The sequence below is a fragment of the Ewingella americana ATCC 33852 genome, from assembly GCF_000735345.1.
Taxonomy (GTDB): domain Bacteria; phylum Pseudomonadota; class Gammaproteobacteria; order Enterobacterales; family Enterobacteriaceae; genus Ewingella; species Ewingella americana.
Genome location: NZ_JMPJ01000067.1, coordinates 55,640 through 113,310, shown reverse-complemented (window position 1 = coordinate 113,310; position 57,671 = coordinate 55,640). Strand labels below are relative to the sequence as shown.

At 54.2% G+C, this 57,671-nt stretch carries 53 protein-coding genes (2 of these 53 running past the window's edge); 37 read left to right on the top strand and 16 right to left on the bottom strand.

The window, feature by feature from the left end:
• The 3 genes from rbsA to kup all read right to left on the bottom strand — a co-directional run.
• Window positions 1-218: the start of a ribose ABC transporter ATP-binding protein RbsA gene (gene rbsA, locus GEAM_RS18365; protein WP_034794399.1), read on the bottom strand. Its footprint begins 1,288 nt before the window's first position; 218 of the gene's 1,506 nt are visible here — the first part of the coding sequence; the start codon lies at window positions 216-218; the stop codon falls past the left edge of the window.
• Between the two features lie 7 nt (window positions 219-225).
• Window positions 226-645, bottom strand: coding sequence for a D-ribose pyranase (rbsD, locus tag GEAM_RS18360; protein WP_034794397.1), 420 nt, complete (start codon window positions 643-645; stop codon window positions 226-228).
• A 210-nt stretch (window positions 646-855) separates the two neighbouring features.
• Window positions 856-2,724 carry a low affinity potassium transporter Kup gene (kup, locus tag GEAM_RS18355; RefSeq protein ID WP_034794394.1) on the bottom strand — a complete coding sequence of 623 codons (1,869 nt, stop codon included), beginning with the start codon at window positions 2,722-2,724 and terminating at the stop codon, window positions 856-858.
• Between the two features lie 301 nt (window positions 2,725-3,025).
• On the opposite strand from kup, the gene ravA reads away from it, so the two are divergent.
• Window positions 3,026-4,534 (top strand): ATPase RavA, encoded by a 1,509-nt coding sequence (gene ravA / locus GEAM_RS18350; protein ID WP_034794391.1) that lies wholly within the window; start codon window positions 3,026-3,028, stop codon window positions 4,532-4,534.
• A 3-nt stretch (window positions 4,535-4,537) separates the two neighbouring features.
• A complete protein-coding gene (gene viaA / locus GEAM_RS18345) occupies window positions 4,538-6,007 on the top strand; it encodes an ATPase RavA stimulator ViaA (RefSeq protein ID WP_034794388.1) in 1,470 nt (489 codons plus the stop codon).
• A 9-nt stretch (window positions 6,008-6,016) separates the two neighbouring features.
• Here the strand turns inward: viaA and asnA are convergent, their stop codons facing one another.
• A complete protein-coding gene (gene asnA, locus GEAM_RS18340) occupies window positions 6,017-7,009 on the bottom strand; it encodes an aspartate--ammonia ligase (protein WP_034794384.1) in 993 nt (330 codons plus the stop codon).
• Window positions 7,010-7,163: 154 nt separating this feature from the next.
• Here asnA and asnC point away from each other — a divergent pair, with 154 nt between their 5' ends.
• The 20 genes from asnC to phoU all read left to right on the top strand — a co-directional run bounded on the left by asnC (window position 7,164) and on the right by phoU (window position 27,459).
• Window positions 7,164-7,625 carry a transcriptional regulator AsnC gene (gene asnC, locus GEAM_RS18335; RefSeq protein ID WP_034794381.1) on the top strand — a complete coding sequence of 154 codons (462 nt, stop codon included), beginning with the start codon at window positions 7,164-7,166 and terminating at the stop codon, window positions 7,623-7,625.
• Between the two features lie 89 nt (window positions 7,626-7,714).
• Window positions 7,715-8,158: an FMN-binding protein MioC gene (mioC, locus tag GEAM_RS18330; protein WP_034794378.1), complete on the top strand. Its 444-nt coding sequence runs from the start codon at window positions 7,715-7,717 to the stop codon at window positions 8,156-8,158.
• Window positions 8,159-8,537: 379 nt separating this feature from the next.
• The gene (gene mnmG, locus GEAM_RS18325; protein ID WP_034794375.1) at window positions 8,538-10,427 is read left to right on the top strand and encodes a tRNA uridine-5-carboxymethylaminomethyl(34) synthesis enzyme MnmG; all 1,890 of its coding nucleotides are present in this window, start codon (window positions 8,538-8,540) and stop codon (window positions 10,425-10,427) included.
• A gap of 127 nt (window positions 10,428-10,554) precedes the next feature.
• The gene (gene rsmG / locus GEAM_RS18320; protein ID WP_034794372.1) at window positions 10,555-11,175 is read left to right on the top strand and encodes a 16S rRNA (guanine(527)-N(7))-methyltransferase RsmG; all 621 of its coding nucleotides are present in this window, start codon (window positions 10,555-10,557) and stop codon (window positions 11,173-11,175) included.
• A 650-nt stretch (window positions 11,176-11,825) separates the two neighbouring features.
• Window positions 11,826-12,224: a F0F1 ATP synthase subunit I gene (atpI, locus tag GEAM_RS18315; RefSeq protein ID WP_034794371.1), complete on the top strand. Its 399-nt coding sequence runs from the start codon at window positions 11,826-11,828 to the stop codon at window positions 12,222-12,224.
• 22 nt (window positions 12,225-12,246) lie between these two features.
• A complete protein-coding gene (gene atpB / locus GEAM_RS18310; RefSeq protein WP_034794368.1) occupies window positions 12,247-13,029 on the top strand; it encodes a F0F1 ATP synthase subunit A in 783 nt (260 codons plus the stop codon).
• A 49-nt stretch (window positions 13,030-13,078) separates the two neighbouring features.
• Entirely contained in the window at window positions 13,079-13,318 is a 240-nt protein-coding gene (gene atpE, locus GEAM_RS18305) for a F0F1 ATP synthase subunit C (protein WP_034794367.1), read from the top strand.
• A 65-nt stretch (window positions 13,319-13,383) separates the two neighbouring features.
• Window positions 13,384-13,854: a F0F1 ATP synthase subunit B gene (gene atpF, locus GEAM_RS18300; RefSeq protein WP_034794365.1), complete on the top strand. Its 471-nt coding sequence runs from the start codon at window positions 13,384-13,386 to the stop codon at window positions 13,852-13,854.
• A gap of 14 nt (window positions 13,855-13,868) precedes the next feature.
• The gene (gene atpH, locus GEAM_RS18295; protein WP_034794363.1) at window positions 13,869-14,402 is read left to right on the top strand and encodes a F0F1 ATP synthase subunit delta; all 534 of its coding nucleotides are present in this window, start codon (window positions 13,869-13,871) and stop codon (window positions 14,400-14,402) included.
• 12 nt (window positions 14,403-14,414) lie between these two features.
• Complete coding sequence (gene atpA, locus GEAM_RS18290) at window positions 14,415-15,956, top strand: F0F1 ATP synthase subunit alpha (RefSeq protein ID WP_034794361.1); 1,542 nt, start codon at window positions 14,415-14,417, stop codon at window positions 15,954-15,956.
• 70 nt (window positions 15,957-16,026) lie between these two features.
• Complete coding sequence (gene atpG, locus GEAM_RS18285; protein WP_034794358.1) at window positions 16,027-16,890, top strand: F0F1 ATP synthase subunit gamma; 864 nt, start codon at window positions 16,027-16,029, stop codon at window positions 16,888-16,890.
• A 32-nt stretch (window positions 16,891-16,922) separates the two neighbouring features.
• Complete coding sequence (atpD, locus tag GEAM_RS18280; RefSeq protein WP_034794356.1) at window positions 16,923-18,305, top strand: F0F1 ATP synthase subunit beta; 1,383 nt, start codon at window positions 16,923-16,925, stop codon at window positions 18,303-18,305.
• Between the two features lie 27 nt (window positions 18,306-18,332).
• On the top strand, window positions 18,333-18,755 hold the full coding sequence (locus GEAM_RS18275) for a F0F1 ATP synthase subunit epsilon (RefSeq protein WP_034794353.1): 423 nt from the start codon (window positions 18,333-18,335) through the stop codon (window positions 18,753-18,755).
• Between the two features lie 288 nt (window positions 18,756-19,043).
• Complete coding sequence (gene glmU, locus GEAM_RS18270) at window positions 19,044-20,414, top strand: bifunctional UDP-N-acetylglucosamine diphosphorylase/glucosamine-1-phosphate N-acetyltransferase GlmU (protein ID WP_034794351.1); 1,371 nt, start codon at window positions 19,044-19,046, stop codon at window positions 20,412-20,414.
• Window positions 20,415-20,634: 220 nt separating this feature from the next.
• Window positions 20,635-22,464 (top strand): glutamine--fructose-6-phosphate transaminase (isomerizing), encoded by a 1,830-nt coding sequence (gene glmS, locus GEAM_RS18265; protein ID WP_034794348.1) that lies wholly within the window; start codon window positions 20,635-20,637, stop codon window positions 22,462-22,464.
• Window positions 22,465-22,817: 353 nt separating this feature from the next.
• On the top strand, window positions 22,818-23,858 hold the full coding sequence (gene pstS / locus GEAM_RS18260) for a phosphate ABC transporter substrate-binding protein PstS (RefSeq protein WP_034794345.1): 1,041 nt from the start codon (window positions 22,818-22,820) through the stop codon (window positions 23,856-23,858).
• Between the two features lie 134 nt (window positions 23,859-23,992).
• A complete protein-coding gene (pstC, locus tag GEAM_RS18255; protein WP_034794342.1) occupies window positions 23,993-24,949 on the top strand; it encodes a phosphate ABC transporter permease PstC in 957 nt (318 codons plus the stop codon).
• On the top strand, window positions 24,950-25,837 hold the full coding sequence (gene pstA, locus GEAM_RS18250; RefSeq protein WP_034794340.1) for a phosphate ABC transporter permease PstA: 888 nt from the start codon (window positions 24,950-24,952) through the stop codon (window positions 25,835-25,837).
• A gap of 109 nt (window positions 25,838-25,946) precedes the next feature.
• The gene (pstB, locus tag GEAM_RS18245) at window positions 25,947-26,714 is read left to right on the top strand and encodes a phosphate ABC transporter ATP-binding protein PstB (protein WP_017490418.1); all 768 of its coding nucleotides are present in this window, start codon (window positions 25,947-25,949) and stop codon (window positions 26,712-26,714) included.
• A gap of 10 nt (window positions 26,715-26,724) precedes the next feature.
• A complete protein-coding gene (phoU, locus tag GEAM_RS18240) occupies window positions 26,725-27,459 on the top strand; it encodes a phosphate signaling complex protein PhoU (protein WP_034794334.1) in 735 nt (244 codons plus the stop codon).
• 64 nt (window positions 27,460-27,523) lie between these two features.
• Here phoU and yieH read toward each other — a convergent pair whose 3' ends face one another.
• Window positions 27,524-28,225 (bottom strand): 6-phosphogluconate phosphatase, encoded by a 702-nt coding sequence (gene yieH, locus GEAM_RS18235; RefSeq protein ID WP_051899571.1) that lies wholly within the window; start codon window positions 28,223-28,225, stop codon window positions 27,524-27,526.
• A gap of 187 nt (window positions 28,226-28,412) precedes the next feature.
• On the opposite strand from yieH, the gene GEAM_RS18230 reads away from it, so the two are divergent.
• The gene (locus GEAM_RS18230) at window positions 28,413-29,750 is read left to right on the top strand and encodes an NCS2 family permease (protein ID WP_034794331.1); all 1,338 of its coding nucleotides are present in this window, start codon (window positions 28,413-28,415) and stop codon (window positions 29,748-29,750) included.
• A gap of 74 nt (window positions 29,751-29,824) precedes the next feature.
• On the opposite strand, the gene GEAM_RS18225 is transcribed toward GEAM_RS18230, so the two are convergent.
• Window positions 29,825-30,397, bottom strand: a complete 573-nt coding sequence (locus tag GEAM_RS18225) for an NADPH-dependent FMN reductase (RefSeq protein WP_034794329.1) — start codon at window positions 30,395-30,397, stop codon at window positions 29,825-29,827.
• Window positions 30,398-30,501: 104 nt separating this feature from the next.
• Entirely contained in the window at window positions 30,502-31,227 is a 726-nt protein-coding gene (locus GEAM_RS18220) for a 4'-phosphopantetheinyl transferase family protein (RefSeq protein ID WP_034794328.1), read from the bottom strand.
• A gap of 323 nt (window positions 31,228-31,550) precedes the next feature.
• Here GEAM_RS18220 and GEAM_RS18215 point away from each other — a divergent pair, with 323 nt between their 5' ends.
• Complete coding sequence (locus tag GEAM_RS18215) at window positions 31,551-33,446, top strand: methyl-accepting chemotaxis protein (RefSeq protein WP_034794327.1); 1,896 nt, start codon at window positions 31,551-31,553, stop codon at window positions 33,444-33,446.
• Between the two features lie 177 nt (window positions 33,447-33,623).
• On the top strand, window positions 33,624-34,910 hold the full coding sequence (locus GEAM_RS18210) for a cytochrome c (protein WP_167333541.1): 1,287 nt from the start codon (window positions 33,624-33,626) through the stop codon (window positions 34,908-34,910).
• Between the two features lie 319 nt (window positions 34,911-35,229).
• Here the strand turns inward: GEAM_RS18210 and GEAM_RS18205 are convergent, their stop codons facing one another.
• From GEAM_RS18205 to GEAM_RS18190, 4 genes are read right to left on the bottom strand one after another with little or no spacing between them, the layout of a single operon-like run.
• The gene (locus GEAM_RS18205; RefSeq protein WP_034794326.1) at window positions 35,230-36,675 is read right to left on the bottom strand and encodes an NAD-dependent succinate-semialdehyde dehydrogenase; all 1,446 of its coding nucleotides are present in this window, start codon (window positions 36,673-36,675) and stop codon (window positions 35,230-35,232) included.
• Window positions 36,672-37,715 carry an aldo/keto reductase gene (locus GEAM_RS18200; protein WP_034794324.1) on the bottom strand — a complete coding sequence of 348 codons (1,044 nt, stop codon included), beginning with the start codon at window positions 37,713-37,715 and terminating at the stop codon, window positions 36,672-36,674. The genes GEAM_RS18205 and GEAM_RS18200 overlap by 4 nt, the downstream gene beginning before the upstream one ends.
• Window positions 37,716-37,725: 10 nt before the next feature.
• On the bottom strand, window positions 37,726-38,229 hold the full coding sequence (fae, locus tag GEAM_RS18195; RefSeq protein ID WP_128124611.1) for a formaldehyde-activating enzyme: 504 nt from the start codon (window positions 38,227-38,229) through the stop codon (window positions 37,726-37,728).
• Between the two features lie 26 nt (window positions 38,230-38,255).
• Window positions 38,256-39,617, bottom strand: a complete 1,362-nt coding sequence (locus GEAM_RS18190; protein ID WP_034794322.1) for an MFS transporter — start codon at window positions 39,615-39,617, stop codon at window positions 38,256-38,258.
• A 242-nt stretch (window positions 39,618-39,859) separates the two neighbouring features.
• Here GEAM_RS18190 and GEAM_RS18185 point away from each other — a divergent pair, with 242 nt between their 5' ends.
• Window positions 39,860-40,777: a LysR substrate-binding domain-containing protein gene (locus GEAM_RS18185; protein ID WP_051899569.1), complete on the top strand. Its 918-nt coding sequence runs from the start codon at window positions 39,860-39,862 to the stop codon at window positions 40,775-40,777.
• 65 nt (window positions 40,778-40,842) lie between these two features.
• Here GEAM_RS18185 and mnmE read toward each other — a convergent pair whose 3' ends face one another.
• The 5 genes from mnmE to rpmH all read right to left on the bottom strand — a co-directional run bounded on the left by mnmE (window position 40,843) and on the right by rpmH (window position 44,706).
• Entirely contained in the window at window positions 40,843-42,207 is a 1,365-nt protein-coding gene (mnmE, locus tag GEAM_RS18180; protein WP_034794320.1) for a tRNA uridine-5-carboxymethylaminomethyl(34) synthesis GTPase MnmE, read from the bottom strand.
• Window positions 42,208-42,329: 122 nt separating this feature from the next.
• Window positions 42,330-43,964, bottom strand: a complete 1,635-nt coding sequence (gene yidC / locus GEAM_RS18175; protein ID WP_034794317.1) for a membrane protein insertase YidC — start codon at window positions 43,962-43,964, stop codon at window positions 42,330-42,332.
• Between the two features lie 2 nt (window positions 43,965-43,966).
• Window positions 43,967-44,224: a membrane protein insertion efficiency factor YidD gene (gene yidD, locus GEAM_RS22855; RefSeq protein WP_072009927.1), complete on the bottom strand. Its 258-nt coding sequence runs from the start codon at window positions 44,222-44,224 to the stop codon at window positions 43,967-43,969.
• Window positions 44,188-44,547 (bottom strand): ribonuclease P protein component, encoded by a 360-nt coding sequence (gene rnpA, locus GEAM_RS18170; RefSeq protein WP_034794314.1) that lies wholly within the window; start codon window positions 44,545-44,547, stop codon window positions 44,188-44,190. The genes yidD and rnpA overlap by 37 nt, the downstream gene beginning before the upstream one ends.
• Window positions 44,548-44,565: 18 nt before the next feature.
• On the bottom strand, window positions 44,566-44,706 hold the full coding sequence (gene rpmH / locus GEAM_RS18165) for a 50S ribosomal protein L34 (protein WP_009637487.1): 141 nt from the start codon (window positions 44,704-44,706) through the stop codon (window positions 44,566-44,568).
• Between the two features lie 674 nt (window positions 44,707-45,380).
• Between rpmH and dnaA the strand changes: the two genes are divergently transcribed.
• The 11 genes from dnaA to GEAM_RS18110 form a co-directional block, all read left to right on the top strand.
• Window positions 45,381-46,772 carry a chromosomal replication initiator protein DnaA gene (dnaA, locus tag GEAM_RS18160; RefSeq protein WP_072009926.1) on the top strand — a complete coding sequence of 464 codons (1,392 nt, stop codon included), beginning with the start codon at window positions 45,381-45,383 and terminating at the stop codon, window positions 46,770-46,772.
• 4 nt (window positions 46,773-46,776) lie between these two features.
• Window positions 46,777-47,877 (top strand): DNA polymerase III subunit beta, encoded by a 1,101-nt coding sequence (gene dnaN, locus GEAM_RS18155; RefSeq protein ID WP_034794306.1) that lies wholly within the window; start codon window positions 46,777-46,779, stop codon window positions 47,875-47,877.
• A 9-nt stretch (window positions 47,878-47,886) separates the two neighbouring features.
• Window positions 47,887-48,975 carry a DNA replication/repair protein RecF gene (gene recF, locus GEAM_RS18150; protein WP_034794304.1) on the top strand — a complete coding sequence of 363 codons (1,089 nt, stop codon included), beginning with the start codon at window positions 47,887-47,889 and terminating at the stop codon, window positions 48,973-48,975.
• 19 nt (window positions 48,976-48,994) lie between these two features.
• The gene (gyrB, locus tag GEAM_RS18145; RefSeq protein WP_034794302.1) at window positions 48,995-51,409 is read left to right on the top strand and encodes a DNA topoisomerase (ATP-hydrolyzing) subunit B; all 2,415 of its coding nucleotides are present in this window, start codon (window positions 48,995-48,997) and stop codon (window positions 51,407-51,409) included.
• 243 nt (window positions 51,410-51,652) lie between these two features.
• The gene (gene yidA / locus GEAM_RS18140) at window positions 51,653-52,468 is read left to right on the top strand and encodes a sugar-phosphatase (protein ID WP_034794301.1); all 816 of its coding nucleotides are present in this window, start codon (window positions 51,653-51,655) and stop codon (window positions 52,466-52,468) included.
• 181 nt (window positions 52,469-52,649) lie between these two features.
• Window positions 52,650-53,363, top strand: a complete 714-nt coding sequence (locus GEAM_RS18135) for a FadR/GntR family transcriptional regulator (protein WP_128124370.1) — start codon at window positions 52,650-52,652, stop codon at window positions 53,361-53,363.
• Window positions 53,360-54,259 (top strand): 2-dehydro-3-deoxygalactonokinase, encoded by a 900-nt coding sequence (locus GEAM_RS18130; RefSeq protein WP_034794299.1) that lies wholly within the window; start codon window positions 53,360-53,362, stop codon window positions 54,257-54,259. The genes GEAM_RS18135 and GEAM_RS18130 overlap by 4 nt, the downstream gene beginning before the upstream one ends.
• Window positions 54,243-54,878, top strand: coding sequence for a 2-dehydro-3-deoxy-6-phosphogalactonate aldolase (locus GEAM_RS18125; RefSeq protein ID WP_034794297.1), 636 nt, complete (start codon window positions 54,243-54,245; stop codon window positions 54,876-54,878). Before GEAM_RS18130 ends, GEAM_RS18125 begins: the two co-directional genes overlap by 17 nt.
• The gene (dgoD, locus tag GEAM_RS18120) at window positions 54,875-56,023 is read left to right on the top strand and encodes a galactonate dehydratase (protein ID WP_034794295.1); all 1,149 of its coding nucleotides are present in this window, start codon (window positions 54,875-54,877) and stop codon (window positions 56,021-56,023) included. Before GEAM_RS18125 ends, dgoD begins: the two co-directional genes overlap by 4 nt.
• A gap of 225 nt (window positions 56,024-56,248) precedes the next feature.
• On the top strand, window positions 56,249-57,565 hold the full coding sequence (locus GEAM_RS18115) for an MFS transporter (RefSeq protein WP_034794293.1): 1,317 nt from the start codon (window positions 56,249-56,251) through the stop codon (window positions 57,563-57,565).
• A gap of 70 nt (window positions 57,566-57,635) precedes the next feature.
• Window positions 57,636-57,671, top strand: the 5' portion of a protein-coding gene (locus tag GEAM_RS18110; protein WP_034794291.1) for a YidR family protein. 1,245 nt of this gene lie beyond the right edge of the window; 36 of the gene's 1,281 nt are visible here — the first part of the coding sequence; its start codon is at window positions 57,636-57,638; its stop codon lies beyond the right edge, outside the window.

Below are 57,671 nucleotides of genomic sequence, written 5' to 3'. Positions count from 1 at the left end.
GGCCCATTAAACGCGGCCTCTTCCCCCAGAAAACGCAGTGAACCGGCATCCTTTTGATAGATCCCCGTCAGCACTTTCATCATGGTGGACTTACCGGCACCGTTTTCACCCACCAGCGCCATCACGCGACCCGGATAGACGCTCAGCGCCGCGCCGGAGAGCGCTTTGACGCCGGGAAACGCTTTATCAATCCCTGAGAGTTGCAGCAAAGGTTGCATAAAGGCCTCAGAAGGTTACGCCAGCACAAAGAATAACGTTCGCGTACGGCGAACATTCCCCGCTACGGACCACGGCCCGGCTTTGTTCGGTTTGCACCTTGAATGACTCATGGCTGATGTACTCAAGGCTGATAGTGTTTCCCTGGTGTTGCTCAAGCTGTTTCAACTGCGCGAGTAACGCTTCATGGAGTTGAGGGTTTTTGTCGACGATCTCCTCGGCGAGAATCGCGCGCTCGACCTGCATCTCATGAGTCACTACCTTGAAAACTTGCAAGAAAGTAGGAACACCGGCAGTTAGCGCCAGATCGATGCGTTGGGAAGATGCGGGTACCGGTAAACCGGCATCGGCAATAACCAGCTGATCGGTATGACCTAACCTGGCAATGACATGGGAGATTTCGGCATTTAAAAGCGGTGATTTCTTCATTGTGAACTCCGACAGCGAAACGTTTCGCTCACTGCTGAGTTTATGACTATGCTAAAAACTGGCAATCGCCTTGTGATGAAATTGTGATCGCTGTCGAAACGTTTCGCTACCCCGTTTAGAAAGCCGCGATAAATTTGAGTTAATGACTTTTCACGGCTTTTAGAAAAGCCAAAGGGCACTCGAAAGTGCCCTTTGTTAATAGCCGATGAATTATATCTCGACCTGCGTCCCTAGCTCGATAACGCGGTTAGGCGGGATCTCGAACTGGTCCGGTGCGCGCAGCGCGTTACGGCTGAGGGCCATAAACAGCTTGCCGCGGAAGTAGAGATACCAAGGCCGCTTGGTGAGGATAAGCGACTCGTGGGACATAAAGAATGAAGTTTCCATCATGCGGCACGGCAGACCTTCCAGCCCACAGCGGTGGAACACTTCCTCAACGTTTGGCGTCTCTTTAAAGCCGTAGCTTGCCACCACGCGCCAGAAGGTTGGCGAGAGCTGCTCGATAGTCACCCGGCGCACGTTGTGAACGTAAGGCGCGTCTTCAGTGCGCAGCGTCAGCAGCACCACGCGCTCGTGCAGCACTTTGTTATGCTTGAGGTTGTGCAGCAGGGCGAACGGAATGACATTAATAGCGCGGGACATATAAACCGCCGTGCCCGGCACGCGCACCGGCGGCGATTTCTCCAGCGAGGCGATCATCGCTTCCAGCGAGTTGCCGTGCTCGTGCATCCGGCGCATAAGGCGGAAACGCTCGCTTTTCCACGTGGTCATCACGATGAACATGCAAAGGCCGAGTGTCAGAGGCAGCCAGCCGCCGGAGAACAGCTTGGTGGCGTTCGCCGCGAACATCGGCACGTCGATAAACAGCAGAACCACCAGCAGGATGCCGACCAAGAAGGCTTTCCAGTGCCAGTTTTTCAGCGCCACGGTGCAGGAGAGAATGGTGGTCAGCACCATGGTGCCGGTCACCGCAATACCATAGGCGGCGGCCAGATTGCTGGAGTGCTCAAAGCTGGCGATAACAATAACCACCGCGAAATAGAGCGTCCAGTTAATGGCGGGGATGTAAATCTGCCCGGCTTCCATCTCGGAGGTGTGGATGATGCGCATTGGCGGCAGATAGCCCAAGCGGACGGCCTGACGAGTCAGGGAGAACACGCCGGAGATCACCGCCTGCGAGGCGATAATGGTGGCAAGGGTCGCCAGAATCAGCAGTGGGATCAGCGCCCAGTCAGGTGCCAGTAGGAAGAACGGGTTTTTAATCGCTTCCGGGTTCTTGAGCAGCAGAGCGCCTTGGCCGAAGTAGTTCAGCACCAGCGAAGGCAACACCACGGTGAACCACGCCAGACGGATAGGGAATTTGCCGAAGTGGCCCATATCGGCATACAGCGCTTCAACACCGGTGATGGACAGCACCACCGCGCCGAGCGCCAGGAAGGAGAAGGATTTATGCTCAATAAAGAAGTTCACCGCCCACATCGGGTTCATGGCCTGTAGCACTTCAGGGTTTTGAGCAATACTGTTAATACCCAGCACCGCCAGCGTCAGGAACCACAATAGCATCACCGGGGCAAACAGCTTGCCGACAATGCCGGTGCCGTGCTTCTGGATGATGAACAGCAAGGTCAGGACGGTAATGGAGAGCGGGACGATGTAAGGGTCGAGCGACGGGGCGGCAATCTCTAAGCCTTCCATCGCGGATAGGACCGAAATCGCCGGGGTGATCACCACTTCGCCATAGAAGAAGCTGCCACCGATAAGCCCGAGAATGACCAATATCGCCGTGGTTCGTGCCGAGGTGTTACGGCCCGCGAGGGACATGAGGGTCAAGATCCCGCCTTCACCGGCGTTGTCTGCGCGCATCACGTAAGTGAGGTATTTCAGCGAGACAATGAGGATAAGCATCCAGAAAATCAGGGAAAGAAAACCAAAGACAACGCTGGGTTCAACGTTAAAGCCGTAGTGGCCTGAAAAACACTCTCTCAAGGTGTAGAGAGGGCTGGTGCCAATGTCACCATAAACCACACCAATGGCGGCCAGGGTTACTGCGGGGAGTGACCGTTTATGTTCTGTGCTCATAATTGGTTTCTTTTTGCTGCTCTTTTATGCAAAGAATTCCGTAAGCGAAAGATGCGCTCAGGGCTGAATGCCCACTAAACGGCGCACAGTATGCACGAATAAATCCAATTGCCTACCCCTATATAAACAAGGTATTGGCGATTAAGGCAGATAAACCCACAGTATCTATAATAGAAAGATTTGTGTAATCAACAATCTATATCCGTAAGCTATATCAATAAAAATAGGCCATGGTTTATTATCATTCACAGCCCAGTAATTTCACTGATCTCATTTACTCACGGAAACCGGAAGATCCAGTATGGCGCATTCTCCTTTACTTGCAGAACGGATTGCCCGTCTTGCCAATGCTTTAGAACACGGATTGTACGAGCGTCAGGAAGCCATCCGGTTGTGCCTGCTGGCCGCGCTGTGCGGCGAAAGCGTGTTTCTGCTCGGGCCGCCCGGCATCGCTAAAAGCCTGATTGCCCGCCGCCTTAAGTTTGCCTTCCGCCACGCCCGCGCTTTTGAATACCTGATGACGCGTTTCTCCACTCCCGAAGAAGTTTTTGGCCCGCTGTCGATTCAAGCATTGAAAGACGAAGGTCGCTATCTGCGCCTGACTTCCGGCTATTTACCCGAGGCGGAGATTGTTTTTCTGGATGAGATTTGGAAAGCCGGCCCGGCTATCCTCAATACCTTGCTGACCGCCATTAACGAGCGGCGCTTTCGTAACGGCGAGCGCGAGGATGCCATCCCGATGCGCCTGCTGGTCAGCGCCTCCAATGAACTGCCCGAGGCCGACGGCAGTCTTGAAGCACTCTATGACCGTATGCTGATCCGCCTATGGCTGGACAAGGTGCAGGATAAGCAGAATTTCCGCTCTTTGCTGACTTCCCGACCAAACGAAAGCGCCAATCTGGTGCCGGAAGCCTTGAGCATTAGCGATGAAGAGTATCAGCAGTGGCAGCCTGAAATAGACAAGGTGACCTTGCCGGAATCCTGCTTCGAGCTGATTTTCCAGCTGCGCCAGCGTCTGGACGCGCTGGACACCGCGCCTTATGTCTCGGACCGCCGCTGGAAGAAAGCCCTGCGCCTGCTGCAAGCCTGCGCCTTCTTCAGCGGCCGTCAAGCCATCACGCCTATCGACCTGATTTTGCTGAAAGATTGCCTGTGGCACGACCTGAACACTTATCACCTGCTGCAAACCCAAATCGAGCAGATGATCACCGAACAGGCTTACCAGCAGCAGACGCTATTAATGAAGCTGCGCCAGCTGAATCAGGAATGGATGCAGTATCAGCAGCAACAAAGCTCCAGACAGTCGATCAAAGTGCTCAAAAAGGCGGGTATTTTCAGCCGCAAGCCGCAATACACCCTGCCGGACACGCTTTCGGCCACTAGCCTGACCCTGCTGCTGCAAACCCCGCTTCATCTGCACGATATTCAGGTTTCTCACCTGCTGGTGGAAAGAAGCGTGCTCGACGAGTGGCTTAATAAAGGAGGGGTTCTGAAGGTGAAGCTTAACGGCATGGGCTTCGCGCAGAACATTGAGGCGGAGGTGGATGACAAGCTGCAACTGCTGGTGCTGGATATCAGCCGCCAGTCGACGCCACTGACCTTGCCGGGTAAAGAGCAGATTGCCGTCCCCGATGAGATGAAAAGCACGCTGGAAGGGCTGAATGCCAAATTTAACCAGCAGCGCCACGAGTTCAGCCAGCATCAAAACTGTCTGTTTGTCGCCGCCGAGTGGGCCGCGAAGATTGAAGCCAGCATGCTGGCGGTGTCGGAGCAACTCCGCCACCAGCAAGACTTGTTCAGCGGACACTGATCCATGCTCAGTCTGGAATCCCTCGATCTCTTATTGTCGATCAGCGAAGGTGAGCTGATCGAAGAGCTGATCATCGGCCTGCTGGTCACGCCGCAGCTGGCGATTTTCTTCGAAAAATTCCCACGCCTGAAGCGCGCGCTGACCAAAGACTTGCCCGAATGGAAGTTCAGACTGCGCCAGCGTATCCACGATACGCCGGTGCCGCCGGACCTCGCCAAAGAGTTCTACCTTTATCAGCACTGCCAGCAGATTGACGCCGCCACCTTTCAGGCCGAGCTGCCTACGCTGATTGAACAGCTTGAGTCGCTAAACTCTCCTTTTATTACCGAGGCGCGTTCGTTGCAGCAAAACGCCGAGGAGACGCGCGGCCCGAAAACCGGCAATAGCTTCCAAACGCTATTTCTCCAGCGCTGGCGGTTAAATCTCACTTTCCAGACGGTGACCGTTCATCATCAGCTGCTTGAGCAGGAACAGGAGCAGTTGCAGGAAGAGCTACAGCAGCGGCTGGAACTCAGCGGCGAACTCTCTCCTTTATTAGCAGAGAACGATGCCGCCGCCGGACGCCTGTGGGATATGAGCAAGGGCCAGCGGCAGCGTGGCGAAGTGCAGTCGCTGTCGCGCTACGGCGCTTTTTTGCAGCAGCAGCCTGAGCTACAGAGGCTCGCCGAGCAGCTGGGTCGCAGCCAGAAAGCCAAAACCAGCCCGCATGAAGACGCCAAGATGGAAGAACATCGGCTGATGGTGCGTGAGCCCGCGACGGTGCCCGAAGAGGTGAATGGCATTCATCAAAGCGACGATATTTTGCGACTGATGCCTACCGAGCTGGGGACTTTAGGTATTCCCGAGCTGGAATATGAGTTTTACCGGCGCTTGCTGGAAAAGCGCCTGATGACCTACCGGCTGCAAGGGGACGTGTGGCGCGAAAAAGTGGTGAAACGCCCGGTGGTGCACCAGCAGCAAGAGCCTCAGCCGCGCGGGCCTTTTGTCATCTGCGTGGATACGTCGGGGTCAATGGGCGGCTTTAATGAGCAGTGCGCCAAGGCGTTCTGTCTGGCACTGCTGCGGATCGCGCTGGCCGACAACCGCCGCTGCTACATTATGCTGTTCGCCAGTCAGGTGATTCATTACGAATTGACCTCTTCTAACGGGCTGGATCAGGCTTTGCGCTTTCTCGGCCAGCATTTCAGGGGCGGCACCGATTTGGCTGCCTGTCTGACTGCTACTCTAGATAAGCTGTCATCGCCAGAGTGGCACGACGCCGACGCGGTGATCATCTCGGATTTCATCGCCCAACGGCTGCCAGAAGAAGTTAAGAAGAGAGTGAAGCATTTGCAGCAGGATAAACATCACCGTTTTCATGCTCTGGCGATGTCGCAATACGGCAAGCCCGGCATCATGCGCATCTTCGACCACATTTGGCGCTTTGATACCGGGATGAAAAGCCGCGTCCAGCGCCGCTGGCAGCGGGATTAACTCGCGCTTTTAGAGCACACCTTCAACGCTATCGTGCAGCAGTGGCGACCAAACGCCGCACTGCACCTGCGCGATATGCGGCTTTTGCAGCAACAGCATCACCAAACGAGACTGACCAATGCCGCCGCCGATGGTCTGTGGCATTTCACCGCGCAGCAGCGCCTGATGCCAGTCGAGCTGCAAACGAGCTTCGTCATCCGTCAGCGCCAGCTGGTGCTTCAGGGTTGCCGCGTCAACGCGAATGCCCATGGATGAAAGCTCAATGGCATCTTCCAATACCGGATTCCACACCAGAATATCGCCGTTGAGGCCAGACAGCCCGGCTTCGCCCGCGCTGCTCCAGTCGTCGTAGTCCGGCGCGCGAACGTCATGATATTTACCGTGAGACAATTTGCCGCCAATGCCCATCAGGAACACCGCGCCCAGCTCTTTGGCGATGGCGCGCTCGCGCTGCTTGGCATCCAGCTCAGGGAAGCGCTGAAGCAGGGTTTCGCTGTGAACAAAGTGGATCTCCTCCGGCAAGAACGGCGTCAGGCTGAACTCACGGCTCACCGCCGCTTCTGTTTCCTTTATACCGGCGTAGATCTTACGCACCGTGGCTTTGAGGAAAGCCGGGGATCGTTCGCCATCTCCCATCACCTGTTCCCAATCCCACTGATCGACACAGACCGAGTGTACCGGCGACAGACGATCTTCATCTGGGCGTAGCGCCTTCATGTGGGTATACAGCCCTTCGCCCGCGCTGAAGTCGTGCTGGCCGAGGGTTTTGCGCTTCCACTTCGCCAGAGAGTGAACCACTTCAAAGGTCGAGTCTGGCAAGGATTTCACATGCACCTGAACCGCCTTCTCGCTGCCGGAGAGGTTGTCCTGCGTGCCGTCGCCCAGTTGGCTTAATAAAGGTGCCTGCACTTCAATCAGGCCCAGCTGTTTTTCCAGCTGCTGGGAGAAGGTGGCTTTCACAAAGCTGATTTGACGCTGTTTCTCGATAAATTTAGTTTTCATTGTTGTTTTCTCATTCCCTTGTCTTCAATACAACTGATTAAGCAACAAAGTAAGAGATAGATTCAATATCCAACAATAAATATTGCCTTAAGGCTTTTAATCCCTCATTTTTAGGCAGCATAAATTGTTAATACGAGAATATGAGAGGAAAAAAATGACCGAAATTTATCAGATCGATAATCTCGATCGCGCCATTCTTAACGCCCTGATGGTCAATGCACGCACCGCCTATGCCGAACTGGCGAAAGTTTTCGCCGTCAGCCCCGGCACCATTCACGTGCGCGTCGAGAAGATGAAACAGGCGGGGATCATCACTGGCGCCAATATTACCGTCAGCCCTAAGCAGCTGGGGTACGACGTCTGCTGCTTTATCGGCATTATCCTCAAGAGCGCCAAAGACTACCCTTCAGCGCTGACCAAGCTCGAAAGCATCGAAGAGGTGGTTGAAGCCTATTACACCACCGGCCACTACAGCATCTTTATAAAGATCATGTGCCGCTCGATTGATTCTCTGCAACACGTACTTATCAACAAGATCCAGACCATTGATGAGATTCAGTCAACGGAGACACTGATCTCCTTGCAGAACCCCATTATGCGCACCATCAAGCCATAAGACCTAATTTATATACCCCTATTATCCACAGGTAGATCCCAGCTGATTCACAGCGTACAATGTCGTTTCTTTTATCAGGTGAGAGCATTATGTCTACCATTACCCTGATCAGTGGCAGTACGCTTGGCAGTGCCGAATATGTAGCGGAACATGTTGCAGAAAAGCTGGAAGAAGCCGGTTTTAGTACTCAGACATTGCATGGTCCAGAGCTGTATGAAGTCCCGGCCGAAGGTATTTGGCTGGTGGTGTGTTCAACACATGGTGCAGGTGAACTTCCTGACAACCTTCAGCCTTTCCTGGAACAGCTTGAAGAACAGCAGCCGGATCTGTCTAAAGTACAGTTCGGGGCATTGGGTCTTGGCAGCAGTGAATACGACACTTTCTGTGGCGCGATCCGATCATTGGATCAAAAACTGACTGCTTTGGGCGCAAAAAGAATTGGCGATCGCATGGAAATCGATGTGACCCAACATGAAATTCCTGAAGATCCCGCTGAGATTTGGGTGATCAATTGGATTAATTTGCTCAAATAAGTGTAAATATTCAGCGATCAGATGTGGATAACTAGGCTGTAAAGCAGGGTAAAACCGGTAGTTATCCCTCTAACAACCTTAGGTCGCATTTCATGCTGTGCATAACTCTCTATTCTGATCCCAGCTTATACTGAACAGGATCACCGATCATTCACAGCATTCGATCGTGCTTAGCTTGTTGATCTTATTCGACAATAAAGACTTATGCACAGAGGATCGTGATCCTAATAGAAGTATTAATAAGAGATCTTTAAATAAAAAAGATCTTCTTTTAATTAGTGACGATCCCCCGGGACTTGTGGAACCTCAAAACTTGAGTAGAATCCCTCCTCCCAACACCACACACCCTTTCATCGCATGAACTCCGAGGTGCAGTACCATGTTTTATCCGGAACAATTTGACGTCATCATCATCGGTGGTGGCCATGCAGGCACCGAAGCCGCTATGGCTTCAGCCAGAATGGGACGTCAAACCCTGTTATTGACCCACAATATCGACACGCTAGGACAAATGTCGTGTAACCCAGCGATTGGTGGGATCGGGAAAGGACATCTGGTTAAAGAAGTGGACGCACTGGGCGGTTTGATGGCAACGGCCATCGATCATGCGGGGATTCAGTTTAGGATACTAAACGCGAGTAAAGGTCCGGCCGTTCGAGCCACACGTGCTCAGGCAGACCGCGTCTTGTATCGCCAAGCGGTTCGTACAGCACTGGAAAACCAGCCAAACCTGATGATCTTCCAACAGTCTGTTGAAGATTTGATTGTTGAGAATGGCACAGTGGTGGGCGCCGTGACCAAAATGGGGCTTAAATTCCGCGCCAAATCTGTTGTCTTGACCGTGGGGACTTTCCTTGATGGGAAAATCCATATCGGTCTGGAGAACTACAGCGGCGGCCGTGCCGGTGATCCACCAGCGATCTCCTTGTCACAGCGCCTGCGTGAACTGCCTCTGCGGGTAAATCGCCTTAAAACCGGTACGCCTCCGCGTATCGACGCGCGCTCTATCGACTTCAGTGCATTAGCGCCTCAGCACGGTGACAACCCGGCTCCGGTCTTCTCATTCATGGGCAACGCGGCACAGCATCCGCGCCAGATCCCTTGCTACATGACCTACACCAATGAGAAAACCCATGATGTGATCCGCAATAATTTGGATCGCAGCCCAATGTACGCCGGGATCATCGAAGGGATCGGCCCGCGCTACTGCCCGTCGATCGAAGACAAGGTGATGCGCTTCGCCGATCGTAACTCCCATCAGATCTTCCTTGAGCCTGAAGGGCTGACCAGCAACGAAGTCTATCCAAACGGTATCTCTACCAGCCTGCCGTTTGACGTGCAGATGCAGATCGTCCGCTCCATGCAGGGTCTGGAGAATGCCGTTATCGTGCGTCCGGGCTATGCCATCGAATACGATTTCTTCGATCCGCGTGATTTGAAACCGACGCTGGAAAGCAAATTCATTCCGGGCCTGTTCTTTGCCGGACAGATCAACGGCACCACCGGCTACGAAGAAGCTGCCGCACAGGGCTTGCTGGCAGGTATGAACGCCGCGCGCTACGCCTTCGAGCAAGAAGGTTGGGCACCGCGTCGCGATCAGGCTTACCTTGGCGTGTTGGTCGACGACCTCTGCACCTTGGGTACCAAAGAGCCGTACCGCATGTTTACCTCGCGCGCTGAATATCGCCTGATGCTGCGTGAAGACAATGCTGATTTGCGCCTGACTGAAAAAGGCCGTGAACTTGGCTTGGTTGACGATGCTCGCTGGGCACGCTTCAACCAGAAACTAGAGATGATCGAGCTCGAACGCCAGCGCCTGCGCGGTATCTGGGTGAATCCGCGGTCTGAGCAAGTTGAACTGGTTAACGCGAATCTGTCCGCGCCGCTGTCGAAAGAAGCCAGTGCCGAAGAGTTGCTGCGTCGCCCAGAGATGACTTACGAGCTGCTGACCAGCCTCGCGCCGTTTGGCCCTTCGGTGCCGGACGCTCAGGCTGCCGAGCAGGTTGAAATTCAGGTTAAATACGAAGGCTATATCGCTCGCCAGCAAGATGAGATCGAAAAACAGCAGCGCAACGAGAACACCCTGTTGCCACTGGATCTCGATTATCGTCAGGTGAATGGCTTATCGAACGAAGTGATCGCCAAGCTTAACGATCACAAACCGACGTCGATCGGTCAGGCAACCCGTATTTCCGGTATCACACCGGCGGCCATCTCGATTCTGCTTATCTGGTTGAAAAAACAGGGTCTGCTGCGCCGTAGCGCTTAATTTCCTCTCGTTCTGGCCGCCGGATGATTTCATTCTGGCGGCCAAATCTCGCTTTTCCCGCTTCACCAGCTGTTTTATCATTCTTCCCCAATTCGAACGGACATAGCTTTTGTCAGAGGACCTCATTGTGCATAAGAAATTAGACTCGCTGCTGGCTGCGGCTGGATTATCGTTACCCGATCAGCAAAAACAGCAGTTAGTGGCCTATGTCAACATGCTGCACAAGTGGAATAAGGCCTACAACCTGACCTCGGTTCGTGACCCAATGCAGATGCTGGTTCGCCATATCATGGACAGCATCGTGGTGAACAAGCACCTGACCGGCTCGCGTTTTATTGACGTCGGCACGGGACCGGGCCTGCCGGGCATCCCGCTGGCTATTGTTCGCCCAGACTCTCACTTCACCCTGCTCGACAGCCTCGGCAAGCGCGTGCGTTTCTTGCGTCAGGTGCAACACGAGCTGGGGCTGACTAACGTCGAGCCGGTACAGAGCCGCGTGGAAGAGTTTATCCCTGAGCCGCCGTTTGACGGCGTGATTAGCCGCGCCTTCGCCTCGCTGCAAGATATGCTGTCGTGGTGTCACCACTTGCCAGCGAAAGGGCAGGGGCGTTTTTACGCGCTGAAAGGCGTTCGTCCCGATGATGAACTAGACTCTCTACCTGATGGCGTCACGTTGGAAGAGATCGTCAAATTGAAGGTGCCTGAACTCGAGGGAGAGCGCCATTTAGTTATCCTTAAGGCAAACTAAATTTGCGATGAGTCAATAAATCGTCAAAATTTCAAATGTGTATGAAAGGTAAAATAAGCAGGCTAATTAAATTAAAGCAGCCAGTTCGAGTTTTACCTCATTTTTACACTCTGATAGCAGTTGGATGACCTTTCAGATCTAATCAGGCAGGAAATAGTTACGGTTGAAAATAAAATTTGGCTCTGGCTAAGATAAAACTCATGTAATGAAATTGTTGTTATTTGTTGGGTTATTGTTTCACGGAAGTGCAGTTATTTTGCATTCCGTTTTAATAAAGACCGAAAATTAATCATCTCATTGATTTTTATTACTTTTAAAAGGCCAGAATAGCTAAGGTTTCACGTTACCGTTGCTGTATTAGCTGATGAAAATAGCAATTGTGTGATCCAACGCACGCTTCTTTGTTAAGCACTGGAATACTCGTACAAATGATAAAAGGTCATTTACGACGATAGTTTGCTTATGAAAATAGCCTTAAAGCTTAAAATTTAAATAATTGTTCACCTTTTCGCTACTTATCCATTGAATTCGTTTGAGTGGCCCGTATAATTTGCTCGTTTTTTGCTGCTTGACTCAAAACCGTAAAGGCTATGATATACGGCACTCAGCATACCTCCAGCTAGGTACTTAGTACGGAGAGAACAAACGTCATGTCTGTATCAGGTATTTTGTACAGCAAGAACGGCGCGAAGGTGGCCAGAAAGCTGTTAATACTGCAGTTACTGACCTTTGTTCTGCTCAGTGCTGCATTTGGCTTTAAAAGCCTGACGTGGACCACCTCCGGCTTAATGGGCGGAATGGCCGCATGGCTACCGAATGTATTGTTCACGCTTTTCGCAATGCGTCAGCAGGGGCAAACAGCGGTTTCTGGACGAGTTGCCTGGACTTTTGCCATCGGAGAAGCGCTGAAGGTTCTGATAACGATTATCTTGATGATTATCGCGCTGGGCCTGTTTAAGGCGGTTTTTGCTCCGCTTGGTTTGGCTTATTTATCGGTGTTGATGACTCAGATTTTAGCACCGGCCGTCATTAACAGTTACCGTACTTAACTACTAAAGGGTAAGAGGCATCATGTCTGCATCAGGAGAAATCTCTACTCCACAAGAGTATATCGGTCACCATCTGACACAGCTTCAGGTAGGGACGGGATTCTGGTCGATTAACATCGATTCGATGTTTTTCTCCGTGGTCCTCGGGGTACTCTTTCTGGTTATTTTCCATCGCGTCGCTAAAAAGGCCACCAGTGGTGTCCCAGGAAAACTGCAAACAGCCATTGAGCTGATTGTTGGTTTCGTCGATAGCAATGTGCGTGACATGTATCACGGCAAAAGCAAGGTCATTGCCCCTTTGGCTCTGACTGTATTCGTCTGGGTGTTTATGATGAACCTGATGGATTTGCTGCCAATCGACCTGCTGCCATTTATTGGTGAAAAGGTTCTTGGTTTGCCTGCTCTGCGTGTTGTACCAACGGCCGACGTGAACATCACGTTGTCTATGGCGCTTGGCGTATTCATTCTGATTCTTTTCTATAGCATTAAGATGAAAGGTGTTGGCGGTTTCGTTAAGGAACTGACAATGCAGCCATTCAATCATCCGGTTTTCATTCCGATTAACCTGATTCTTGAAGGTGTCAGCCTGCTGTCCAAACCAGTTTCACTGGGTCTGCGACTGTTTGGCAATATGTATGCGGGTGAGTTGATCTTCATCCTTATTGCTGGCCTGCTGCCGTGGTGGTCACAGTGGATTCTGAGTGTGCCTTGGGCCATTTTCCACATCCTGATCATTACGCTGCAAGCTTTTATTTTCATGGTTCTGACGATTGTCTATCTCTCGATGGCATCTGAAAAACACTGATTTTCTTTCAACACTACTGCGTTTTAACTGAAACAAACTGGAGACTGTCATGGAAAACCTGAGTATGGATCTGCTGTACATGGCTGCCGCATTGATGATGGGCCTGGCGGCAATCGGTGCTGCAATCGGTATCGGCATCTTGGGTGGTAAATTCTTGGAAGGTGCTGCACGTCAGCCTGACCTGATCCCTCTGTTGCGTACACAGTTCTTTATCGTTATGGGTCTGGTCGATGCAATCCCAATGATTGCTGTTGGTCTGGGTCTGTACGTGATGTTTGCTGTCGCGTAACACTGAGCTCGCTCACTGTTATTCGAACTACATCAAATAATTCACTTTGAAAGAGGCATTGTGCTGTGAATCTTAACGCAACAATCCTCGGCCAGGCTATCGCGTTTGTCCTGTTTGTCTGGTTCTGCATGAAGTACGTATGGCCGCCAATTATGGCTGCCATCGAAAAACGTCAGAAAGAGATTTCTGAAGGTTTGTCTTCCGCAGAACGTGCAAAAAAAGAGCTGGACTTAGCGCAAGCCGATGCGACCGACCAACTGAAAAAAGCTAAAGCTGAAGCTCAGGTAATCATCGAACAGGCGAACAAGCGTAAATCGCAGATCGTCGACGAAGCGAAAGCCGAAGCCGAGCAGGAACGTAACAAGATCGTGACGCAAGCTAAGGCAGAGATCGACGCCGAACGCCAACGCGCCCGTGAAGAGTTGCGTAAGCAAGTCGGGATTTTGGCCATTGCTGGCGCCGAGAAGATCATCGAACGTTCCGTGGATGAAGCTGCTAACAGCGACATCGTTGATAAACTGGTCGCTGAACTGTAAGGAGGGAGGGGCTGATGTCTGAATTTGTAACTGTAGCTCGCCCCTACGCCAAAGCAGCTTTTGACTTTGCCGTTGAGCACCAAAGCTTAGATCGCTGGCAGTCCATGCTGGCGTTCACGGCTGAAGTCACACGCAATGAACAAATTGAAGAACTGCTTTCCGGGGCTTTAGCACCAGAAACTCTGTCTCAAACGTTTATCGCGGTATGTGGTGAACAACTCGACGACGCAGGCCAAAATCTGATTAAGGTTATGGCTGAAAATGGACGTTTACGCGTTCTTCCGGAAGTGCTGCAACAGTTCATCGAACTGCGTGCCTCTTTAGAGGCCATTGCCGAAGTAGAAGTTACTTCAGCAACTCCACTGTCCGAAGATCAGCAGGCTAAGATTGCTGCTGCGATGGAAAAACGTCTGTCTCGCAAAGTTAAGCTGAATTGCAAAATTGACAAGTCTGTTCTTGCCGGTGTCGTAATCCGTGCAGGTGATATGGTGATTGATGGCAGCGTTCGCAGTCGTCTTGAACGCCTGGCAGACGTCTTGCAGTCTTAAGGGGACTGGAGCATGCAACTGAATTCCACCGAAATCAGCGAACTGATCAAGCAGCGCATTGCTCAGTTCAATGTGGTGAGCGAAGCTCACAATGAAGGTACTATCGTTTCCGTCAGTGACGGGATCATCCGCGTGCACGGCTTAGCCGATGTCATGCAAGGCGAAATGATTGCGTTGCCGGGTAACCGTTACGCTATCGCCCTGAACCTGGAGCGCGACTCTGTAGGTGCCGTTGTAATGGGCCCTTACGCTGACCTCGCCGAAGGTATGAAAGTTAAATGTACTGGCCGTATCCTGGAAGTTCCAGTTGGCCGTGGCCTGCTGGGTCGCGTTGTTAACACCCTGGGTGCGCCAATCGACGGTAAAGGTCCGGTAGAACACGACGGCTTCTCAGCTGTTGAAGCTATCGCACCAGGCGTTATCGAACGTCAATCCGTAGACCAACCTGTGCAGACAGGCTACAAATCCGTTGATGCCATGATCCCAATCGGTCGTGGTCAGCGTGAATTGGTCATCGGTGACCGTCAAACCGGTAAAACTGCTCTGGCAATTGATGCGATCATCAACCAGCGCGATTCCGGCATCAAATGTATCTATGTGGCTATCGGCCAGAAAGCGTCCACCATTTCTAACGTGGTTCGTAAACTGGAAGAGCACGGCGCACTGGAAAACACCATCGTTGTTGTTGCGACTGCATCAGAATCTGCTGCACTGCAATATCTGGCACCGTACTCCGGTTGCGCAATGGGTGAATACTTCCGTGACCGCGGTGAAGACGCACTGATCGTTTATGATGACCTGTCTAAACAGGCTGTTGCTTACCGTCAGATTTCCCTGCTGCTTCGTCGTCCACCAGGTCGTGAAGCTTACCCAGGCGACGTTTTCTATCTCCACTCCCGTCTGCTGGAGCGTGCTGCGCGTGTTAACGCCGAGTACGTTGAAGCATTCACCAAGGGTGAAGTGAAAGGCAAAACTGGTTCCCTGACTGCGCTTCCAATCATCGAAACGCAAGCGGGCGACGTTTCAGCGTTCGTTCCAACCAACGTAATCTCGATTACTGATGGTCAGATCTTCCTGGAATCAAACCTGTTCAACGCCGGTATCCGTCCTGCGGTAAACCCAGGGATTTCCGTATCCCGTGTTGGTGGTGCAGCTCAGACCAAGATCATGAAGAAACTGTCCGGTGGTATTCGTACCGCGTTGGCACAGTATCGTGAACTGGCTGCGTTCTCCCAGTTTGCATCCGATCTGGATGAAGCAACGCGTAAACAGTTGAACCACGGTCAGAAAGTGACTGAATTGCTGAAACAGAAACAGTACGCGCCGATGTCAATCGTAGCGCAGTCACTGATTATCTTCGCAGCAGAACGTGGTTACCTGGAAGACGTTGAATTGTCTAAAGTCGGTAGCTTTGAAGCTGCGCTGTTGGCTTACGCTGACCGCGAGCACGCAGAGCTTCTGCAACAAATCAACCAAACTGGTGCGTACAACGATGAGATCGAGGGGAAATTCAAAAATATCCTCGATACCTTCAAAGCAACCCAGTCCTGGTAACACTAAGCGGCCCTGCTGCCCTGCTTTAGCAGACCAGCAGCAGGCCGTTTGGTAATGAGGAGAAGCAGAGATGGCCGGCGGAAAAGAGATACGTAGTAAGATCAGCAGCGTGCAAAACACGCAAAAGATCACTAAAGCGATGGAGATGGTCGCCGCCTCCAAAATGCGTAAAACGCAGGATCGCATGGCGGCCAGCCGTCCTTATGCAGAAACCATTCGTGAAGTGATCGGTCACCTCGCGTTAGGTAATCTGGAATATAAGCACCCGTACCTGGATGAGCGTGAAATTAAGCGCGTTGGGTATCTGGTGGTGTCTACCGACCGTGGTCTTTGTGGCGGCTTGAACATTAACTTGTTCAAAAAACTGCTGGCAGAGATGAAAGGCTGGTCCGAGAAAGGCGTTGAGGTTGACTTAGCCCTGATCGGTTCCAAAGCAGCCTCTTTCTTCGGTTCCGTAGGTGGCAACGTTGTTGCTCAAGTGACTGGCATGGGGGATAACCCTTCTCTGTCAGAACTTATCGGACCGGTAAAAGTGATGTTGCAGGCTTACGATGAAGGTCGTTTAGACAAGTTATGCGTTGTTAGCAACAAATTCGTCAATACCATGTCTCAGGAACCACGCATCGTTCAGCTGTTGCCTCTGCCTCCGGCAGAAGATGGCGAACTGGCGAAGAAATCCTGGGATTACCTGTATGAGCCAGATCCTAAAGCACTGCTGGATACCCTCCTGCGTCGCTATGTGGAATCTCAGGTTTATCAGGGCGTCGTAGAAAACCTGGCCAGCGAACAGGCCGCGCGAATGGTAGCGATGAAAGCCGCAACCGATAACGGCGGCAGCCTGATCAAAGAGCTGCAGTTGGTATACAACAAAGCTCGTCAGGCCAGCATCACTCAGGAACTCACCGAGATCGTCGGGGGAGCCTCCGCGGTTTAAGCTAGGTTTACGAATTACGTAGAGGATTCAAGATGGCTACTGGAAAGATTATCCAGGTAATCGGCGCCGTGGTGGACGTCGAGTTCCCTCAGGATGCAGTACCGAACGTGTACAATGCTCTTGAGGTAGAAAACGGTGCCTCCAAACTGGTTCTGGAAGTTCAGCAACAGTTAGGCGGCGGCGTTGTTCGTTGTATCGCAATGGGTACCTCAGACGGCCTTCGTCGCGGTCTGAAAGTGAACAACCTGGAACACCCAATTGAAGTTCCGGTTGGTAAAGCGACTCTGGGTCGTATCATGAACGTATTGGGTGAACCAATCGACATGAAAGGTGAAATCGGCGAAGAAGAACGTCGTGCAATTCACCGTCCAGCGCCTTCTTATGAAGAGCTGGCTAACTCCCAAGAATTGCTGGAAACCGGTATCAAAGTTATGGACCTGATGTGTCCGTTCGCTAAGGGCGGTAAAGTCGGTCTGTTCGGTGGTGCGGGTGTTGGTAAAACTGTAAACATGATGGAGCTGATCCGTAACATCGCGATCGAGCACTCCGGTTACTCAGTGTTTGCAGGCGTGGGTGAGCGTACTCGTGAGGGTAACGACTTCTACCACGAAATGACTGACTCCAACGTTATCGACAAAGTTTCCCTGGTCTATGGTCAGATGAATGAGCCACCAGGTAACCGTCTGCGCGTTGCACTGACCGGCCTGACCATGGCGGAGAAATTCCGTGATGAAGGTCGTGACGTACTGCTGTTCGTTGACAACATTTACCGTTACACCCTGGCAGGTACCGAAGTGTCCGCACTTCTGGGCCGTATGCCATCGGCGGTAGGTTATCAGCCAACGCTGGCGGAAGAGATGGGTGCTCTGCAAGAGCGTATCACCTCTACCAAAAGTGGTTCTATCACCTCCGTTCAGGCCGTTTACGTTCCTGCGGATGACTTGACTGACCCATCTCCAGCCACCACCTTCGCCCACTTGGATGCGACCGTGGTACTGAGCCGTCAGATCGCGTCACTGGGTATCTACCCAGCGGTTGACCCACTGGATTCTACCAGCCGTCAGCTGGATCCACTGGTTGTTGGTCAGGAACACTATGATGTGGCTCGTGGCGTGCAGTCTATTCTGCAACGTTACCAGGAACTGAAAGACATCATCGCGATTCTGGGTATGGACGAGCTGTCAGAAGACGACAAGCTGGTTGTATCCCGTGCGCGTAAGATTCAGCGCTTCCTGTCCCAGCCGTTCTTCGTGGCCGAAGTCTTCACCGGTTCTCCGGGCAAGTTCGTATCGCTGAAAGATACCATCCGTGGTTTCAAAGGCATTATGGACGGCGACTACGATCACCTGCCGGAACAAGCGTTCTACATGGTTGGCACCATTGAAGAAGCAGTGGAAAAAGCCAAGAAACTGTAACGCTAGCTTGTTGTGAGAGAGGATGACATGGCTGAAAAAGCTTACCATCTGGATGTTGTCAGTGCGGAAAAGAGAATGTTTTCTGGCATGGTACAAAAGATCCAGGTGACGGGTAGCGAAGGCGAACTGGGTATTTTCCCGGGGCATGCTCCGCTGCTCACCGCCATCAAGCCTGGTATGGTGCGCATTGTTAAAGAACACGGTGAAGAAGAGTATATCTATCTCTCGGGTGGCATCCTTGAGGTGCAACCGAGCGCAACGACCGTGTTGGCTGACACTGCAATCCGTGGGCAAGACCTCGACGAAGCGCGAGCGCTTGAAGCTAAGCGTAAAGCGGAAGAACACATCAGTGGTTCTCACGGCGACGTCGACTACGCTCAGGCGTCTGCGGAACTGGCTAAAGCGATCGCGAAACTTCGCGTAATCGAATTGACCAGAAAAGCGATGTAACAACATCAGTTGAAAAGGCGACCTTCGGGTCGCTTTTTTTTGGCTATCTTTTTTTTGGGCAATAAATAAGGGCAATTTTGCATCTTATTCTTATGACAACGCCCGGCATTAAATGGAATACTAATGCGTAAAGCAGCCACTTTAATCGTCGATTTCCATAGTATTGGCTATACAATGCTCAGGCCTTGCGGGCTGCGGCTTGTAGGCATTTTTCAAAGCGAAATATGTAGTAATTCTGTTACTTAACAGGTTACTTTTGTCCCTCAAATTGGATTTGTCAGGTTACCTATGTCTAACAGCGCATTGAGTGTTGTGATCCTTGCCGCAGGCAAGGGGACTCGCATGTACTCCAACCTTCCTAAAGTTCTTCATCCTCTGGCTGGTAAGCCGATGGTTCAGCACGTTATCGATGCTGCGACCCGTTTAGGTGCCAATAATGTTCATCTGGTTTATGGCCACGGTGGCGATTTGCTGAAACAGTCGCTGGCCGAAGAGGGGCTGAACTGGGTACTTCAAGCCGAGCAGCTGGGCACCGGGCATGCAATGCAGCAAGCCGCGCCGCACTTTGCCGATGATGAAAACGTGTTGATGCTGTATGGCGATGTCCCGCTGATTTCTGTTGAAACGCTGGATAAGCTGCTGAAAGCCAAACCGGAAGGTGGCATTGGTTTACTTACCGTGGTGCTGGATGATCCAACGGGCTATGGCCGCATCGTGCGTGAAAATGGCACGGTAACGGGCATCGTTGAGCAGAAAGACTCCAACGCCGAACAGTTGAAAATCAAAGAAATTAATACCGGTATTCTGGTGGCTGACGGCGCATCGTTCAAACGCTGGCTGGGGCAACTCAATAACAATAATGCTCAGGGCGAATATTACATCACCGACATTATTGCCATGGCCCATGCCGAAGGGCATCAGATTGCCACGGTTCACCCAGCGCGTAATAGCGAAGTTGATGGCGTCAACAACCGCCTTCAGCTCTCCCGCCTTGAGCGCGTTTACCAGAGTGAGCAGGCCGAGCGCCTGTTGCTGGCGGGCGTGATGCTGTTAGATCCATCGCGCTTCGATTTGCGCGGCGAGCTGTCGCACGGCATTGACGTGCAGATCGACGCCAACGTGATCATTGAAGGCAACGTTAAGCTTGGCGATCGCGTGAAAATCGGCGCGAGCTGCGTGCTGAAGAACTGCGTGATTGGCGATGACTGCGAAATCAGCCCGTACAGCGTGTTCGAAAACGCCGTGTTGGAAGCTGAATGTACCGTGGGGCCATTCGCCCGTCTTCGTCCGGGTGCCGAGCTGGCGCAGGGCGCGCACGTCGGTAACTTCGTCGAAATCAAAAAAGCGCGACTGGGCAAAGGCTCGAAGGCCGGTCACCTCTCTTATCTTGGCGACGCTGAGATTGGCGACAACGTGAATATTGGCGCGGGTACCATTACCTGCAACTACGACGGCGTGAACAAGTTTAAAACGGTGATTGGCAACGACGTCTTTGTTGGCTCAGACACCCAGCTGGTGGCGCCGGTTAGCGTTGGCAACAACGTGACTATCGCCGCAGGCACCACGGTGACTCGCGACGTGCCAGAAAACGGTTTGGTTATCAGCCGCGTACAGCAGGTGCATAAGCCTGACTGGCAACGTCCGGTGAAGAAGAAGTAACGCGTTTAACCGCTATAGTTAATTCAGAAAGGCACGTTTCGGCGTGTTTTTCTGATACCAGAGTTGTGTTTTGGTCTGTGTTTTCTCGGGAAATGCAGACCAAAACATAATAATCCCCAACTTCTACAAGGCTCGGGGAACCCGGAAAAAATCCGGATATCAATCAGGTCAGGCGACAAAAATAAGGTCTGTGAACAGGCTTTAAATAGGAATAAAACTGATGTGTGGAATTGTTGGCGCAGTAGCGCAACGTGATATTGCTGAAATTCTGTTAGAAGGTTTACGCCGCCTCGAGTATCGCGGTTATGACTCAGCGGGTCTGGCAGTGGTCGATGCCGATGGCAAGCTGAACCGTCTGCGTCGCGTAGGTAAAGTGCAAATGCTGGCTGATGCTCTGGCGGAAACGCCTCTGAGCGGCGGCACCGGTATTGCGCACACCCGCTGGGCGACCCATGGCGAGCCTTCTGAAGCGAATGCCCACCCGCATGTGTCTGATTATATTGCGGTAGTGCATAACGGTATTATCGAAAACCACGAACCTCTGCGTGCTCTGTTAATTGAACGCGGTTATCGCTTTGATTCTGAAACAGATACTGAAGTTATTGCTCACTTGGTTCATTGGGAGCAATTGCAGGGCGGTACGCTGCTGGAAGTGGTTCAGCGCGTTATTCCTCAACTGCGTGGCGCTTATGGCACCGTGGTGATGGACCGTCGCGATCCGTCCGTGCTGGTAGCCGCGCGCTCTGGTAGCCCGCTGGTGATTGGTCTGGGCGTGGGTGAAAACTTCATCGCGTCTGACCAGCTTGCCCTGCTGCCTGTGACTCGCCGCTTTATGTTCCTTGAAGAAGGCGACGTGGCAGAAATTACCCGCCGCGCGGTTAACGTCTTTGACAGCAAGGGCCACGCGGTAAGTCGCGCAGAAATCGAATCTAATGTGCAGTATGACGCCGGTGATAAAGGTGTATTCCGCCACTACATGCAAAAAGAGATCTACGAGCAGCCTCTGGCGATTAAAAACACGCTGGAAGGCCGTTTCAGCCACGGTCAGGTGAATCTGAGCGAGCTGGGCGAAAAAGCCGACGAGATCTTGTCTCGCGTGCAGCATGTGCAGATCATTGCCTGTGGTACTTCTTACAATTCCGGCATGGTGGCGCGCTACTGGTTTGAATCTCTGGCCGGTATGCCTTGCGATGTCGAAATCGCCTCTGAATTCCGCTACCGCAAATCCGCCGTGCGCCCGAACAGCCTGATCATCACCCTGTCGCAATCCGGCGAGACGGCCGACACGCTGGCAGCGCTGCGCCTGTCCAAAGAGCTGGGTTATCTGGGCTCGCTGGCCGTGTGTAACGTGGCGGGTTCTTCTTTGGTTCGTGAGTCTGACTTGGCGCTAATGACCAAAGCTGGCACCGAAATCGGCGTGGCATCGACCAAAGCTTTCACCACCCAGTTGACCGTTCTGCTGATGCTGGTGGCGCGCATGGGCCGCCTGAAAGGGATGGACGCACAGGTCGAGCACGACATCGTTCACGCGTTGCAGGCATTACCTGCGCGTATCGAACAGATGCTGTCGCTGGATAAAACCATCGAAACACTGGCTGAAGGTTTCTCTGACAAGCATCACGCCCTGTTCTTGGGCCGTGGCGACCAATATCCAATCGCGATGGAAGGTGCGCTGAAGCTGAAAGAGATCTCTTATATTCACGCTGAAGCTTATGCTGCGGGTGAGTTGAAACACGGCCCGCTGGCGCTGATTGATGCGGATATGCCGGTTATCGTGGTGGCACCTAACAACGAATTGCTGGAAAAGCTGAAGTCGAACATTGAAGAAGTGCGTGCGCGCGGCGGCTTGTTGTACGTCTTCGCCGATCAAGATGCGGGTTTCACCGACTCAGACGGCATGAAGATTATCCAACTGCCACACGTCGAAGAAATTGTCGCCCCCATTTTCTACACCGTGCCGTTACAGCTGCTTTCCTACTATGTTGCACTGATCAAAGGTACCGACGTCGATCAGCCACGTAATCTAGCGAAGTCTGTCACCGTCGAATAAATACCCTTCATCCTTCGCGCTGTCTCGGTGTTGGCTGCCTGCACTCACCCCGGTCACTTACTGATGTAAGCTCCCGGGGTTCATTCAGTTGCCGCCTTGATACAACGTGAATGATTTAGGGTATTACTGTTATGTGACAGCTTAAGCCGACCTCCGGGTCGGCTTTTTACTCTTCAAATCTCCAGAACTTGCCCGCATCGGCTATTTTGTGACCTTTGTCATAAAACTGTCATATAACGTACATTTTACTGTCACCAAACTGTCCTATTTTCCTCCTGTGCCAAACACTTTAAGTAGCCTCGAGCTGGGTCGAACCCAAGATCGAACAAATAAGAAACCACTAGGAGTGGAACATGAAATTGATGCGTAACACCGTCGCCGGTATTGTGGCAGCGACTTTCTCCCTCACAGCAATGTCTGCTTTCGCTGCTAGTAACTTGACTGGCGCTGGCGGCACCTTCCCTGCACCTGTATATGCCAAATGGGCTGATGCTTACCAAAAAGCCACTGGCAACCAGGTTAACTATCAGGGTATCGGCTCTTCCGGCGGCGTTAAGCAAATCATCGCTAAAACTGTCGACTTCGGTGCATCTGATGCGCCAATGAAAGAAGAAGATCTGCAAAAGAACGGTCTGTTCCAATTCCCAACCGTGATCGGTGGCGTGGTACTGGCTGTTAACATCCCGGGCATCAAATCTGGTCAGTTGACGCTGGATGGCGCAACGCTGGGTGATATCTATCTGGGCAAAATCAAAAAATGGAATGACGCGGCAATCACTAAGCTGAACCCAGGCGTGAAACTGCCAGACACCAACATCGCGGTCGTGCGCCGTGCTGACGGTTCAGGTACCTCTTTCGTGTTCACCAGCTACCTGACTAAAGTTAGCTCTGAGTGGAAAGACAAGATTGGCGCAGGTTCAACGGTAAACTGGCCTGTCGGTCTGGGCGGCAAGGGTAACGACGGCGTTGCCGCTTTCGTTCAACGTCTGCCGGGCTCAATCGGTTATGTTGAATACGCTTACGCTAAACAAAACAATCTGGCATACACCAAGCTGGTGGATGCAGACGGCAAGTCAATCAGCCCAACTGAAGCTTCTTTCAGCGCGGCAGCTAAAGGCGCTGACTGGAAGAAAACCTTCGCTCAGGACCTGACTAACCAGAAAGGCGACAACGCGTGGCCAATCAGCTCTACCACCTTCATTCTGGTTTACAAAGAGCAGGCTAACGCAGCCAACGGCGCTGAAGTGCTGAAGTTCTTTGACTGGTCTTACAAAAACGGCGGCAAGCTGACTACTGATTTGGATTACGCCACTCTGCCAGAATCTGTTGTTGAACAAGTTCGCGCAGCATGGAAATCCAATATCAAAGACAGCAGCGGTAAAGCTCTTTACTAATCAATCATCTTTAAGTTGTCTCGGCGTTGGTCGCCTTGATGGAACTTAAATGATTTTGAGTTAGAGTACAGGTCTTCTGCCTCATTCCCTCTCCGTCCGGAGAGGGAATTAAATCTGAACAAGAAGAGAGTGGTATGGCTGAATACAAGCCGTCTATCAAAGCACCAAGTAAAAACGGTGACATCATCTTCGGCGCGCTAGTTAAGCTGGCAGCGCTGATTGTGCTATTGCTGCTGGGCGGTATTATCGTCTCGCTGTTTATTGCCTCATTACCAAGCATCGAGAAATTTGGTTTCTCTTTCCTGTGGTCGAAAACCTGGGACGCCCCGAACGAACAATTCGGCGCACTGGTGCCAATTTACGGCACGGTTGTTACCTCGATTATTGCCTTGCTGATTGCCGTTCCGGTCAGCTTTGGTATCGCACTGTTCCTCACCGAGCTGGCACCTAACTGGTTGCGCCGCCCGCTGGGGATCGCGATTGAACTGCTGGCGGCTATCCCCAGTATTGTTTACGGCATGTGGGGCCTGTTTATCTTCGCGCCGCTGTTTGCCACCTATTTCCAGGCTCCGGTTGGCGAAGTCCTTTCCGGCATTCCCATCGTCGGTGCCCTGTTCGCAGGTCCGGGCTTTGGTATCGGTATTCTGGCCGCGGGCGTTATCCTCGCCATCATGATCATCCCTTATATCGCCTCCGTAATGCGCGACGTGTTTGAGCAGACGCCGGTGATGATGAAAGAGTCCGCGTACGGCATCGGCTGTACCACGTGGGAAGTTATCTGGCGCATCGTGCTGCCTTTCACCAAAAACGGCGTTATCGGCGGCATCATGCTGGGCCTTGGCCGCGCGCTGGGTGAAACCATGGCGGTGACCTTTATCATCGGTAACACCTACCAGCTCGACAGCGCCTCGCTGTATATGCCGGGCAACAGTATTACCTCCGCGTTGGCGAATGAGTTTGCCGAAGCCGAAGCTGGCCTGCACACCTCGGCGCTGATGGAACTCGGTCTGATTCTGTTTGTTATCACCTTCATCGTTCTGGCCTTGTCCAAAGTGATGATTCTGCGTCTTGCTAAGAAAGAGGGCCGCTAAATGACCACGATGGAAATGCAAAGCAACGAAGCTTTATTACAGTCACGCCGTAAACGTCAGGCGTGGCGCCGTCAGAAGAACCGCGTTGCCCTGCTGTTGTCGATGGCAACCATGGCCTTCGGCCTGTTCTGGCTGGTGTGGATCTTATTCACCACCGTAGTGAAAGGTGTCGACGGCATGTCCTTGGCGCTGTTCACCGAAAACACCCCTCCGCCAAACACCGCGGGTGGTGGTTTGGCTAACGCCATCGCCGGTAGCGGCCTGCTGATCCTGTGGGCGACCGTGATTGGTACCCCGCTCGGCGTGATGGCGGGTGTTTATCTGGCTGAATATGGCCGTAAATCGCCGCTGGCTGAAGTGATTCGCTTCATCAATGACATTCTGCTCTCCGCGCCTTCAATCGTGGTCGGCCTGTTCGTTTACACCATTGTGGTGGCGAAAATGGGTCACTTCTCCGGTTGGGCTGGCGTACTTGCACTGGCATTGCTGCAAATACCTATTGTTATCCGTACCACGGAAAACATGCTCAAACTGGTGCCGGACAGCCTGCGTGAAGCGGCTTACGCGCTGGGGACGCCAAAGTGGAAGATGATTTCTGCCATTACGCTGAAAGCGTCGGTGTCGGGCATCATGACCGGTATCCTGCTGGCGATTGCCCGTATTGCCGGTGAAACCGCGCCGCTGCTGTTTACGTCGCTCTCCAACCAGTTCTGGAGCACCGACATGATGCAGCCGATTGCCAACTTGCCAGTGACCATCTTCAAATTCGCGATGAGTCCGTTTAGCGAGTGGCAAGAGCTGGCTTGGGCAGGTGTGTTGCTGATCACCGTCTGCGTCCTGCTGCTGAACATCCTGGCGCGTGTGATTTTCGCCAAGAAGAAACAGTAAGTTAGAGCAAAATTACATTTATTGAGGGTGGCTCCGGCCGCCATCACAGTTACCCGGCGTCGCAGCTGCGGCGCGCGAAAGATAAAAGAGAGATGTCTTAATGAGTCGAATGACTGACGCATCCAACAGCAAAATCCAGGTTCGCGACCTGAACTTTTATTACGGCAAATTCCATGCGCTGAAAAATATCTCCCTGGATATCGCCAAGAATGAAGTCACCGCCTTTATCGGCCCGTCCGGCTGCGGTAAATCGACTCTGCTGCGTACCTTCAACAAAATGTACCAGCTCTACCCAGAACAGCGCGCGGAAGGTGAGATCCTGCTCGACGGCGAAAACATTCTGGTAGATAAGCAGGACATCGCGCTGCTGCGCGCCAAAGTCGGCATGGTATTCCAGAAGCCAACGCCATTCCCGATGTCGATTTATGACAACATCGCCTTCGGCGTTCGCCTGTTTGAGAAGCTGTCTCGCACCGACATGGACGAGCGCGTTCAGTGGGCATTGACCAAAGCCGCGCTGTGGAACGAATCCAAAGATAAACTGCATCAGAGCGGCTACAGCCTGTCTGGTGGTCAGCAACAGCGTCTGTGTATTGCGCGCGGTATCGCGATTCGCCCTGACGTGCTGCTGCTCGATGAGCCCTGCTCGGCGCTGGACCCTATCTCTACCGGCCGCATTGAAGAGCTGATCACCGAGCTGAAATCGGACTACACCGTGGTTATCGTGACGCACAACATGCAGCAGGCTGCGCGTTGTTCTGACCGCACGGCGTTCATGTATTTAGGTGAATTGATTGAATACAGCGACACCGACTCGCTGTTCACGTCACCGGCGCGCAAACAAACTGAAGACTACATCACTGGCCGTTACGGTTGAGGTAAGAAAAATGGATAACCTGAACTTAAATAAACACATTTCCGGCCAGTTCAATGCAGAGCTTGAGCACATCCGTACTCAGGTGCTGGCGATGGGCGGTCTGGTTGAGCAACAACTGACTGACGCCATTACCGCCATGCACAATCAGGATGGCGAGTTGGCTCAGCAGGTCATCAAAGGCGATGACAAAGTTAACATGATGGAAGTGGCTATCGACGAAGCTTGCGTGCGCATTATCGCGAAACGCCAGCCGACCGCCAGCGATTTACGTTTGGTGATGGCGATCATCAAAACCATTTCCGAGCTGGAACGCATTGGTGACGTGGCGGATAAAATCTGCCGCACGGCGCTGGAGAAGTTCTCCCATCTGCATCAGCCGCTGCTAGTCAGTCTGGAGTCTCTGGGCCGCCACACTGTGCAGATGCTGCATGACGTGCTGGACGCCTTTGCCCGTATGGATCTCGACGAAGCGGTGCGTATTTATCGCGAAGACAAGAAAGTCGATCAGGAATACGAAGGCATTGTGCGTCAGTTAATGACTTACATGATGGAAGATCCGCGCACCATTCCAAGCGTGCTGACCGCGCTGTTCTGCGCCCGTTCTATCGAGCGTATCGGTGACCGTTGCCAGAACATCTGCGAGTTCATCTTCTACTTCGTGAAAGGTCAGGATTTCCGTCACGTGGGCGGCGACGCGCTGGACAAGCTGCTGACTGACAGCAAAAAAGAGAAGAAAGAAGACTAACAGCTTCTCTTTCTGCTAACCCAATGAAAAGGCCCCATCGCGGGGCCTTTTGCTTTTCTGCTTTCTAGCGCGCCGTGATGGCGTATCCCTTGGCGTGCCACAGCGCAGGCAGTTCGCGCATATCATAGAAAGTGGTCACCAGCGGGTTGTCGAGAGGCGGGTTGTGCGGGTCGGCGCAGTAGTAAAACACCGGAATTCCGGCGGCGATCCCCGCCTGCGCGCCAGCCACCGAGTCTTCCACCAGAATGCAGCGTTTGATGTCCACCTGCATCACTTCGGCGGCTTTATACAGCACCGCCGGGTCCGGCTTCCAGCGCTGCAAGTCGTAGCCGCTGAACAGGTTATCGCCCATAAACGGCAGCAAGCCGGTTTTGCCGAGTGAAAGCTGCATCTTGCTCACCGGGCCGTTAGAAACCACGCACATTGGCACCTGAATCTGCTCTAACAGCTGGTGTACGCCGTCGATGGCCGTCAGCTTGCTATCAAACAGCCGCGCCACGTGCTGGCGGAAAACCACTTCCATCTCTTCCTTCGGCACATCCAGCCCGTGCTGTTTATTGATGATGGCGATGATTTCGTACAGTTTGACGCCTTTGTAGGTCTTGTACATCTCGTCAAAAGAGACGGTGACGCCAAAGTGGGCGAACATCTCCACGTAGGCTTCGCAGCACAGCAGTTCGCTGTCCACCAGCGTGCCGTCACAGTCAAAAAGCACGCAGTCGATCGGCGACGCGTGAGAGTTGGCAATATTTTGGCTTACGGACATATTTCCTCCGGCAGGGATTTTTGTCATGGCATCATGAATTTAAGATCTTTGACCTCAACTTTATCCTGTACGCGACAAAATGTGCTGCTTTTCGTGCCAGAAAAAATCCTACCGAGTGGCATCCAAAAAGCACTTTTTGGGGTAGGATAGCCGTCGACTGTTTTTTCCCTTCTTCGGAACCCACTCAATGAGTAAACCACAAAGCAATGTCTCCAGCGGACAGGGCCTGTTCGAACGTCTGTTTAAACTGACGCAGCACGGCACTTCCGTTCGCACTGAAACTATCGCCGGGCTGACGACGTTCCTGACCATGGTCTATATCGTGTTCGTGAACCCGCAGATCCTTGGCGTGGCCGGTATGGATAAACAAGCTGTGTTCGTGACAACCTGCCTGATTGCAGCATTCGGCAGCATCCTGATGGGGCTGGTGGCGAACTTGCCGGTGGCGCTGGCACCTGCGATGGGGCTGAACGCGTTCTTCGCCTTTGTCGTGGTTGGCGCGATGGGCATTTCATGGCAGATCGGCATGGGTGCTATTTTCTGGGGCGCAATCGGTTTCCTTTTGCTGACCATTTTCCGCATCCGTTACTGGATGATTGCCAATATCCCGGCCAGCCTGAGGATTGGTATCACGGCCGGTATCGGGCTGTTTATCGGCATGATGGGGCTGAAAAACGCCGGCATTATTGTGCCGAACCCGGACACCATCGTGACTATCGGCAACCTGACCTCGCACAACGTGCTGCTGGGAGCCTTGGGCTTCTTCATCATTGCCGTGCTGGCTTCGCGTAACATCCACGCCGCCGTGCTGGTGTCTATCGTGGTGACGACGGTGATCGGTCTTATTATCGGCGACGTACATTTCACCGGCTTCTTCTCCATGCCGCCGAGTGTCACCTCTGTGGTTGGCCAAGTTGACCTGAAAAACTCGTTAAACATCGGGCTGGCGGGGGTTATCTTCTCCTTCATGCTGGTGAACCTGTTTGACTCATCAGGCACCCTGATTGGCGTGACGGACAAAGCCGGGCTGACCGATGCGCAAGGCAAATTCCCGCAGATGAAGCAGGCGCTGTACGTCGACAGCATCAGCTCCGTTGCCGGGGCTTTTGTCGGCACCTCTTCCGTGACGGCTTACATCGAAAGCTCCTCCGGCGTCTCCGTGGGTGGCCGCACCGGCCTGACTGCGGTGGTCACCGGTATCCTGTTCCTGCTGGTGATTTTCCTCTCTCCGCTGGCGGGAATGGTGCCAGCCTATGCTGCCGCCGGTGCGCTGATTTACGTCGGCGTGCTGATGACCTCAAGCTTGGCGCGCGTGACATGGGATGACCTCACCGAGGCTGTCCCGGCTTTCGTCACCGCCGTCATGATGCCGTTCAGCTTCTCCATCACCGAAGGTATCGCCTTAGGCTTTATCTCCTACGTGGTGATGAAAGTCGGCACCGGCCGCTGGAAAGAGATCAGCCCGTGCGTAGTGGTTGTCGCGCTGCTGTTCGTACTGAAAATTGTGTTTGTCGATAGCCACTAATCCCTGCGTCGACGCATAAAAAAACGGCCCGTCATGTGAGTGACGGGCCGTTTGTCTTTGGTTTTCCGCTGGCGCTATTTTGCCGTGACGCGACGCGTGAAGTCGGCGAAGGCATTGAGCTGGCCGGTGAGGAAATCCAGCGTGCCTTGCTCAATCACTTCGCCCGTCTGCTCATCCACTTTGTTCTGGATCACGCCGCCCATAAACTCAGGACGGTTCATCACCTGCGCGTCGAGGAACACCAAAATCTGGCGCAGGTGATATTGGCAGCGCGCGCCGCCAATCGGCCCCATTGAGCTGGTCTGGATCAGCACCGGTTTGCCTGCGATGGGCTGGTTTGGCAGACGCGACAGCCAGTCGATAGCATTCTTCAACCCACCCGGTACCGAGTAGTTATACTCCGGCGTCACGATGATCAGGCCATCAGCCTGACGGATCTGCTCGGCAATGGCTTCAATATCCGCCGGGAACCCCTCTTCTTGCTGCACGTCCATGTCATACAGCGGCAGGGTGCCAATCGACGGCAAAGCGTCAATGCTCACGCCGGAAGGGGCGAGTTTAGGAAGTGTTCGCGCGACCATCGCGTTGTACGAGCCTTTGCGCAGACTGCCTAACAGAGTGACAAACTTCAGGGGTTGCGTTGACATGAATGACTCCTGTTATGGGGAATTGCTTGAATGAGCCTCAGGATAAATCTAGACCAGATTGCTGGCGCCGGACAGCATTCGCACGGCGCGTTGGCGGGGAAAAACTACTTCGCCGGAGGCAAGCTGGTGAACTTCATGAAATGCGGCGAGTGGGGCTGCTGTTGAATTGAGAGCGTTTGGGTGCGCGTAAAACCACTTTCGGGGGAATATCGCCAGCACAGCAGGCGGGCAATGGCCGGAGAGTGCGCGCAGGCCCAGGTCAGAGAGCCGTCGATGTCGCTCATCACCTGAGCTTCAGGCGTGATGGCAGAACGCAGGCGGCCCGACGCCGGGTTAAGGCTCAGGCTTTTCTCGCCGTGCTCGGTCAGCCCGGACAGCTTCAGCATGCTTTGGCGAATACACCACAGCTGAAGCGCCGACTCCACCGGGTCGCTTTGCAGCGCGATCCACGTCTGCTCCACGGCGGACAGCTGGGCTTGTTGCTGCGAATTAATTAACGCGCTGCGGGCGTGGATCACTTCCAAATCCAGCCCAACCTTGCCTTCGCTGCTCAACATCACCCCCACCGTGGTTCCGGCGTAAGCCAGACTGAAATCAGGCAGGTTTTGCGACTCAAAGCTCGGGCGGCCGCTAGGCAGGGTAATGATCGCGGGCAGTTCGGTAATGCCATACAGGTAAAACATCATTTCGGCCAGCAGCACGCGGCCACTGAGAAAACGTTTACGCTGCTTTTCGGAAAGGCTTCTGGCCGATAAAAGTACGTTTGGGGGAAGGCGGTGAGTATCCGGCTCAGGCTCCGCTGCAACCCATTTAGCAAAATGGCACGCCATTGTTCACTCCATGATTAATGGTTCGGCTTATTTTCTATTAAGAAAGGAAGGATAACATTAAGAGAAATCATTAAAAACTGCTTAAAAACCGCCTTTAATCGCATTTTCACTGCTTAAAAATGCGCTTACCACTCCCTAAAGGTGAGCGTTGTCACGTAATTAACCTATTTATAACAAATTTCGCTGCCCGAAGGATGTTCTGGTGTGCTGAGGACGAAACTGACTTACAAGATATATCTGCTAACAGCACATAAAGAAACGCCAGAAAATGCCGTTAGTACTTAAGCAGCGCTCTCGCTGCTTTGCCTGTGAGTACCGCGAAAATGTTAAAAACAACGCAATCACGCTTTATCGCCTTGATCAGCTTATTTTTTATTGTGCTGGTTATCGTTACGCTTATCGTCATCCAGGTGTTTATCTCTCCTAAATTGAAACAGGCTGAAAGCACGCAAGTCGCCAATCAGGTTGACGATATTGCCGTGGCTATCAACGATCGCCTGAATAAAGTTGAGTCGCAGGTTCGAAGCATTACCCAGAGCGTGGCGCAGATGGACAGCGCCTCCATCGACAAACTTCTGCCGCCATTAGTGGATCAGTATGGCGACAGCGCGGTGTTCGGCGGCGGTATTTGGCCTCTGCCCAACAAGCGCGACCCGGCCAAAGTGAAGTTCAGCACCTTCTTTGCCCGCAACGGCAGCAATGAGCTGACGGAAAACACCTTCTGGAACAGCGCGGAGTCGCCTAACTACTTCGAGCAGTCGTGGTACGTCGGGGCGTTGAAAGGTGAAAAGGGCCAGTGTGTCTGGGCTCCGGCCTATTTTGACGATGCCAGCACCCAGCCGCGCACCAACTGTGCGATGGCGATTTACAAAGGCGCTGACCAGTGGGGCGTGGCGACCATCGACGTCACGCTGGGCTTCTTCAATCAGCTGGTGGCTGATATGGAGAAAAAGGTCCACGGCACGATTTATATCGTCCAGCAGGATGGCACCATTGTTGGCACCAGCCACAGTGGCGATGAAAAGCTGCCGAAGCTGACTTCGCTGGGTGACCAGTCTGCATTGGCCGGGCAGATCAGAAAAAGCCTCGACCAGATTAAAGACAGCAGCAATCTGGTGTCGGATTATGACAATGACGGCACCGGCCACACCCTGTTTATGAGCCGCATTCAGGGGCCGTGGTATATCGCCACCGACATGCCAACCAGCCAGCTGTTGCAGCGCACCCATAGCATTCTGGCCAGCCTCGGTCTGGTGCAGATCCCGATGGTTCTGCTGCTGTTGATTGTACTGATCGCCGGCATCAAGCTGTTTATGCGCCAACTCGCCGCGCTGAATCGCAACATCAGCCAGCTTTCGGCCGGTGGTGCGGACTTGACCCAGCGCCTGCCAAAAAGCAGTAGCCCTGAGTTCAACGCGGTGAATAGCAGCTTCAACAACTTCCTCGACTTCCTCCAGTCGCTGCTTAAGCAGGTGGGCGACAGCTCGCTGGCGATTGCCTCGGCGTCGAGGCAGATTGCCAGCGGTAACCTAGATCTCTCGGCGCGAACCGAGGAGCAGGCCAGCTCGATTGAAGAGACGGCGGCCTCGATGGAAGAGCTGACCAGCACGGTGAAACAGAACGCGGGCAACGCGGAAAGTGCCAACCAGCTGGCGCGCGATGCCTCCAACGTCGCCGAGAAAGGCACGCGGGTGGTGCGCCAAGTGGTGGACACCATGGGGTCTATCACTCACTCGTCGAAGAAAATCGTCGACATCATCAGCGTGATTGACGGCATTGCCTTCCAGACCAACATTCTGGCACTCAATGCCGCGGTAGAAGCCGCGCGCGCGGGTGAACAGGGGCGTGGATTCGCGGTGGTAGCCTCCGAAGTGCGCAGTCTGGCGCAGCGTTCCGCCACTTCGGCCCGTGAGATCAAAAAGCTGATTGAGGATTCGGTGGCGGATATCACCTCCGGCAGCCAGTTGGTCGCCACGGCGGGCAGCACCATGGATGAGCTGATGACCGGGGTGAACAACGTTGCCACGCTGATGAATGAAATCATGTCTTCCAGCCAAGAGCAGAGTCTGGGCATTGAGCAGGTGAATGTGGCGATCACCCAACTTGATAACACCACTCAGCAAAACGCCGCGCTGGTGGAGCAGGTGTCCGCCGCCGCGCAGGCTATGCAGGAGCAAACCCTGCAACTGGAAACCGTGGTGTCGGGCTTCAAACTCTAATTTTTACCTGACTTTCCCCCAAGCCCGGCCCGTGCGCCGGGCTTTTTTCATGCTCAAAATCAGCCATAAACCCTTGGTTACGATCTGGCCTTAATTCGTGGCGTGAATTGAGTGATTTTTCGCCCCGCTCGGCGGCATAATGTCAGCCTTTCATTGTGACCCAAAGTAACCCTCCGGATGACGCGAAAAATAACCATAAAGTCTTACGGGCTGTGGCTCGCCATGGCAATCAACGGGCTGGTGCAGACTGCCCATGCCGACAGCGACGTGGCCGCGCAGATTAAACATGGCGAGTATCTGGCGCGCGCCGGGGATTGTGCCGCCTGCCACACCGCGCCGGGCGGCAAGCCTTTTGCCGGTGGCTTGAAGATGATGACGCCGGTGGGTGCCATCTATGCCAGCAATATCACGCCGGACAAACTGACCGGCATTGGGAGTTACAGCGAGCAGGATTTCAGCCGGGCGCTGCGTCAAGGCATTGCCCAAGACGGCCACCATTTGTATCCGGCGATGCCTTACCCTTCATTCAATAAAATCACCGACAGCGATACCCGCGACCTCTACCTCTACTTCACCCAGCAGGTCGTGCCGGTGGCACAAACCAACCGGCCGAGCGACATCCCTTTCCCGCTCAACATTCGCTGGCCGCTGGCGGTGTGGAATCAAGTATTTTTGCAACAGAAGCCTTACTACTCCGACCCGAAACAGACCGCCAACTGGAACCGTGGAGCCTATCTGGTTCAAGGGTTGGGGCACTGTGGCAGCTGCCATACGCCACGCGGCGTCGGCTTCCAAGAGAAAGCTTTGGATAACGGCAATCGCGCCTATCTCTCCGGCGGCACCTTGGACGGCTGGCATGCGCCAAACCTGCGCGGCGACGCCACCACCGGGCTGGGGCAGTGGACCGAGGGCGATATCACCCAGTTCTTGCAGCAGGGCCACACGCCGCGAAGCACCGCCTTTGGCTCGATGGTCGAGGTGGTGCAGGACAGCACGCAATACCTGACCGACGCCGACCGGCAGGCTATTGCCGTGTATCTCAAATCGCTGCCTGCCGACGGTCAATTCAGGGTTCAGGTGAATAACAGCGCCACCGCGCAGGCGCTGGAGAAAGGCGACCTCGCCGCCACGGGCGCGCAGCTCTATATGGATAACTGCGCCGACTGCCACTTAGCCAGCGGGCAGGGCGAAAAGAACAAATATCCGCAGCTGGCGCAAAACCCGGTGGTGGTCAGCGCCGATCCGTCATCAATGATCAATATCGTGCTGCGCGGCGCGCACTCGCCGGTCACCGTCACCTCCGGCAAAGGGGCGAAAATGCCCGCCTTCGCCGACCGACTGGAAGATCAAGAAGTCGCCGACGTCGTGAACTTCATCCGCAACGGCTGGGGAAATCAGGCCGAAAGGGTCAGCGCCGCACAGGTTAAAGCCATGCGTAAGCTGACCGAGCCTGATAAGGGCTAACTTTGCAGAGGTTCTGCCGCCAGTGTTTGCATACGACGTAAACGCTGGTGGTAGCACTGGAGCGTGGTTTGGACGTCTGAATTAATTTATTTAAATACAATGAATTAAATTGATTAGGGTTCAGAAAAGAACTTTTAAGGCCAGCGTAAATATCAAATAGCTCATATCTGACACTTACAGTACTCCGTGGCTCTTAAGTGAGCTTTATAGGTTTTATTTTCTCGAAAAGGCTCATAAATAGACTTTTTAAAGGCTGAAATGCAGAAACCCGCGTCACCAGAGTGAGCGCGGGTTTCTGTTTTTATTGAGATGAAGTGAGTTACAGCAGTCCGCCCAGATTGACGTATTTGGTTTCCAGATACTCCTCCAGCCCGCAGTCCGAGCCTTCGCGGCCCAGTCCTGACTCTTTTACGCCGCCGAAGGGCGCGACTTCGGTGGAAATAATCCCTTCGTTGATGCCCACCATGCCGCTCTCAAGGGCCGCCGTAACGCGGAATGCTCGCGCCAAGTCGCGCGTGTAGAGATAGGCCGCCAGCCCGAACGGCGTGGCGTTGGCGCGTTCGATCACTTCTTGCTCCTCGCTGAATCGGAAGCAGGCGGCTAGCGGGCCGAAGGTCTCTTCGCGGGCTAGCAGCATGGTTTCTTTGGCATCCGCCAGCACCGTGGGTTGGAAGAAAGAGGCACCCAGCGCGTGGCGTTCACCGCCGCACATCAGCCGCGCGCCGTGTTGCAACGCGTCTTTGACATGCGCTTCCACCTTCTCGACGGCTTTGCCGTGAATCAGCGGACCCTGCTGCGCGCCGTCGGTCATGCCCGGCGCGACTTTCAGGCTGCTCGCCGCTTCGGCCAGTTTTTCCACAAAACGCTCATAAATGCCGTCTTGCACATAAAAACGGTTCACGCAGACGCAGGTTTGGCCGCTATTGCGGAATTTTGCCGCCATGGCTCCGGCGACGGCGGCATCAAGGTCGGCATCGTCAAACACGATAAAGGGCGCGTTGCCACCCAGTTCAAGAGAGAGCTTTTTCACCGTGTCGGCGGCCTGACGCATCAACAATTTGCCGGTTGGCGTCGAGCCGGTGAAGGAGATTTTGCGCACCAGCGGGCTGGCCATTAGCGCGCTGCCAATGGCGGGAGTGTCGCCCGTGACGGCATTGATCACTCCCGGTGGCACGCCAGCCTGCTCCGCCAACACAATCAGCGCGAAGGCCGAGAGCGGCGTTTCATTGGCCGGTTTGATGACGGCGGTACAGCCCGCAGCCAGCGCCGGGCCTAGCTTGCGGGTGAGCATCGCCAGCGGGAAGTTCCACGGGGTGATGGCCGCCACCACGCCAACCGGCTCTTTAAAAGTGAGAATTTGATTGCCAGCTTTTGGCGAAGGGATGGTCTTGCCGTTGGCGCGCTTGGCCTCTTCGGCAAACCACTCAATAAAGCTGGCGGCATAGGCGACTTCGCCACTGGCCTCGGCCAGCACTTTGCCCTGCTCGGTCACCATCAGCTCCGCCAACTCGGCCTGATGCGCCATGATCAGCGAAAACCAGCGTTGCAGGATTTGCGCCCGCGCCTTGGCGGTCTGCGCTCGCCATGCAGGCAGCGCGGCGGCGGCAGAGGCAATCGCAGCTTCGGTTTCTGCTGTGCCAGCGTTAGCGACTTCTGCCACGACGGCCTCGGTCGCCGGGTTGATCACCGGGTAGCGGGAGGCCGACTCGCGCCATTGGCCGTCGTAGTACCAGCCGGTGCGCAGCAGGGCGTCATAAGCACTCATGCAATATTCCTTGTGGTTAAGTTATCCATAAATAAGCCATTTGCCGCCCGGCTTTCGCGCGCGATGCGTTTCCCCGCGGTGTAATCGTTGATCACGTCGCACGGCGTGTAATTGCGCTCCAGCTCGTAACGCTCGTCGGCGCTGATGGGGGTATCGAGCGCGGCGATGGCGCTGTCGATTTGCTGCACCGAATCCGCGCCAACCAGCATGCAGTCCACGCCCGGATGGCTGAGCACCCACGCCTGAGCAATTTGCGCCGGAGGCAGTTCACGCAGCTGCGCGACGTGGCTGACCGACTGGGCGACATTGCGCGAGGTGCCGTCGGCGTACATTTCTTGGGTGAAGAAGTCGGTCTGGTTGCGCACTGAGTTGAAGTCGCAGCTCAGCAGGCCGCGCGCCAGCGGGCTGAAGACTGACACGCCCAGCCCCTGATCGCGGCAGAAGGGGATCATCTCGCGCTCTTCTTCGCGGTAGGCGCAGTTGAGCTGAAGCTGCATGTTGATTGGCTTGGCGTAGCCGTTGCGCTCGCAGCACCAGAGGATTTTCGCCAACTGCCAAGTGTACATGGTGGAGACGCCGACATAGCGCGCTTTGCCGCTGCGCACGATGTCGTTCATTGCCGCCCACGTCTCTTCAATCGGCGTGTTGACGTCGAAATAGTGCAGCATGTAGATGTCGACATAATCGGTGCCGAGGCGTTTCAGGCTGGCGTCGATGCTTTCCATAATGTGTTTACGCGAGTGGCCCTGATTGTTAAACCCGGCCCCAATCGGGTAGCCGACTTTGGTGGTCAGCACCAGCTCGTCGCGATTGGCGATGCGGCTGAGAACTCGGCCCACCACCTCTTCACCCGCGCCGCTGGAGTAGAAGTCAGCAAGGTCGATAAAGTTAATACCGGACTCCAGCGCGTGGCGGATCAGCGGCTCGCTCTGGGCTTCATCGAAGATCCACGGCTTCCACTGTTTGCTTCCCATATTCATGGTGCCGAGGCACAGGCGGGAGACTTTCAGGCCGCTCTGGCCCAGATTGATGTATTCCATGCTCAGCTCCTCAAGCTTTTGGGGTGTAGAACGGGTTGCCCAACTCTGGCAGCGCGTCGGCCAGCTGGCTGCGCTGCGGCAATTTGCCCATCGCGGCGCGAATGGCCTGACGGCAGGCGCGATAGTTGTTGTGGTAAACCTCGTCGATGTCATTGCAGCCGGGGTTCACCCAGTTGGCGGTGACGATGCACCAGTTGTCTTCTGCCTCGGGCGGCAGAGTGCCGTCGAGCAGCGCCTCAGTCACGGCTTTGGCGATCGCGGCTTGGGACGCGCCCCACGTGGCGTTGCCGTGCAGCTCGCCGTTAATCTCGGCTTTGTTGACGTACAGCGTCATTGGCTTGGCCGGAACGTTGGGCTTAATCACCACCATAAAGGGGCAGTGGCCCTGACTCGGCGATGCGAGGCTGCTCGAAAAAGCCTGACCGACCACGCCATTGCGCGGGCCAATCATGATGTTGATGTGCGAGGCGTTGACGCCGTTACCTTCGAAACCTTCTCCGATATACATTTCCACGAGATCTCTCCTATTGAGCATTGGCATTATTTAGCGGGGGCTGGCGCGGGGTGTGCAGCGCGTCGAGCCGAGTCTTGGGCGGCGTCTACCAGACTTAACCCTTTGGTTTCCGGCGCCCAGGCGATAGAGACAATGGCGCCGATGATCAGCACCACCGCAAGCAGTCCGGTGGTGGCAGGCATGCCGTAATGCATGATGGCCAGTGGCAGCAGGCCGGTGCCGATAGCCGAGCCGAGACGGCTCATCGAGGTGGCGAAGCCGACACCCATTGAGCGCACTTCGGTCGGGAAGCTTTCTGCCGGGAAGACTCCGACCAGATTACTGACCGCCGACATCACCAAGGTGAAGGCGGCAAAGAACAGGATCAGCCAGCCGGATTGATGAACCGGAATGATGCTGAGCATCACCAGACAGGCGGCGAGGAAGATAAAGGAGCCAATCAGGAAACCCCGGCGCGAGCAGACCACGGTGAGGGCTATCCCCAGCAGCGCGCCGACAATCAGCAGGCCATTGAGCAGCAGGTCGGTGGTGAAGTTGGTGTCCAGCCCCATCACCTGCAAAATCGACGGCAAGAAGGTGTAGATAGCAAAGTACGGGATCACCAGACAGACGAAGAACAGACTGTTGAAGGCGGTGCGGCGGCGATATTTCGGGCCGAAGAGTGACAGGAAGCGTTGGCGAGAAGCCACTGGCGCTTCGTCGACCAGCAGCACGTTGGGGCCAAAATATTTATGCACGATGGCCATCGCTTGGTCACGCCGCCCCTTGCCCATCAGCCAGCGCGGGGACTCCGGCGTGCCGATACGCATCAGCAGAATGATGAAGGCGGGCAGGGCCGAAGAGGAGAGCAGCCAGCGCCACGCGTCGGGACCCAACATGGTGAGGAAATGCCCGGCAAACCCCGCCGCCACGTAGCCGAACGTCCAGATCACGCTGAAGGAGCCGAGCAGCACGCCGCGATGTTTGCGCGGGGAGAACTCCGCCAGCATGGTGTGGCCGACCGAGAAATCACCGCCAAGGCCGATGCCGACCAGCACGCGCAGCAGGAACAGTTGCTCCGGCGTGGTGGCGAAGAATTGCAGCGCGGAGGCGAGGGTGATCACCACGAAGCTGAAGCAGAAGATCTTCTGGCGGCCGACATAATCGGAGATCCAACCGAGAACCAGACTGCCGAGGAACAGGCCGATCAGGGCTGAACTGCCGAGCATGCCTTCCCAAAAGGGCGTAATGCCCATTTGCGGCTTAATTTGCGCCAGAGCGAAGCCAATCACCCCGAGCACATAGCCGTCGGTGAAGTGAGCGCCGAAGGTCAGCCCGGCGATTTTGATATGGAAACGATTTAACGGCACGTCATCCATTCGAGTGTACTGCTGCGTCAGATGGGACATTGCACGTCCTCCGCTGAGGTGGATGTTGTAGGGTTATTGTAATTTTTATGTTTCTTACGTGTTAACAATGTGGCAGTAAACCCTCCGTTTAAGCGAGTGCGTTTTAGTCATACCCCTCCCTCAAAAACGCATGTGATCGGCTTCCGGTTTTGTAGAAATAGAGGCGACGAGGGCTAGCGTTATGTACCAAATTAGCAACATATAGGTAACGCATAGTTGCATTGTGAGAGGCCAGTCGGATTGTGAGAAAACTCCCATCGCTCAGTATGTTGCGGGTCTTTGAGGAAACGTGTCGGACGCTGAGTTTTAGCAAAGCGGCACAGGCGCTGTGCATTACCCAGAGCGCCGCCAGCCGCCAGACTAAGCAACTGGAGGACTTCCTCGGCAAGCTGCTGTTTGTGCGCAGCTACAGTGGATTGGCTTTGACGCAGGACGCCATGCTGCTGCTGCCTATTGTGCGGCAGTCGCTGGATATTCTTGAGGAAGGGGTGTGCCACATTCAGCTGCGTAACCCGCTACAGCATTTGCGTTTACAGGTCGCGCCTACCTTCGCCACGCGCTGGCTGGCCCCGAGGCTGGTGGCCCTGCGCCAGCGCAATAGCCAGCTGCAAATCGCACTGATCAGCGAAGCACGGCAACAATATTGTGATTTTGACTGCGCGGTGCGTTTTGGCAGCCGGGCGGAAAGCGAAGGGCGCGGAGAGTGGTTGTGCCACGAGCGGCTGATGCTGGTAGCCAGCCCGTTGATGATGATTGGGGGGAATTTCCCGCCAATCGACGCCCAACCGCAGCTGCATATTCTTAATGGCGAAACCCGGCTGGACAACTGGCCACGCTGGCTGGAGGCGGCGGGGCTGTGCGAAAGCAAACTCTCCTGCGGGCTGGAGTTCAGCACTGAAGATCAGGTGATTAACGCCTGCGTCACCGGCGCGGGCTACGCGGTGTTGGACCTGATGATGATCCGCAACGAGCTGCGCAGCGGGCTGCTGGTGCCGGTGTCGGCACTCGACCTTGAGAGCAGCAACGGCTACTGGCTGGAGATCCCCTCCGGAAAGCGCGACTTACCGCGGGTGGGTTACTTCCGCGACTGGTTACAGGCCGAGGTGGATCACTTCTGGTTGAGTGAAAATTTGCCTATACCGGCCATCGCGCAGGCATAAAAAAACCGCATTAACAAAGAGTTAATGCGGTTAGTGTTCACTTACAAACTTATCGCGTTTCTGGCTTATTTTCCGATACAGAAGCTGGAGAAAATGCGCCCAAGCAGGTCATCCGAGGTAAATTCCCCAGTAATTTCACTCAGCGCCTGCTGCGACATGCGCAGCTCTTCTGCCAGTAACTCCCCGGCGCGCGCGCCTATAAGCTGGTCTTTACCGCGGATCAGGTGTTCAGCCGCCAGTTCCAGCGCCTGCAAGTGACGGCGGCGGGCGAGGAAGCCCCCTTCCATATTGTGATTGAAGCCCATAACCTGTTTCAGATGCTCACGCAGCAGGTCTACGCCGTCGCCGGTGCGCGCCGAAAGGCGAATAAGTGAGTGACCATTCACTTCGGTCATGCCCAGCGTTTCACCTGTGATATCGGCCTTATTGCGCACCACCACAATCGGCAATGTCTCTGGCAGACGGGCCATAAACTCCGGCCAAATTTGCGCAGGCTCGGTAGCGTCGGTGGTGGTGCCATCAACCATAAACAGCACTAAGTCGGCCTGTTCGATCTCATTCCATGCACGTTCGATACCAATTCGCTCAACTTCGTCACTGGCTTCGCGCAGACCGGCGGTGTCAATGATGTGCAACGGCATGCCGTCGAGGTGAATGTGCTCGCGCAGCACGTCACGCGTGGTACCGGCGATGTCGGTGACAATGGCCGCCTCGCGCCCCGCTAACGCATTGAGCAAGCTAGATTTTCCAGCGTTTGGACGGCCGGCTATCACCACTTTCATCCCTTCACGCAGCAGGCTGCCCTGACGCGCTTCGGCACGCACGGCATCAAGGTCGCCGATCACCGTATTGAGCTGGGCTTCAATTTTGCCGTCAGACAGGAAGTCGATTTCCTCATCCGGGAAGTCGATAGCCGCTTCCACAAAGATTCGCAGGTGAGTAAGTGCTTCCACCAAATGATGAACACGGTTGGAAAATGCGCCCTGAAGGGAGTTCACCGCCGAACGCGCGGCCTGCTCGGAGCTGGCGTCAATCAGGTCAGCAATGGCCTCGGCCTGCGCCAAGTCCAGCTTGTCATTGAGGAAGGCGCGCTCAGAGAACTCGCCCGGACGCGCAATGCGCACACCGTCCAGCGAGATAATACGCTTAAGCAGCAAATCGAGGATCACCGGGCCACCGTGGCCTTGCAGCTCCAGCACGTCTTCGCCGGTGAAGGAGTTGGGGCCGGGGAACCACAGCGCGATGCCTTGGTCGAGCGTCGAGCCGTCCACGTCGCGGAAGGGAAGATAGTCGGCGTAGCGCGGCTTGGGCAGCTTACCTAAGATCTCCTGCGCAATCTGGCTCGCCGCGCGGCCGGAAACGCGCAGAATGCCGACTCCGCCGCGGCCGGGAGGCGTGGCTTGGGCAACAATGGTATCTGAGGTGCTCATAGCGAATTATCTCTGTTTTGAATGTACAAAAGGCGATCAAATGATCGCCTTTTCTGTTAATTACACAAGCTCAGAATTTCACAAGATTTGCATTTCAGGGGCCGGAAGCCCCTGAGACTGACTTATGATTTTTTCTTGTCGCGGCTGTGCAGACCACGTTTTTCCAGCCCGCGATAAATCAGCTGCTGCTGGAGAATGGTAACCAAGTTACTGACGATGTAGTACAGCACCAGACCAGATGGGAACCACAGGAAGAACACGGTGAAGATGACCGGCATGAAGGTCATGATCTTCTGCTGCATTGGGTCTGTGACGGTAGTCGGCGACATCTTCTGAATGAAGAACATCGTGATACCCATCAAGATCGGCAGAATGTAGTACGGGTCTTGCGCTGACAGGTCATGGATCCAAAGGGCGAACGGCGCGTGGCGCAATTCAATGGAGCCAGACAGCATGTAATACAGTGCCAGGAAGATTGGCATCTGGATAACCAGCGGCAGACAGCCACCCAACGGGTTCACTTTCTCTGCTTTATACAGCGCCATCATCTCCTGACTCATGCGCTGTTTGTCATCACCAATGCGTTCACGCATCGCGGCCAGTTTCGGCTGCAGCATACGCATTTTCGCCATCGACGTGTACTGAGCGCGGGTCAGTGGATACATGATACCGCGAACAATAAAGGTGATGATGATGATGGAGAAGCCCCAGTTACCGATGAAACCGTGAATGAACTTCAACAGTTTGAACAGTGGCTGAGAAATGAACCACAACCAGCCGTAGTCAACAGTCAGGTCAAGGTGCGGCGCGATGGCGGCCATTTGATCCTGAATCTCTGGACCTACCCACAGGGTAGAAGCCACTTGTTGCTGCGCGCCAGCTTGAACAACAAAAGGTGCACCTTTGAAGCCAACAGCGGAAATGCCGTTATTGGTCGTGGTGTAGAAGTTGTTGGTGTCTTTCGCTGATGGGATCCACGCCGTTGCAAAGTACTGCTGCAACATGGCAACCCAACCGCCCTGAGTGGTGACGTTCAGCGCTTCGCTCTTATCGAACGCGTACTTCTGATATTTGTCATCGCTAGACGAGTAAGCTGCGCCACGGAAAGTATGCAGGGCAAAGTTATTGCTCCCGGTATCTCTGTGCTTAGGCAGCTCGGTGGTTTGGCGCAACTGGCCAAACAGCGTCATTTCAAGTGGGGTAGCCGTGGTGTTGTTGATGTTGTACTCAACATTCACCGCGTAAGAACCGCGCTTGATAACGAAAGTTTTGGTGATCACTGCGCCGTTCTGAGCGGTATAAGTCAGAGGGATACGCAGTTCAGCCTGACCTTCGCCTAAGGTGAAGTTGTCCTGACTTGCTTGATACAGAGGACGTTCGCCGTTAGCCGGGTTGTCTGGGCCGTTTTTGCCCGTCAGACCGCTTTGAGCCTGATAGACGAAATTAGGAGTGGTTTCCAGAAGCTGGAATGGTTCGCTTGAACCCAGAGACGTTGGGTAAGCAGTCAGTAAAGCCTGATCAATGTCACCGCCACGGGTGTTGATGCTCAATGACAGCACGTCAGTGTTGACGGTGATCATTTTGCCCTGTCCGCTGCCAGGAACAGCCTGGTTAGCAGCATCGCCGTTAGCAGTATTCGCAGTCTGTTGCGTGGTCTGATTGGCTGGCTGCGGAGCGTGGTCCGTCTGCCAGGCCTGCCAGATCATGAAAGACACGAACAGCAGAGCGATGAGAAAGAGATTGCGTTGCGAATCCATCGTTAGAGTTCTCTGTTATTGTCGGTTTTCGGCGGCACGGGGTCATCACCACCTGGGTTCAAAGGATGGCATTTTAATACGCGTTTCAATGTCAACCAACTGCCTTTTAACATGCCAAAACGACCAATGGCCTCAATACCGTATTGAGAGCAGGTTGGTCGAAAACGACAATGTGGCCCAAGCAAGGGACTGATAAAAAGCTGATAACCACGTATCAACCCGATCAGGATGCGGGAGCCTGCCGGCAATGTCGACGCCATAATTTCTCCAACGCTTCCGTCAATGCACGATTATCTAGATCGGCGACACCCTTTTTAGCCACTACCACAAAATCCATCGAAGGCAGCTTGTGCTGAAGTAGCCGGAAGCTTTCGCGGGTTAGGCGCTTTATCCGGTTACGCTCATGAGCGCGTTTGACGTGTTTTTTTGCAACGGTGAGACCCATGCGGGGATGCCCCAGCTCGTTCAGGCGGCCGAGTATAGTGATTTGCGGCGTGCCAGCCCGTTGTGGCTGCTGGAAGACGAAAGTGAAATGACGGGGAGTTAACAAACGTAACTCCCTGGGAAAAGCGAGCTTAACCACTAAATAGGTTAGCTTTTATTACTTAGAAGCAGACAGACGGGTACGGCCTTTCGCACGGCGGCGAGCCAGAACCTGACGACCATTCTTGGTGGCCATACGAGCACGGAAACCGTGGCTACGGTTGCGCTTCAATACGGACGGTTGGAAAGTGCGTTTCATAGCGATTTCTACCTAAACTTAAATTATTACTGATCAGTAAACGCGTTGGCTGTCGGTGAAAAAACAACCGATGCCTTTATCGCAACATATAAAGAAGCGGGATTGTAATAACTGTACAGTCCTGAGTCAATTTACATTAGCAGATGTTTACCATATATAGCCCGTGGTCACCGCTTAATCCCATCAGGCTATGACCATCAGGAACACAGGCATCACACGTAGGGCTGAGGATTATACGGACTCCACCCCAAAGCGCAAGGATCGACCGCAGATCCTTGCATTTAGTTATGTGATCTGGCGATCGCCTTGATTAAAAACGCAGCGAATAAATCTGATTTTTTGCAGTGAGTGATGATTCCGACACCTAATTTTTTTAGGATCGGCTAAGCTTACCCACTTGCTGATCGTAGCCTGTGGATAAAAAGGATCTAATCTGTCAGGAAGGGGAGGATCTCTGTGCCGGATTGCGCTATGATCCGCCATTCCGATCGCGATCCCAGCAGGTTCGCTGTCGACAAAACCGTAAAAAGCGGTTCGCACGGTAATTCATATCACTGACAGGGTGATTGAAGACTCAACCCCCGCCACGCCGGGTGGTTCGTGTGTCAAAAATCATGATTTAAAAAATATCCTGATCCTTTTCTTTTTTTGATCTTGTTCGAGTGGAGTCCGCCGTGTCACTTTCGCTTTGGCAGCAATGTCTTGCCCGTTTGCAGGATGAGTTACCTGCCACAGAATTCAGTATGTGGATACGCCCCCTGCAGGCGGAACTCAGTGACAATACGTTGGCGCTTTACGCACCTAATCGTTTTGTCCTTGATTGGGTGAGAGACAAGTATTTAAACAATATCAATGGGTTGCTCAACGATTTCTGCGGCACAGATGCGCCATTATTGCGTTTTGAAGTCGGCAGCAAGCCCCTTATTCAACGCGTTAACCAGCCGGTTACCGCCAGCGTTAGCTCGCCTGCGGCACAGCCTGCGCCACGCCTTGCTCCTTCGCGTCCAAGCTGGGATAGCTCGGCAGCACAGCCTGAACTGTCGTATCGCTCGAATGTGAATCCCAAGCATACTTTTGACAACTTCGTTGAAGGTAAGTCGAACCAGCTGGCTCGCGCTGCGGCACGTCAGGTGGCGGACAATCCGGGCGGCGCTTACAACCCTCTTTTTCTTTATGGCGGCACCGGTCTGGGTAAAACCCACTTATTGCACGCGGTCGGCAACGGCATCATGGCGCGTAAAGCCAATGCCAAAGTGGTGTACATGCACTCCGAGCGTTTTGTTCAGGACATGGTTAAAGCCCTGCAAAACAATGCCATTGAAGAGTTCAAACGCTACTACCGTTCAGTCGATGCACTGCTGATCGATGACATCCAATTCTTTGCTAATAAAGAGCGTTCTCAGGAAGAGTTTTTCCATACCTTTAATGCCCTGCTTGAAGGTAACCAGCAAATCATCCTGACGTCTGACCGTTATCCGAAAGAGATTAACGGCGTCGAAGACCGGCTTAAGTCCCGCTTCGGCTGGGGTTTGACCGTGGCAATTGAGCCACCGGAGCTTGAAACCCGCGTCGCCATCTTGATGAAAAAGGCCGATGAAAACGACATTCGCCTGCCGGGAGAAGTCGCCTTCTTTATTGCTAAACGTCTGCGTTCTAACGTCCGTGAGCTGGAAGGGGCGCTGAACCGCGTGATTGCCAACGCCAACTTTACTGGCCGGGCGATCACTATCGACTTCGTTCGTGAAGCGCTGCGCGATCTGTTGGCGCTGCAAGAGAAGTTGGTCACCATTGATAATATTCAGAAAACGGTGGCCGAGTATTATAAGATTAAGGTTGCAGACCTGCTCTCCAAACGACGTTCTCGTTCGGTAGCCCGCCCGCGCCAGATGGCGATGGCATTGGCGAAAGAGCTCACCAACCACAGCCTGCCAGAAATCGGCGATGCGTTCGGTGGTCGCGACCATACAACGGTGTTGCACGCCTGCCGTAAAATCGAGCAGTTGCGTGAAGAAAGTCACGACATCAAAGAAGATTTCTCTAACTTAATCAGAACATTATCCTCCTAGCGCTATGAAATTTATTGTTGAACGTGAGCATTTGCTAAAACCGCTGCAACAGGTCAGTAGCCCGCTGGGTGGGCGACCAACTTTACCTATTCTCGGCAACCTGCTTTTACAGGTGACTGAGGGTTCGCTGTTGCTGACAGGTACCGATTTAGAGATGGAGATGGTGGCGAAGGTGGCCCTGTCTCAACCCCATGAAGTGGGCGCGACCACCGTTCCGGCGCGTAAATTCTTTGATATTTGCCGTGGTCTGCCAGACGGCGCGGAAATCTCCGTGGCGCTGGACGGCGACCGCATGTTAGTTCGCTCGGGCCGAAGCCGTTTCTCGCTGTCGACTCTGCCTGCGACTGACTTCCCAAATCTGGACGACTGGCAGAGCGAAGTCGAATTCACTTTGCCGCAGGCGACCTTAAAACGCCTGATTGAAGCCACTCAGTTCTCCATGGCGCATCAGGACGTTCGCTACTACTTAAACGGCATGCTGTTTGAGACGGAAGGCGAAGAGCTGCGCACCGTGGCGACCGACGGCCACCGTCTGGCGGTCTGCTCCATGCCTATCGGGCAGGCGTTGCCGTCGCATTCGGTGATCGTGCCGCGTAAAGGCGTGATGGAATTGGTTCGCCTGCTAGATGGCGGCGACGCTCTGTTGCAGCTGCAAATTGGCAGCAATAACATCCGTGCGCACGTCGGTGACTTCATCTTCACGTCGAAGCTGGTTGATGGTCGTTTCCCTGATTATCGCCGCGTATTGCCGAAAAATCCCGACAAAACGCTGCAAGCGGGCTGTGACTTGCTCAAGCAAGCCTTTGCTCGCGCCGCCATTCTTTCCAACGAGAAATTCCGCGGTGTTCGCCTGTATGTCAGCCATAACCAGTTGAAAATTACGGCCAACAACCCAGAGCAAGAAGAAGCTGAAGAGATTCTGGACGTCGGCTACGACGGCACTGAAATGGAAATCGGCTTTAACGTCAGTTACGTGCTCGACGTGCTGAATGCGCTGAAGTGCGAAGACGTTAATCTGCTGCTGACTGACTCAGTGTCGAGCGTGCAGATTGAAGATGCAGCGAGTCAATCCGCTGCATATGTCGTTATGCCAATGAGGCTTTGATCTGAATTAATGGCCCTCACCCGATTACTGATAAAAGATTTCCGCAACATCGAGGCGGCGGATTTAGACCCGTCGCCCGGCTTCAATTTTCTGGTCGGCTCCAATGGCAGTGGTAAAACCAGCGTGTTGGAAGCGGTTTACACGCTAGGGCACGGGCGCGCTTTTCGCAGTTTGCAGGCGGGAAGAGTGATTCGCCACGATCAGGCGGAATTCATCCTGCACGGGCGAATTGATGAAGGCGGCGATCGTGATATTTCCGTCGGGCTAAGTAAAAGCCGTCAGGGTGACAGCAAAGTGCGCATTGATGGCAGCGATGGCCACAAGGTGTCTGAACTGGCCCAAATGCTGCCGATGCAGTTGATCACTCCCGAGGGCTTTACCCTGCTGAACGGCGGGCCGAAGTACCGACGAGCATTCCTCGACTGGGGCTGTTTCCACCATGACCCCGGTTTTTTTATCGCCTGGAGCAACCTACGACGGTTACTCAAGCAGCGCAACGCCGCGCTGCGTCAGGTGAGTCGCTACGCGCAAATTCGTGCCTGGGATCAGGAGTTGATCCCGCTAGCCGAGCGCATTAGCGAATGGCGGGCAGCCTACAGTGACGCAATCGCCGCTGATATCAGCGCGACCTGCGCCCAGTTCCTGCCTGAGTTTGCCCTGAGTTTCTCTTTCCAGCGAGGATGGGATAAAGAGACTGAGTATGGTGAATTGCTGGAGCGCAATTTTGAGCGCGACAGAGCCTTAACCTATACCGCATCAGGCCCGCATAAAGCTGATTTCCGCATCCGTGCCGATGGCACGCCGGTGGAGGATTTACTGTCTCGCGGGCAGCTGAAATTACTGATGTGTGCGCTGCGATTAGCGCAGGGTGAGTTTCTCACCCGACAGAGCGGGCGGCGTTGCCTGTATCTTCTTGACGATTTTGCCTCCGAGCTAGATGCCGACCGACGTCGGTTGCTAGCCGATCGCCTGAAAGCCACCCAGGCTCAGGTATTTGTCAGCGCCATTGCTGCTGAGCAAGTAACCGACATGATGGGTGAAAAGGGCAAGATGTTCCGCGTGGAACAAGGTAAAATAGCCGTTCTATCACAGGACTAAAAATGAGCGAGAAACGTTGATGTCGAATTCTTATGACTCCTCAAGTATCAAGGTATTAAAAGGGCTGGACGCGGTGCGTAAGCGCCCCGGCATGTATATCGGCGATACCGATGACGGCACTGGTCTGCACCACATGGTATTCGAGGTTGTGGACAACGCTATCGACGAAGCCCTCGCTGGCCACTGTAAAGAGATTCAAGTCACTATCCACGCTGACAACTCTGTCTCCGTTCAGGATGATGGCCGTGGTATTCCGACCGGTATTCATGAAGAAGAGGGCGTTTCTGCTGCTCAGGTCATCATGACCGTTCTGCATGCCGGCGGTAAATTCGATGATAACTCGTACAAAGTCTCTGGCGGCTTGCACGGCGTGGGTGTTTCCGTCGTTAACGCCCTGTCAGAAAAACTCGAGTTGGTTATCCGCCGCGAAGGCAAAGTGCATGAGCAAACTTACGTGCACGGCGAGCCACAAACCCCGCTGAAAGTGGTTGGTGAAACTGAAACTACCGGTACCACCGTGCGTTTCTGGCCGAGCTTCCAGACCTTTACTAACCAAACCGAATTCCAGTACGACATTCTGGCGAAACGCCTGCGTGAACTGTCGTTCCTCAACTCCGGTGTGGCAATTCGTCTGCTGGACAAGCGTGACGATAAGAGCGATCACTTCCACTACGAAGGCGGTATCAAGGCTTTCGTGGAATATCTGAATAAGAACAAGACGCCAATCCACCCAACGGTATTCTATTTCTCTACCGTGAAAGACGATATCGGCGTTGAAGTCTCATTGCAGTGGAACGATGGCTTCCAAGAGAACATTTACTGCTTTACCAACAACATCCCTCAGCGCGATGGCGGTACTCACCTTGCCGGTTTCCGCTCTGCGATGACCCGTACGCTGAACGCGTATATGGATAAAGAAGGTTACAGCAAGAAATCGAAAATCAGCGCCACCGGCGACGACGCCCGTGAAGGCCTGATTGCGGTCGTTTCCGTTAAAGTGCCTGATCCTAAGTTCTCATCTCAGACCAAAGACAAACTGGTTTCTTCCGAAGTGAAGACCGCCGTTGAGTCGCTGATGAACGAGAAACTGGTTGATTACCTGATGGAAAACCCAGCCGACGCCAAAATCGTCGTAGGTAAAATCATTGATGCTGCCCGTGCGCGTGAAGCTGCACGTAAAGCGCGTGAAATGACCCGTCGTAAAGGCGCGCTCGACTTGGCCGGTCTGCCGGGCAAGCTGGCTGACTGCCAGGAACGCGACCCAGCCCACTCTGAACTCTACTTAGTGGAAGGGGACTCAGCGGGCGGCTCAGCAAAACAGGGCCGTAACCGTAAGAATCAGGCTATTTTGCCGCTGAAAGGTAAAATCCTTAACGTTGAGAAAGCGCGTTTCGACAAAATGCTTTCTTCTCAGGAAGTTGCGACGCTTATCACCGCGTTGGGTTGCGGCATTGGCCGTGACGAATACAACCCTGACAAGCTGCGTTACCACAGCATCATCATCATGACCGATGCCGACGTCGATGGTTCTCACATCCGTACCTTGCTGCTGACCTTCTTCTTCCGTCAGATGCCTGAAATTATCGAACGTGGCCACGTGTATATCGCTCAGCCGCCGTTGTATAAAGTCAAAAAAGGCAAGCAAGAACAGTACATTAAAGATGATGAGGCGATGGATCAGTATCAAATCACCATCGCAATGGACGGCGCAACCCTGCACACCAATGCCCACGCTCCGGCGCTGGCAGGTGAAGCACTGGAAAAACTGGTTGCCGAACATTACAGCGTGCAGAAGATGATTGGCCGCATGGAGCGCCGCTACCCGCGTGCTCTGTTAAACCGTCTGGTTTACCAGCCAACGCTGAATGAAGCCGATCTTAGCGATCAGGCTAAAGTTCAGGAGTGGATGGAGTCGCTGGTGGCCCTGCTCAATGAGAAAGAGCAGCACGGCAGCAGCTACAGCGCCATTGTGCGTGAAAACCGCGAGCGTCAGATTTTCGAGCCGGTGCTGCGTATCCGTACTCACGGCGTGGATACCGATTACGATCTCGATTTCGAGTTCGTTCACGGTGGCGAATACCGCAAACTCTGTGCCTTGGGCGAGAAGCTGCGCGGCCTGATCGAAGAAGATGCTTTCATCGAACGTGGCGAGCGTCGTCAGCCAATCTCCAGCTTCGAGCAGGCGCTGGAATGGCTGGTGAAAGAGTCCCGTCGCGGCCTGTCAGTACAGCGTTATAAAGGTCTGGGCGAAATGAACCCAGAGCAGCTGTGGGAAACCACTATGGACCCAGAGCAACGCCGCATGCTGCGCGTAACTATCAAAGATGCTATCGCCGCCGACCAGCTGTTCACCACCCTGATGGGTGATGCCGTTGAGCCGCGTCGTGCCTTCATCGAAGATAATGCCTTGAAAGCCGCTAACATCGACATCTAAAAATACCCGGCATCCTTCGCGCCGTCTCGGCGTTGGCTGCCTTCTTTCACCCCGGTCACTTACTTGTGTAAGCTCCCGGGGTTCATTCAGTTGCCGCCTTGATACAGCACGAATGATTTTGGGTATTAAATGATGTGTATAAATGAATCCGGAGTGAGAAATCACTTCGGATTTTTTTTATCCGTGATCAACTCGGCATATCGCGCTAGCATTGGGCCAGATACCGACAATTCAGAGGATGCTATGGCTATTGAATTAATCGCAATTGATATGGACGGCACGTTGCTCAATCCGCAGCATGAAGTGACACCCGCGGTGAAAAAAGCACTGTCCGCCGCTCGCGACAAAGGCGTGCAGATTGTTCTGGCGACCGGGCGTCCGTTCGTTGGCGTGCAGCGTTACCTGATGGAGCTGGATTTGCAGCAAGAGGGTTGTTATTGCATTACCAATAATGGCGCTTTGGTGCATAACGCGCAGGATGGCAGCGTGATTGCCGAAATAGCCATGGATATCCATGATTATCATTACTTTGAGAAGTTGTCTCGCGAGCTGGGCGTTCACTACCACGCGCTGACCCGTACTGAGCTGTTTACCGCCAACCGCGATATCAGCCAGTACACCGTCAATGAGTCGGCGGTCACCGGCATTCCCCTGCATTTCTGCCCGGCAGAAGAGATGGATGCGGCGATGACTTTCCCGAAAGTGATGATGATCGATCATCCCGAGCTGCTCGACCGCGCCATCGCGCAAATCCCTGCTGAAGCTCGAGTGAACTACACCATCATGAAAAGTTCGCCGTACTATCTCGAGATCCTCGATAAGCGCGTGAACAAAGGCGAAGGCGTCAAAGCCTTGGCGGAAAAACTGGGTATTCCGCGTGAAAACGTCATGACACTTGGCGATCAGGAAAACGACATCGCCATGCTGGAATATGCCGGTATCGGCGTGGCAATGGGCAACGCGCTGGACAGCGTGAAAGCCGTGAGCCAGTTCGTGACCAAGACCAATCTTGAAGACGGCGTGGCCTATGCCGTTGAAAAATTTGTATTAAATGTCTGATTTAGACTGATAAACAGGGCGGCCAATGGCCGCTTTTTTTATGCCCGCTAGCTGTCGCCACTTCACACAATTGTTAAGCCAATGTTGCTGATTGTCTAAATTGTGATCTGAATTGTAGTACAACCCAAATTATGGGTACTACAATCGGTCACAAGTTGAATGACTTTTAGCCGGAGATGGCATGGACGTTGTGGTGAATGAAGACAGTCTATTAAGCAAAACTGATCGCATTATTTTGGCATTGGGCGAACAGATTGTGGCGGGAAAATACCCTCCGGGCGCCGCTCTGGCTCCTGAATCTGAGCTATGCGAAGAGTTTCAAACCTCGCGAAACGTTATCCGTGAAGTGATGCGTTCTCTGACCGGCAAACGGCTGATAGACATCAAGCGCTATCGCGGCGCCTTCGTCACTCCGCGCGATCAGTGGAATTTCCTCGATACCGACGTCTTGCAGTGGTCACTGGCGCAGGGCGATAAGCCCGAACTTATCGCCGCCATGAGTGAAATCCGCAACTTAGTGGAACCGGCAATCGCTCACTGGGCCGCCGCGCGCGCCACGGCTGCCGACCTGATGCGTATTGAAGCTGCGCTCAACGACATGGTGGCATTTGCTCAGGAGCGTCAGGCGTTTAACGAGGCCGACGTCCGTTTCCACGAAGCCGTGCTGGCGGCGGTGCATAACCCTATTATGCAGCAGCTCAGCGTGGTCATCAGTTCTCTGCAACGCGCCGTTTTCGAAAGAACCTACATGCCCGACGCCAATAATATGCCGCGCACCCTGCGCGAGCATCAGGCGCTGTACGACGCCATTCGCTTACAACATCCAGATGAGGCGGAGCAGGCGGCGTTAGCCATGATTGCCAGCACCACCCGCCGTTTGCAGGAGATGCCATGAACCACAGCTATATCGCCGTTGACTGGGGCTCCACCAACCTGCGCGCTTGGCTTTATCGCGACGGCAAATGCGTCGACAGCCAGCAGTCGACCGCCGGGGTTACCCGCCTCGAAGGGCGAACGCCGGCGCAGGTTTTCCAGCAACTTATCGCCCCGTGGCAACAGCAGGGTCTGCCGGTCTTGATGGCGGGAATGGTCGGCAGCGACGCGGGCTGGGTGCCAGCGCCCTATCTGCGTTGCCCGATCAGTCTGTCGGAAATCGCCCATCGGCTGACACCTGTCGAGCAGGCTACATCGGCCAATGTGCGCATTATTCCGGGTATTTGCATCGAAAGTGAAGACAACCTCAACGTGATGCGCGGCGAAGAAACCCAGTTGGTGGGAGCCTATGCCACCCACGCCAGCGAGTTTTACCAGCTGCCCGGCACCCACAGCAAATGGGTGCGCCTTGAGGGCGACAGCGTGGTGGATTTCTCTACCGTGATGACCGGCGAGCTGCACCACCTGCTGCTGAACCATTCGCTGATTGGCAGCGGCCTGCCGGAGCAAACTGCCGACAGCGCGGCTTTCGCCAAAGGCATGGAGCAGGGCTTCTACGACAGCAGCCTGATGCGCCGACTGTTTGAAGTCAGGGCCGCGCGAGTGCTGGGAAAACTGGCGAAAACCTCGGTCAGCGACTGGCTCTCCGGCCTATTAATCGGCCACGAAGTGGCACAAATGCAACAACACTACTCGCTCAGCCGAGAGCACGGCCCGCTGGTGCTGGTGGGCAGCCCGGCGTTGACCCAACGTTATCTCCCCGCGCTGAAAATGGCGGGGATTCAGGCCCAAGTTATTGAGGGCGATGCGGCTTTTCAGGCGGGAATAAGGAGCATAGTCAATGAGTTGGAAAACTGAGGTATTCGACGGCGAACTGCTGCCACTGATCGCCATCCTGCGCGGCATCATGCCTGCCGAGGTGGAGCAGCACGTGGAAGTGCTGATTGAGGCGGGCTTCAACGCCATCGAAATCCCGCTGAATTCACCCGACTGGCAAACCAGCATCAAAGCCGTGAGTGCTAAATATGGCGCGCGTGCGCTGATTGGCGGCGGCACCGTGCTAACGCCGCAAAATGTCGACCAGCTCGCCGAATTGGGCGGCAAGCTGGTGGTGACGCCAAATACCTCCGCGCCGGTGATCCGCCGCGCCGTCGAGTTGGGCATGGTGGTCTGCGCCGGTTGTGCCACGGCCAGCGAAGCCTTTACCGCGCTGGAAGCCGGAGCGCAGGGGCTGAAAATCTTCCCCTCTTCCGCCTTCGGCCCGGACTACATCAAAGCACTGAAAGCAGTGTTACCGCCGGAGATCCCGGTGTTCGCCGTGGGCGGCGTCACGCCGGAAAACCTGCATCTGTTTATGGCGGCGGGCTGCATCGGAGCTGGCCTCGGCAGTGATTTATACCGCGCCGGACAGCCGGTTTCGCGCACGCAACAACAGGCACGCGCCTTTATCGACGCCTATCAGGGAGCACTGCAATGAAAATTACCAAACTGACCACTTACCGTCTGGCACCGCGCTGGATGTTTTTGAAAGTCGACACCGACGAAGGCATCAGCGGCTGGGGCGAGCCGGTAATTGAAGGCCGCGCCCGCAGCGTAGAGGCTGCGGTACACGAGCTGAGCGAATACCTGATTGGCCAAGACCCGGCGCGCATCAACGATATTTGGCAAACCCTGTATCGCGGCGGTTTTTATCGCGGCGGCCCTATTTTGATGAGTGCTATTTCCGGTATCGATCAGGCGCTGTGGGACATCAAGGGCAAGGCGCTCGGCGTGCCGGTCTATCAGCTGCTTGGCGGTTTAGTGCGAGATAAAATCAAGGCTTATAGCTGGGTGGGCGGCGACCGCCCGGCGGAAGTGATTGAAGGGATTCGTAAATTGCAGGGCATTGGCTTCGACACCTTCAAGCTCAATGGCTGCGAAGAGATGGGACTTATCGACAGTTCGCGCAAAATCGACGCCACGGTCGCCGTGGTGGCGCAAATCCGCGAAGCCTTCGGCAACAGCATTGAGTTTGGTCTGGATTTCCATGGCCGGGTGAATGCGCCAATGGCAAAAGTGCTGATCAAAGAGCTGGAGCCTTATCGCCCGCTGTTTATTGAAGAGCCGGTTCTAGCCGAGCAGGCGGAATATTACCCGCGGCTGGCCGCGCAAACCCACATCCCGATTGCCGCCGGTGAGCGCATGTATTCGCGCTTCGAGTTTAAACGCGTGCTAGAGCAGGGCGGATTGGCAATCTTACAGCCCGATCTCTCCCACGCCGGGGGCATCACCGAGTGCTACAAAATCGCCGCGATGGCCGAAGCTTATGACGTCACCCTCGCGCCGCACTGTCCGCTGGGACCTATCGCGCTGGCGGCTTGCCTGCACGTCGACTTTGTTTCCCGCAATGCGGTGTTTCAGGAGCAGAGCATGGGCATCCACTACAATCAGGGCGCTGAATTGCTCGACTACGTGGTCAATAAAGAGGATTTCTCGATGGAAGGGGCGTTCTTCCTGCCGCCGTCGAAGCCGGGGCTGGGTGTGGTTATCAATGAAGAACTGGTAATTGAACGCAGCAAGCAGGCTCCCGATTGGCGCAATCCGGTGTGGCGGTATGAGGATGGCTCGGTCGCCGAATGGTAATGCCCGGCATACTTCGAGCTGTAGGGGCGTTGGCTGCGCTCAATTACCCGAATCACTTACTTGAGTAAGCTCATCGGGATAATTTCGCTGGCCGCCTTCCTTCAACTCGAATTATTTAGGGCATAAATAAGTACTCTTTTTAATAAAAATAATACCTACGGGTTTTTATTCCGCTTGGCGGGATAGGGGCTCCCCTACACGTAATTCAACACCAAGGTGCGTACGATGAATAGTGAATTGTACTCCTCGACCATTAAGAAAATGAATATCAGGATCATTCCTTTTATTATGCTGCTGTATCTCATTGCCTATATCGACCGTTCTAATATTTCGGTGGCGGCATTGCAGATGAATGCTGATTTGGCGCTTACAGCGGAAATGTATGGGATCGCCGCCGGGATATTTTATATTTCCTATATTATTTTCGAAGTGCCGAGTAATGTGATTTTAACCCGCGTCGGCGCTAAATTGTGGATTGCCCGCATCATGATCACCTGGGGGCTGTTGGCCGCCGGAATGAGTCTGGTGCAGACGCCGGTGCAGCTCTACGTCATGCGCTTCCTGCTCGGGGCGGCAGAGGCGGGCTTCACGCCGGGGATCATCTATTATCTCTCCTGCTGGTATCCGCGCAGTGACAGAGCACGGGCCATGTCGCTGTTTTATATTGGCGCAGCGCTGGCGTCGGTAGTTGGTTTACCTATTTCCGGCACAATTCTTAATATGCACGGTTTCTTAGGCATTGAAGGTTGGCGCTGGTTATTCCTGCTGGAAGGCATTCCCGCTTTTTTTCTGGGGATAGTGACGTGGTTTTATTTAGATGATTCCCCGCTGAAAGCCAAATGGCTGAGCGAGGCGCAGCGTAATGCGTTAACTCAGCAATTAAATCGTGAAGCGGGTGAGTCAGTAATAAATAAAGATCATCGCTGGTCGGCGGCGTTAAAAAGCAAAAAGGTCTGGGCATTAAGCCTGCTGTGGTTATTACAAGCCTTTGGGACAATTGGTATCACGCTATTTTTGCCGCTGATCGTCAAAGGCGTGGTGTCGGAGCAGAGCAACCTGATTGTTAGCCTGCTGTCGGCGGTGCCTTTCCTTTTCGCCTGTATTTTCATGTATTTGAATGGTCGCCACTCGGACCGCACTAAAGAGCGCGCCTTGCACCTTGGGCTGCCGCTGATTGTGTCGGGCTTGCTGCTGCTCGGGGCGATTTTTACCCATAACTTGGTTCTGGCTTACATCATGCTGGTGCTGACCGTCGGGCTGAACTGGGCCATCACCCCCATCTTCTGGGCGGTGACCACCGAGACGGTAGCGGGGGTGGCGGGTGCTGCCTCCATTGCGCTGATAAACGCCGTGGCAAATATTGCCGGGCTGACCTTCCCGCCGATTATGGGGCGCATCAAAGACGTGACCCACAGCTACGATGCGGCGCTGATTGCCGTGGCCGCCGCGCTTATTTTGGGCGGGCTGTTGGGGCTGGTTCTGGGCCGCAAACGCTCCATGCTGGTGAATGCGGGCAAAGGAGCCATGCCGGCCGCCAAATAGTGTTGTGCCTCAGCAAAAACGTTTACTCTTAGGCAAGGCCGCACAGGGCAGAGAATAAGAGGAAGCAAACGTGGTGGGTGAAAAGCAGTTAACCGACGATGCTCGC

Bases quoted from the DNA above. Each gene is read 5' to 3' on its own strand.
- rbsD (WP_034794397.1), bottom strand. From the start codon at position 645: ATGAAGAAATCACCGCTTTTAAATGCCGAAATCTCCCATGTCATTGCC.
- kup (WP_034794394.1), bottom strand. From the start codon at position 2,724: ATGAGCACAGAACATAAACGGTCACTCCCCGCAGTAACCCTGGCCGCC.
- ravA (WP_034794391.1), top strand. From the start codon at position 3,026: ATGGCGCATTCTCCTTTACTTGCAGAACGGATTGCCCGTCTTGCCAAT.
- viaA (WP_034794388.1), top strand. From the start codon at position 4,538: ATGCTCAGTCTGGAATCCCTCGATCTCTTATTGTCGATCAGCGAAGGT.
- asnA (WP_034794384.1), bottom strand. From the start codon at position 7,009: ATGAAAACTAAATTTATCGAGAAACAGCGTCAAATCAGCTTTGTGAAA.
- asnC (WP_034794381.1), top strand. From the start codon at position 7,164: ATGACCGAAATTTATCAGATCGATAATCTCGATCGCGCCATTCTTAAC.
- mioC (WP_034794378.1), top strand. From the start codon at position 7,715: ATGTCTACCATTACCCTGATCAGTGGCAGTACGCTTGGCAGTGCCGAA.
- mnmG (WP_034794375.1), top strand. From the start codon at position 8,538: ATGTTTTATCCGGAACAATTTGACGTCATCATCATCGGTGGTGGCCAT.
- atpI (WP_034794371.1), top strand. From the start codon at position 11,826: ATGTCTGTATCAGGTATTTTGTACAGCAAGAACGGCGCGAAGGTGGCC.
- atpB (WP_034794368.1), top strand. From the start codon at position 12,247: ATGTCTGCATCAGGAGAAATCTCTACTCCACAAGAGTATATCGGTCAC.
- atpE (WP_034794367.1), top strand. From the start codon at position 13,079: ATGGAAAACCTGAGTATGGATCTGCTGTACATGGCTGCCGCATTGATG.
- atpH (WP_034794363.1), top strand. From the start codon at position 13,869: ATGTCTGAATTTGTAACTGTAGCTCGCCCCTACGCCAAAGCAGCTTTT.
- atpA (WP_034794361.1), top strand. From the start codon at position 14,415: ATGCAACTGAATTCCACCGAAATCAGCGAACTGATCAAGCAGCGCATT.
- atpG (WP_034794358.1), top strand. From the start codon at position 16,027: ATGGCCGGCGGAAAAGAGATACGTAGTAAGATCAGCAGCGTGCAAAAC.
- atpD (WP_034794356.1), top strand. From the start codon at position 16,923: ATGGCTACTGGAAAGATTATCCAGGTAATCGGCGCCGTGGTGGACGTC.
- GEAM_RS18275 (WP_034794353.1), top strand. From the start codon at position 18,333: ATGGCTGAAAAAGCTTACCATCTGGATGTTGTCAGTGCGGAAAAGAGA.
- glmU (WP_034794351.1), top strand. From the start codon at position 19,044: ATGTCTAACAGCGCATTGAGTGTTGTGATCCTTGCCGCAGGCAAGGGG.
- glmS (WP_034794348.1), top strand. From the start codon at position 20,635: ATGTGTGGAATTGTTGGCGCAGTAGCGCAACGTGATATTGCTGAAATT.
- pstS (WP_034794345.1), top strand. From the start codon at position 22,818: ATGAAATTGATGCGTAACACCGTCGCCGGTATTGTGGCAGCGACTTTC.
- pstC (WP_034794342.1), top strand. From the start codon at position 23,993: ATGGCTGAATACAAGCCGTCTATCAAAGCACCAAGTAAAAACGGTGAC.
- pstA (WP_034794340.1), top strand. From the start codon at position 24,950: ATGACCACGATGGAAATGCAAAGCAACGAAGCTTTATTACAGTCACGC.
- pstB (WP_017490418.1), top strand. From the start codon at position 25,947: ATGACTGACGCATCCAACAGCAAAATCCAGGTTCGCGACCTGAACTTT.
- phoU (WP_034794334.1), top strand. From the start codon at position 26,725: ATGGATAACCTGAACTTAAATAAACACATTTCCGGCCAGTTCAATGCA.
- yieH (WP_051899571.1), bottom strand. From the start codon at position 28,225: ATGTCCGTAAGCCAAAATATTGCCAACTCTCACGCGTCGCCGATCGAC.
- GEAM_RS18230 (WP_034794331.1), top strand. From the start codon at position 28,413: ATGAGTAAACCACAAAGCAATGTCTCCAGCGGACAGGGCCTGTTCGAA.
- GEAM_RS18225 (WP_034794329.1), bottom strand. From the start codon at position 30,397: ATGTCAACGCAACCCCTGAAGTTTGTCACTCTGTTAGGCAGTCTGCGC.
- GEAM_RS18220 (WP_034794328.1), bottom strand. From the start codon at position 31,227: ATGGCGTGCCATTTTGCTAAATGGGTTGCAGCGGAGCCTGAGCCGGAT.
- GEAM_RS18215 (WP_034794327.1), top strand. From the start codon at position 31,551: ATGTTAAAAACAACGCAATCACGCTTTATCGCCTTGATCAGCTTATTT.
- GEAM_RS18210 (WP_167333541.1), top strand. From the start codon at position 33,624: ATGACGCGAAAAATAACCATAAAGTCTTACGGGCTGTGGCTCGCCATG.
- GEAM_RS18205 (WP_034794326.1), bottom strand. From the start codon at position 36,675: ATGAGTGCTTATGACGCCCTGCTGCGCACCGGCTGGTACTACGACGGC.
- GEAM_RS18200 (WP_034794324.1), bottom strand. From the start codon at position 37,715: ATGGAATACATCAATCTGGGCCAGAGCGGCCTGAAAGTCTCCCGCCTG.
- GEAM_RS18190 (WP_034794322.1), bottom strand. From the start codon at position 39,617: ATGTCCCATCTGACGCAGCAGTACACTCGAATGGATGACGTGCCGTTA.
- mnmE (WP_034794320.1), bottom strand. From the start codon at position 42,207: ATGAGCACCTCAGATACCATTGTTGCCCAAGCCACGCCTCCCGGCCGC.
- yidC (WP_034794317.1), bottom strand. From the start codon at position 43,964: ATGGATTCGCAACGCAATCTCTTTCTCATCGCTCTGCTGTTCGTGTCT.
- yidD (WP_072009927.1), bottom strand. From the start codon at position 44,224: ATGGCGTCGACATTGCCGGCAGGCTCCCGCATCCTGATCGGGTTGATA.
- rpmH (WP_009637487.1), bottom strand. From the start codon at position 44,706: ATGAAACGCACTTTCCAACCGTCCGTATTGAAGCGCAACCGTAGCCAC.
- dnaN (WP_034794306.1), top strand. From the start codon at position 46,777: ATGAAATTTATTGTTGAACGTGAGCATTTGCTAAAACCGCTGCAACAG.
- recF (WP_034794304.1), top strand. From the start codon at position 47,887: ATGGCCCTCACCCGATTACTGATAAAAGATTTCCGCAACATCGAGGCG.
- gyrB (WP_034794302.1), top strand. From the start codon at position 48,995: ATGTCGAATTCTTATGACTCCTCAAGTATCAAGGTATTAAAAGGGCTG.
- yidA (WP_034794301.1), top strand. From the start codon at position 51,653: ATGGCTATTGAATTAATCGCAATTGATATGGACGGCACGTTGCTCAAT.
- GEAM_RS18135 (WP_128124370.1), top strand. From the start codon at position 52,650: ATGGACGTTGTGGTGAATGAAGACAGTCTATTAAGCAAAACTGATCGC.
- GEAM_RS18130 (WP_034794299.1), top strand. From the start codon at position 53,360: ATGAACCACAGCTATATCGCCGTTGACTGGGGCTCCACCAACCTGCGC.
- GEAM_RS18125 (WP_034794297.1), top strand. From the start codon at position 54,243: ATGAGTTGGAAAACTGAGGTATTCGACGGCGAACTGCTGCCACTGATC.
- dgoD (WP_034794295.1), top strand. From the start codon at position 54,875: ATGAAAATTACCAAACTGACCACTTACCGTCTGGCACCGCGCTGGATG.
- GEAM_RS18115 (WP_034794293.1), top strand. From the start codon at position 56,249: ATGAATAGTGAATTGTACTCCTCGACCATTAAGAAAATGAATATCAGG.